This is a genomic window from Yersinia massiliensis (assembly GCF_003048255.1).
Lineage (GTDB): Bacteria > Pseudomonadota > Gammaproteobacteria > Enterobacterales > Enterobacteriaceae > Yersinia > Yersinia massiliensis_A.
This window is the reverse complement of sequence record NZ_CP028487.1, coordinates 2,709,550-2,767,220: the sequence shown is the minus strand read 5'-3', so window position 1 is coordinate 2,767,220 and position 57,671 is coordinate 2,709,550. Positions and strand designations below refer to the sequence as shown.

Sequence of the window (57,671 nt, the reverse complement as noted above, 5' to 3'; positions counted from 1 at the left end):
CAGCGCTCCGATTGATGGCGTGCTCTATCACGACGATGCTGTGATGTCTGATTTTGAAGATGCCTCACCGGATGCGATCCGTGCATACGAAAAAGCCGGTTTCCCTGGTTCGATTACCACCATACGTAACGATCCTGAAACCATGGCGCGCTGGACTCGCTATAAGAGCAAGTATCTGGTTGATTTTACTAACGAGCTAACACGCCAAGTGCGTGATATTCGTGGCCCACAAGTCAAATCAGCTCGTAATATATTCGCTATGCCGATTTTAGAACCGGAAAGTGAAGCATGGTTTGCGCAGAATCTCGATGATTTCTTGGCGAACTATGATTGGGTTGCCCCGATGGCAATGCCGTTGATGGAAAAAGTACCGTTATCTGAGTCGAACGAGTGGCTATCACAACTGGTCAACAAAGTTGCAGAACGCCCTGGAGCATTAAACAAAACTGTATTTGAACTGCAGTCGAAGGACTGGACCAAGCCTGAGGGCAGCAATGCCATTAGTGGGGCGATACTGGCAGGCTGGATGCGCCAGTTGCAGTTAAATGGCGCGCAAAATTTTGGTTACTATCCGGATAACTTTATCACTGGCGAACCACCGCTAAAAGATGTCCGCCCTGTGCTATCTTCTGCCTGGTATCCTTTATATGATCGATAGAATTATTGCGTTACTCATCCTATGCCTGGTACTGAGCATCCCTGCGGGAATGATCCTGCTCTTTACCGGTGACGTATTGCTGAATTTTGTTTTCTTCTATCCGCTGTTTATGTCCGGGATCTGGATAACAGGCGGTGTTTATTTCTGGCTACGCCGTGAAAGACATTGGCCTTGGGGGGACGATGTTCCCCCGCCAGAATTGAAAGGTAATCCGCTGGTTTCAATCCTCATCCCTTGCTTTAACGAGGGGCTAAATGCGCGGGAAACCATTCATGCGGCCTTGGCGCAAACTTATACCAACATTGAGGTCATCGCCATTAACGATGGCTCCAGTGATGATACCGCGCAAGTGCTCGACGCATTACTGGTTGAAGATCCTCGATTGAGAGTGATTCATCTGGCTCATAATCAGGGCAAAGCGATAGCCCTGCGTATGGGAGCAGCGGCCGCGCGCAGTGAATATCTGGTTTGTATCGATGGTGATGCTTTACTCGATAGAAAAGCGGTGCCGTATCTGGTGGCGCCACTGATTGCCAATCCACGTGTCGGTGCCGTGACGGGTAATCCACGGATACGCACCCGCTCAACCTTGGTCGGTCGTGTTCAGGTGGGTGAGTTTTCTTCCATTATCGGGCTGATTAAGCGAACGCAACGTGTCTATGGCCAAGTCTTCACCGTTTCAGGTGTGGTGGCTGCTTTCCGCCGTAGAGCATTAGCGGATGTGGGCTATTGGAGCCCAGATATGATCACGGAAGATATTGATATCAGTTGGAAGTTGCAGGTCAGGCACTGGTCAGTATTCTTTGAGCCGCGTGGTTTATGCTGGATTTTGATGCCAGAAACGCTACGAGGTTTATGGAAGCAACGCCTGCGTTGGGCACAAGGTGGGGCAGAAGTGTTCCTGAAGAATATGTTCAAGCTGTGGCGCTGGCGCAATCGCCGGATGTGGCTGCTATTCTTTGAGTATTCACTTTCCATCACGTGGGCGTTTACCTACCTATTCAGTATCATTTTATTCCTCTTGGGATTAGTGATTACGTTGCCGCCGGGCATACATGTGCAAACCGTGTTCCCACCAGCGTTTACTGGGATGGTATTGGCGCTGACTTGTTTGATGCAGTTTGCTATCAGTTTGGTGATTGAACGGCGCTACGAGCCCAAATTGGGGAATTCGCTATTCTGGATTATCTGGTATCCAATGGTTTACTGGATGCTAAGTTTGTTTACGACCGTGGTGGCGTTCCCCAAAGTCATGCTCAATACCAAGCGTAAACGTGCGCGTTGGGTGAGCCCAGATCGCGGAATAGGGAGGGTTAAGCCATGAGTGAACCTCTGATTCATACTGAACAGCGGGCTATTCCCCGCTGGATTGATATCATTATCACCGCTTTAGCTTGGATTGGTTTTATCTTCCTATTTGCTAAGGGTTTTTTTGACATGATTGGCAGAGCGCCAAATATGGGACCGATACCTTTTAGGCTCTATATACTCAGCGGTCTCACCACTATTGCCTTGTATTTCGCCATCGCATTGTTTAATGCTGTGATTATCATTTTATGGGCCAAATATAACCAAGTCCGTTTTCAGGTTGAACGCCGTGGGCATCGGCCAAGTTTGGATGACGATGAGTTGGCGAGCAGTATGGACCTCTCTGGGGAGATGATCGCCAAACTGAAAGCCGGTTCCTGCATGACGCTGTACAACGACGAACATGGGCAGCTACTGGAAGTGAAAGATGGGTTACAACTGCCTACAGTTGCACCGGTCGTCAATTTACGTCGAGGGTGATGGTCAAATAATCGCTAAATACCTGAAAGTTTGATTTTATGATTGCTACTTTCGGGTATTTAGCGACACCCACTGTTAATTTAGATCTGCTTTAGTGATAAATACCGCATAAAGCCGCTTTCTTTTATAATCCCCATTCATATATTGCTATGATTTAGCAGAAATTGTAGTGCGATGCGTAATTGAATGTCGCCGCAGCGGGTATTTCTCTGGCAGTTGAATTTTAAAAGGGAGCATACAGTGAAGCAAAATCATTTTGGACAAACTATCGGAGCAGAATTATCGAGCTGGCAAACCGCGCAACGGCCACAACGGGAAATTTTACCGGGCCATTTTTGCTATCTAGCCCCAGTGAATACCGATAAGCACGAGGCCTGCTTATATCAGGCGTATCACTTAGTCAAAGACGCGCATGATTGGACGTATTTCTATTGTGAGCGGCCTGAGAGTCAGGACGATTTTCATCAATATTTGCAATCGCTGATTGAGACCAACGACTCTTTCCATTTCACGGTAGTGGATGCGCAAACGGACTTGGCACTCGGTACGGTTGCGTTACAACGAATTGATGAAAAGAACGGTGTTATCGAGATTGGCTCTGTTAATTGGTCACCGCGATTAAAACGTCACTCGGCGGGGACTGAAGCAATATATTTACTGCTACATTACGTCTTTGACAAATTAGGTTATCGCCGCTGTGAGTGGAAATGTGATTCACTGAATGAGCCATCCAATTCAGCTGCATCTCGATTTGGTTTCCAGTTCGAGGGGCAATTCCGTCAGGCTATTGTCACCAAAGGGCGCAATAGAGACACCAACTGGTATTCCATTACTGACCGTGAGTGGCCATTAATTAAGCAGGCATTTAATGATTGGCTTGCGATGGATAACTTTGACAGTGAAGGTAAACAGAAAACACGATTACAAGATTTAAGAATCAGTCGATAATGATGATTAATCACACTGTGGTTAATACTATATTATTGTATTAATGGGTTATTATTTTATTTCGCCTTTACTTAAAACAGCGATAAAAAGAGTAGGGGCGAAAGAGAAGTGCGAGACTAAGGCCAGTCATAAAGCAGGGCTAAATAGTATAACGTGAAATGAATATTGATTAGAACAAAAAACAAACAAAATAAAAAAATAATATTTTTTTGCATTCTGATATCGCGAAACTTAAGAGTGTCATTATACTGTAATCATCTGGCGGTATTTTTCACACGGTGCATAGCTTAGGCTGTTGTTTATCACTGCGGGGATCGCTAATGGTAGAGTCCATGATTGGGCTGTTAAGACAAGAACAAGATTTTACTCAAGCGACTCGTTATTACGAGGGCTTCCCTTCCGACCCTCAATTTCCAGTAGTACAATCATTATCTCTCCCAAATATATTAACGCCAACGTCCGTACTCTTAGTCTTTATACCCTGTAATACCCTCCCTTGCGATACCGTGGTCACCCAAGTTATTAGGGTGCTGAAGTGTTCACGTTATTCGCATTTTTCATTGGCTAGTATTGGCTGCGAAGGAAGCCATAACCTCATCCGTATGTGAACATAATCGCGCAGGCAATTTCTGCTGCGGTAGATGAAACAAACTGTAAGGTGCCACTATGGGAAGACAGAAAGCAGTGATCAAAGCTCGTCGTGAAGCGAAACGTGTTATTAGACGTGATTCGCGTAGCCATCGTCAGCGTGAGGAAGAGAACGTGACATCGTTAGTACAAATGGGCGGTGTCGAATCAATCGGTATGGCACGGGATAGCCGTGATACCTCCGTTATCCAAGCACGCACGGAAGCTCAAGGTCATTACTTATCGGCCATAGACAGTAAATTGCTCATCTTCGCCACCGGCGAAGCAGGGTGTGGTAAAACCTTTATCAGTGCAGCCAAAGCGGCTGAAGCACTAATCCACAAAGAAGTTGATCGAATCATTGTAACGCGGCCAGTGCTACAGGCAGATGAAGACCTAGGCTTCTTGCCTGGCGATATCTCTGAGAAATTCGCGCCTTACTTCCGCCCGGTGTATGACATTCTGCTGCGTCGGCTCGGATCGTCCTTCATGCAATACTGCTTACGTCCTGAAATCGGGAAAGTAGAGATTGCGCCTTTCGCCTATATGCGTGGGCGTACTTTTGAAAATGCGGTGGTGATCCTCGATGAGGCACAAAATGTCACCGCCAGCCAAATGAAGATGTTCCTGACCCGTCTCGGTGAAAATGTCACGGTAATCGTTAATGGTGATATCACCCAATGCGACCTTCCGCATGGCGTGAAATCGGGTCTTAGTGATGCGTTGGAGCGCTTTGCTGAGGATGAAATGATTGGCATTATCCGCTTTGATAAACAGGACTGTGTCCGCTCAGCGCTGTGCCAACATACCTTGAATGCCTATTCATAGTTCTGCGTTATGAATGGATGACCCCATAAAAAAGGGCAAGCGCTTAATGCGCTTGCCCTTTGCTTATCATGAAGGTACTGACTTTTCCGCAACACCTATTTACCGCAACGACCATGTTTTACCGCAACGACTTATGACAACTGATGGCGGCGGCAGCATGCTGCTACAGCATAATCGTCATCATATAAGCCGCGAACAGCGCTAGATGCGCAGTCCCATTCAGAACGTTGGTTCTGCCCGTAGAGAAAGAGATTTGCGATAGAATCAACACACTGACCATCACCACAATATGGGGCGCTTCCAGGCCAAAGTTCAATTCCTGTCCGGTCAGCACGGCGATTAAGGTCACCGCTGGTACCGTCAGTGAAATGGTCGCCAATACCGAACCGAAGAACAGATTCATGGCGCGTTGAACTTGATTCGCCAGTACCGCTTTTAATGCCCCTAAGCCTTCAGGTGAAAGGATCAGTAATGCAATCAGGAAACCGGTAAATTTGGCGGGCGCATTCAATTCAGTCAGCAAGGCTTCCAACGGGTTGGCATCAAATTTGGTTACCGCGATTACTGCAACCAGATGAACTAACAACCAACACGCATGGGACAGACTACTGTGGGAAGAGGGCTTACCATGGTGTGGATCGCTTGGGTCATCCCCTTCGTCTTCATGCTCATAAACAAACAGATTCTGATGTGTTTTGGTTTGTATCAGCAGGAAAACGCCGTACATTGCCGCTGAAATTGCGGCCACAACTAACGACTGTGCGACGCTAAAGCTACCCTCTGGCAGGGTGCTCGGTAAGACCAAGACAATGATAGCCAGCGGGAAAATCGCCATCAGGTATTGTTTGATACCGACTAAATTGACGTGCTGAGTTGCGAATTTACGGCCACCCAACAGTAACGACACGCCAACCAACCCGCCAATAACAATCATGATGATTGAATAGAGCGTATCGCGCATCAAGGCTGGGGCAGCATCGCCAGTCGCCATCATTGCCGAGATCAAGCTAACCTCAAGAACAACCACGGATAAACTGAGGATAAGTGAGCCGTAGGGTTCACCCAAACGGTGGGCTAACACGTCAGCATGGCGTACCACGCTGAAAGCACTGCTCAGGATCCCCACCAAGGCGATCAGGTTGATAACGATAACGGCAGCGAAATTGCTGGTATCACCCCATAAATTTAGAATAACCAGCGCAATGATAGGCAGGATAAGGGAGTATTCGTGGTGGCGTGATTTAGATCGGCCAGGATCATTTTGCGACTTCATTTTGAGAACGCTCCTAAAAACTTTACTGCATTAAACGGGCCTTACAGCCATTTAACGATAATTAAGCGCCATATTGCAGGCTAAGTAGCCTTAAGACTAACAAATAACAGGGAATTGTCGCAGAAAATTTACAAGGTTTTAACTGGACTAGCCATAAAAAAGGCCATAAAAATGGACATACGAGATGATGTCCATTGATTTAACAGAAATTAATTAATACTAGTCGTCAATATTATCCATAACTTCATGGCGCTTATGATGATAGTCTTCTTCATTCAACCCTTCACGCCAGTAAGGGATCGCATAAAGCTGCTGGCGCTCACACCCTTTCTCACGGCGCAGATAACGGCGCAACTGCACAACCAGACTGTCTTCACCGGCTATCCAAAATGTGGCTTCTTCCATCGGCAAATTCAGGGCGCAGAACTGGTTGATAACGTCTTTCGTTTTCTCTGTACCGCCAATCACCCAACTCAGCTCAACACCGGCCGGTTTAATGAGATCCAATACATCCTGTGGGGTATCGACGCGAATGATGGCATGGCCTTCTGCATCAGCGGGTAGTGTTTCCAATAGTGCGGCAATGGCTGGGAGCGAGGAAGGGTCACCCACCAGATAGCTGTAAGCTGACGGTGGCAGCAGTGTTTCAGGCCCACCCGGATTAGTTATCCCCAACCAATCACCCGGTTTCGCATTGCGGGCAAAATTCACCGCCGGACCACTGTGGTCATGAAGTGCGAATTCGATATCAATCTCACCCAATTCTGGGCGGATAGCCCGAACGGAATAGGTTCGCACAATAGGACGCACTTCTGCTGCTGGCCACACTGGGCCTTTCTCACCCAGTACCGGCAACTCCGGCTGTGTTTGCCCCGCCAAAGGCAAGAATACCTTCAAATGAGCACCGCCACATTCAGGGGGATAATTTTGTAACGTCGGGCTTTCAAAAGTAATTCGGCGCAGATGAGGGGAGAGATCTACCGTTCTTTTGACCTGAACCAAACGTGGTGGAGTGGGACGATAGCGCGGTTTTGTTGCGGTAGCTGCTGTGGTCACAGTTTATCCTTTTTAATGTTGTGGCGTTTTGACTTGAACATCAGCCAGCGGAAGCTATGGCTTATTGCGGCGCAAATTATAACATCAACCAATGTTAATGATAATTATTTGCATAAAAAATATGTCAGGAATATGAAAAGAGCGAGGGCAACACTCAATAGCAGAGCCATTAAATCTATCGTCGCGTGACTATATTAAAAAGTTATTAATTATAGCGAGCGGTGTTATTTCTCACCGGACGTTATTAAATTAAAGAAAAAAATAAATATATATGTAATTGATAATAAATGAAATTATATATATTAGGGCTGAAGCGACTTGGTATCTATCGGTCATTATCTTTGCTTAGTACAAAAAAACATAAGCCACGGTTTTTTTGTATTTGGTTGTCGTGATTTTCTGCCGTATTGCTTTGAGTAGGCAAATTAAACGAATTAAGTCGAGATGAAAGAGGCTATGCATGAATTTCCAACAACTTAAAATTATTCGGGAATCAGCCCGCTGCAATTACAACCTGACGGAGGTCGCGAATACATTATTTACCTCCCAGTCTGGTGTCAGTCGGCATATTCGCGAACTGGAAGAAGAGTTGGGTATTGAGATCTTTATCCGCCGTGGCAAGCGTTTATTAGGGATGACAGAGCCGGGAAAAGAGTTGCTGACTGTCGCAGAGCGTATGTTGAATGATGCTAACCAGATTCGCCGCTTGGCAGACGTATTCAGTAATAATGATAGTGGTCAGCTCCATATTGCCACGACCCATACTCAGGCGCGCTACAGTTTACCGAGAGTCATCAAAGAGTTTCGTCTGCTGTACCCAGAGGTAAAGTTGGTGATCAGTCAGGGAAACCCGCAAGAAATTGCTGCGATGTTGCACGCGGGTGAGGCAGATATCGGTATTGCCAGCGAATTACTCATGAGCGATGAAACCATCGCTGCATTTCCTTATTATCGCTGGCATCACGCCATTGTTGTGCCAGAAAACCACCCGCTGACACAAGAACCGAATATCACCTTGGAAACCCTCAGTACGTTACCCTTAATTACTTATCGGCAAGGGATAACTGGGCGGTCACGGTTGGATAATGCCTTCAAAAATGCGGGGTTAACGCCCGATATTGCGCTCAGCGCCCAAGATTCTGATGTGATTAAAACTTATGTTGAGCTGGGTATGGGCGTTGGGATTTTGGCGGATATGTCCTACGAGGCCCATCGCGATAACGGATTGGTACGATTAAATGCAGAGCACTTATTTGATGCGAATACCGTTTGGTTGGGGCTAAAACGCGGACAGTTACAACGTAACTTTATCTGGTTCTTTATCCAGCTCTGTAATCCAACACTTTCCCTGAATGATATCAAAGAGAAAGTGCTGGCAGAGACGACGGATGAAGTGGTGATCGACTACCAGATTTAAGCGTTAAATAGCGGACTGGCGCGTTGAACAGATAACCGTCAGTCGAGATCATCATTATCGGGGCTAAACCGCACGCGTACTTCTGTCCCACCTTCTTCACGCTGGCGAATATCACACTGCCCATTCAGGCTGGTGGCTCTATCTTGCATAATCATCAGGCCGTAATGGTTAGGTCGTTCACTGGCTTGACCTATCCCGCAGCCATTATCGATGATGGACATCAACACATCACCGTCCTGCGCGACGACGTTAATCTCCGCTCGGCTGGCATGGGCGTGTTTGTAGATATTGTTGAGCGCTTCACGGGCAATATTCACCATATGGATAGCCTGATGGTCGGGCACAAAGTCGGAGGCTAAGTCAAAACTGAGCGTAATGGGTAAATTTGCACGTTCGCTGAATTCGTTGACCAATGTCTGAAGTGCAGCGTGTAAAGTTGCCGCGTTGAGTTTCAGGCGGAATGTGGTGAGCAGCTCACGTAACTGGCGATAGGCGATATTCAATTCATCACGCATTTGCTGCACTAAAAGTTTACTCGGTTCTGGCATGTCTGGCGTCTGCATCTGCAAACAGCTCACCTGTATTTTTAAGCAGGAGAGAGATTGCGCGATGGAGTCATGCAGCTCGCGTGCAATGGAGGAACGCTCCTCCATTAACAGTAATTGCTGCTGGTGTCTTGCTTGGCTCTCCAGCGCTAAAGTGCTGGTCAGTTGCTCGACCAGTGTATTGACTAACTGTTGCTGATCAGCGTTAAGCGGGTTATCCGCAGGTAGCTTCGCCAACAACAAGCCATATTGACCAAGCTTATCGCTCAAGCTCCAACTGAGCGACTCCCGTGATGTTGCTGGGCTTGTCTCATAGGATGCACTGCTGATAGTTAACGGTGCCGGGCGATTTTGTGGGGGTAAGTATTCTCCATCCATCATGTCCGTGAGGTGGGAGCGATACAGGTGATTTTCGTACAAGCAAATTTGCACATTTTCGAGTGGTGTCAGTGCTTGCAGTTGATCAATAACTGGCACTAATCGTTCGCTCAACGGTTGATTGGTGTGCAACTGGCGACTGCTGTGATAGAGGAACGCCAAGACCTGATTTTTCTGTTGTAGATCTGTGGTTTTTTGTTCGACTCGCTTTTCTAAATCACTGTAGATCAAGGATAATTCTTGTGACATACGGTTTAGGGCCGTGCCTAGCATGCCCATTTCGTCGCGTTGATTAGATAAGGTGTAGCGCTTACTAAAATCACCACGACCAATCGCATTCGCCATCGAAATAAGTTGCAACCATGGGCGTAATAAGCGGCGACGCAAATAGTAGATAGTCGCTAACAGTAGGCCCAGTGTCAGGATAATAAAGACCAACTGGATCAGGGTGACTAACAATAAGCGTTGTTCAGTTTTGTGATCAATCGCTAATACCAACGCATCTAACTGGTGAACGAAATCAGCCACACTTGCCGCCACTTCGTCAGGGTGCTTGGCTTGCGTGAGTTGTGGTTTTAGCGTGTCCTGCCAATAGCGCTCTATTTGTTGGTACTGGCTGGTCAAGCCTTCCCGTGTGAGGGCTTGTTGTAAATCACGGCTGGTTTTGTCTTGCTCCAATGCCACCAGATAGGGTAAGTCACGGTCATCCAATGGCACCATTGAAAGCAGCCGGTAACTTTGCATACGCAATGAGCCCGCTTTATTGATTGCATGAGCATTACCCTGAATGCTTTGTGCCATCCATGACGAGATCGTCATGCCAGCTAATCCTAGCACCCCCAGTAGCATCATCAGTAAAGAGATCTGATTGACCAGGGGGATCAGGTAACGTTTCATAAAGTGGGCTTCCTAGGCTAATAACCCTGCAACATTACCGGTTTTATGGGGTAAATGTTAGCCCTAATGAGACTTCATCCCCGCCGCGGTCATCATCATGCGAAACAACATAGAGACCGCCAATAGGGCCAGAACACTGCCGCACCAGATAATCAGCATCCAACCGAGTCGCTTCCACCAAGGCGACTTTATCGGTTCTGCAGTTGGCGAAGGTGATTGCGATTTCATCATTTAGTGATAGCCCTGTTCGTGATTGATTTTCCCGCGGAAGACGTAGTAGCTCCAGAAGGTATAAACCAGAATGATTGGAATGATAAAAAGTGCCCCCACCAGCATAAATCCTAAGCTCTGTGGCGGTGCGGCGGCTTGCCATAAGGTAATAGACGGCGGGATAAGGTAAGGCCAGATACTGATCCCCAAACCGCTATAGCCAAGAAACATGAGTAAGAGTGTGAGTAAGAAGGGGGCATAATGACCGCCGCGTTTAACGGCGCGCAGCAAGGCCCAACTGGCCAACAACACCAACAATGGTACGGGTAGGAACCAGAATAGATTGGGCAATGTGAACCAGCGCGCTGCAATTTGTGGGTGTGCAAGCGGGGTCCAGAGGCTAATAACAGCAATAATTACTAGCATCATTACTGTCAGTGGTGTTGCCAGTTTATGCATCACTTGCTGCACATGACCGTCGGTTTTCATAATCAACCAAGTACACCCGAGCAATGCATAAGCGATCACCAAACCGACACCGCAAAACAAGGAAAAAGGTGCTAACCAATCGAACGGTCCGCCGCTGTAACTGCGACCGGTGACGCGGAAACCATGAATAAAAGCACCGACCACCATACCTTGCGTGAAAGTGGCAACCAATGACCCGCCAATAAAGGCCTTATCCCAGATGTGCTGCTTTTCCTGACTGGCTTTAAAGCGGAATTCGAAGGCGACACCGCGAAAGATCAACCCTAATAGCATGAGAGTCAGCGGGATCGCCAGTGCATCCAAAATGACGGCATAAGCTAATGGGAAAGCGCCGAGTAGCGCCGCCCCTCCGAGCACCAACCAAGTTTCGTTACCGTCCCAAACCGGTGCCACACTATTCATCATCAAATCTCGGTCGCGGCTGTTTTTGACCAGCGGAAACAAGATGCCGATACCTAAGTCGAAACCATCCATTACCACATACATCATGGTGCTAAAGACGATGATGACAAACCAAATCAATGGAAGATCAATACCCATAATTAGTGCCTGTTTTGGTTAGAGTGAGTCGGGTCAGTATCAAATGGCTCACTGACGGCAGAAAGAGGGCGAGCAGGGGTATTATGTTGACCTGGGCCACCGTTATCTTGCTGGTGGCTTTCATGCGCTTTTGGCCCTTTACGAATCAGGCGCATCATATAGGCGTAGCCCACGCCAAATACTGAACCATAGACCACAATGAAGACTAATAAACTGATGCTCATGTGTATCTCGCCATGAGATGACACCGCATCGCGGGTGCGCTGCAAGCCATAAACAATCCACGGTTGGCGGCCCACTTCAGTGGTAAACCAACCGGCCAGAATCGCAATTAACCCTGATGGCCCCATCCACAATACGAAATAGAGGAAGGGGCGAGACTGATACAGACCGCCACGCCAGCGGAGCCATAAACTCCACACACCGGCGAGAATCATTAACATGCCTAGCCCGACCATGATGCGGAAAGACCAGAAAACAATGGTGGAGTTAGGTCGATCCTCGGGTGGGAAAGATTTCAATGCGGGGATCTGTTTTTCCAAGCTGTGCGTCAGAATCAGGCTGCCTAGATAGGGAATTTCCAGCGCGAAACGGGTTCTCTCTTGTTTCATATCCGGCCAGCCAAACAAAATCAGCGGTGTGGCTTCGCCAGGTTTATTTTCCCAGTGGCCTTCTATGGCCGCAATTTTAGCGGGCTGATGTTCCAAGGTATTCAAGCCATGGGCATCGCCAATCACCGCTTGAAGGGGGGCGACAATCAAGGCCATCCACATCGCCATCGAGAGCATTTTCCGCATGGCAGGGGTATCCCGCTTGCGTAGTAAATGCCATGCGGCAGAAGCACCGACGAAGAAGGCCGACGCCAAGAAAGCGGCCGTTGACATGTGCAACAATCGGTAAGGGAACGAGGGATTAAAGATCACTTTTAGCCAATCAACCGGCACGACTTGGCCGTTGATAACTTCAAAACCTTGGGGCGTTTGCATCCAACTATTAGAAGCCAGTATCCAGAACGTTGACATCAACGTGCCGAGCGCGACCATGCAAGTGGCGAAGAAATGCAAACCAGGGCCAACACGATTCCAGCCAAACAGCATCACCCCGAGGAAACCTGCTTCAAGGAAGAACGCGGTCAGAACTTCATAGGTCAGTAGGGGGCCGGTAATACTGCCGGCAAACTCGGAGAAAAAGCTCCAGTTAGTGCCGAATTGGTAGGCCATGACGAGGCCAGAAACCACCCCCATGCCAAAGTTGACGGCAAATATTTTTGACCAAAAATGGTACAGATCACGATAATCCTCATTTTTAGTTTTTAACCATAACCCTTCCAATACCGCTAAAAAGCTGGCCAGCCCGATAGTGATGGCGGGGAAAATGATATGGAATGAAATGGTAAAAGCGAATTGAATTCTGGCCAATTCGAGGGCAGTTAAACCGAACATTCGGACCTCATAACAAACAAGATACGGCATCAAGACTTGGCAGTGAGTTAACCATAAGTTAAAGTAACTATAATAGTGACAATTAAAGCTATCTTACCTATAACAGTTGACCTATGACACGATATGAACAGTTGGCGCAGCAAATTCGGGCGCAAATACAGTCCAAAGTATGGCAGGCTGGCGACAAACTGCCTTCTCTACGAGAAAGTTGTAAGCAATCCGGCTTAAGCTTAATGACCGTTGTACAGTCCTATCAGCTACTGGAGAGTCAGGGATGGATCGTGGCTCGCCCACAATCGGGCTACTATGTTGCCTCGCGGCCGACTCAATTGCCGCAACTGCAGCGTGGTAAAAAGCTGCATCTTGATGAGCAAGTTGACATCAATACCTTTATTTTTGATGTTTTGCAGGCGGGGAAAGACCCGGCAATTATGCCGTTTGGATCTGCTTTCCCTGATCCTAGCCTCCTGTTACAGCCTCGTTTGTCTCGTGCTCTGGCCAGCGTTGCCCGCAAAATATCACCGCAAAGTTCGGTGGCAAACTTGCCACCGGGCAATGAAAGTCTCCGGCGCAATATTGCACAACGGTATGCGGCCAGTGGTATGAACGTTTCACCCGAGGAAATAGTCATTACCGCTGGCGCGATGGAGTCACTGAGCCTGAGTTTACAGGCGGTGACGCAGCCAGGTGACTGGGTGGTACTCGAGTCGCCGGCCTTTTATGGCGCATTACAAGCGATTGAGCGCTTACGATTAAAAGCCATTTTTATCCCTACACACCCGCAGCAAGGTATGGATCTCGATGCCCTTGAGCAGGTCATCAACCAATATCCCATTAAAGCCTGCTGGTTGATGACTCACTTCCAGAATCCATTGGGATGCACCATGTCTTGGCCGCAGAAAAAAAGGCTGGTGGCACTATTACAACAGAACGCGATTTCGCTGATTGAAGATGACGTTTATGGTGAGTTGTACTTTGGTGCAGAACGTCCGTTGCCTGCGAAAGCACTTGATCAACATCGGCAGATTTTGCATTGCTCATCGTTTTCAAAATGTCTGGCACCGGGTTTCCGTGTGGGCTGGGTGGCGGCGGGGGAACATGCGCAACGAATTCAACATCTACAGCTGATGAGTACGGTATCAGCCAGTGTCCCTACGCAATTGGCGATTGCAGATTATCTCTCTCAAGGGGGGTACGATACCCATCTGCGCCGTTTACGTCGCTTAATGGAACAACGATTAAATGCATTGCGGCAAGCGGCTGTCGATCACTTCCCTAAAAGTGTGAAAATAAGTCATCCTGCTGGAGGGTATTTCTTGTGGCTAGAACTGGAACCGCCGTTTAATACCAGCGAGTTGTATCGGCTCGCACTGGAGCAAGGCGTCAGTATTGCCCCTGGCAGAATGTTCACAACAGGCAATCGGTTTGATCACTGTTTCCGACTGAATGCATCATTTGCATGGTCAGAGCAAAGCCACAAAGCCATCCAGATTTTGGCGCAATTGATCAACCAATTGACTCGCCACAGTGGCAAATAGTCCGACAGGCCACGTGATTCAAACTTTTGTCACCGATGTATTTGAAGCCTATCGTTGCGTGAATCTACTCAATGAAGAAATAAGATAGGCCGTTATCAACAGTGGCGGTGACTAAAGTGAGGGTCATTACCCTGTTCATGGCGTGACCATGAACAGGGCTGTTAGGGCTGTTAGAGGCTGAGAACCTTTTGATAAGCAAAGTTTATCTCAGCATATAACTTGCAGCAGATCCATCAGGGGAGGGTGCTGTCGAGAATACCGGCCCCTGCTTGGCTCGTGACGATTGCTTTGACATCGCTAACGTCATTAACGTGTAACCGCAGTGTCGGCACCCAACCGACGTTATCCGTCAGTTGATCGGCAGCCGAAACCGAAGCATTGTAAACGGCCAATAGGTCGGTTGGCGTACCATTAACAAGGTTGTCTTTGGTGAGAATATGATGGCCTAAATAGCGTTTAATGATTTTGCTGGCCGGGATGTTATCTGCCAAGTCAATGGCATTTTTTTCCGCATAGATGGCCGATTCAAACCCTACCCCCCACAAGCTGGTAAAGTCTTGTGCAGCCAGAACTTCAGCATAATTATTGTAGACATCCACTTGCCCAAAGCGGACGCGTGGTGCGCGTTGGCCTGGGTTTCGCCAGTGGTTGTGATGCATTGTGACTTTGAGTTTATCTCTATCTTCTAGGCGAGAGTCGGAGGAACCTATCAGGTTCACTTTATCGTGATCGTCAAAGATATTGTAAGATGCGGTCACATAGTTACTGCTATGGGTGACATCCATCAACCCGTCATGTACCTGAAATACCCTGCCAAAGACCTTCGGCAATGATTGGCGCGGATGCTCACCATCATCCAGCGTGACGTGATCAACCCAAATGTGTTGAGTCGTCCATATCGACAAATTATCGTACAGACTATTCCAGTTACCCGCACTGCCATCGGTGGGGTCCCATTCAGGGAAACAGTCGTAAGCATCAGAGATCCGTAGGTTACGAATAATGATATTCGAGACATCTCTTGCTAGCAGGTGAGCACCAATAATATGCGCATCCTTACCTACGCCGATCAGAGTGACATTAGAGCCAAAGCGTTGTCGTATCTGCTGAGTTTGCGATTCGGCCGCTTCAATACGCGCCACTTCAAGTGGACCGGAAGGGGTCACCATGCCCCACGCCCCTTCAGGGTTAAAATGTGCGATAAAATCGGCCATGCTGAACACTTTGCCGGTGTCGGGTACAACAATCTTATTAGCGATGTCATCACAGGTCAGCACCGTGCCATCTTTATCCATCGCATTAATCGTGCCTTTAACATAGATGATACGTGGGGTGCTTTGATTATGAGCACTCGTTCCGCCGAGCGCATCGCGGAACTCTTGCCAAGTACTGACCACAAAGATATGGCTCTGATCGGCTGCACTTCCGCCTGATACGCCTGGGCCAAATGACCCCCATCCATCGCCATTCGCTAATATATTCCTACCTAAGTCACGTGCTGCCACGCCGGAGGAATAGATGAAACTGGCGGAAATAATCATGGCCAGTGCGCTAGAAATGACTGTTCGCCGCAGAGTAAAGGATTGATGCATGATGACTCCTGTCATAATAAATTTAATTTTATTCAACAAGATACCTATTTTAACAACTCGGTGATAACACTGATTCCTATCGAAATGCGCTCAGTGTACTAGGCATGATGCTAAATATAAGTCTCATCATAAGGGACAGCGAGTTACACCTATAGATAAGGAATTCTTACAATAGAACGTTATTCCACAATATGGAAACGATGTTTCACTAACATCTTATAACTGAGAGGTTTCTGTAGTGGGGGAAGGGTGAGCCGTTTCGTGATTGCACTTAAACAATGTTGGCTTATCTGATTGTCGGTCATAACGTTCCAACAAAATTGGGTGAATAACCTCATAAAAATGGTTATAGCAGCATTATCCGCTAGTCATGCGAGGGCTATTTCGCCCCATTCACACTGCATAAATCGATTTGTTCACACGCCGATGCGCCGCATTTTTGCAGTTTAGATGCACCTTAATGACGCACTGGATGCTCATTTATAGGGCAAGGAAAGCCCTTTTTGTTACCTTTGTGTTGCCGAAATGTGATCTTGCAGAGCAAAAATCAAATTTGGTCGAGAATGCATATATTTGCTCGGTAAATCGATGAAAATAGCCAATTCAGTCAGTAAATTACAGTATGAATGCGGCTAATTTGCATAATTATGCATTTTAAATTATTGTTTTAATGGAATTTATACATTTTATTCACATGTGGGGTGGTGTGGCACGAAAGCTGCTGTACACTTTATATCAGGTGAATATATTTCATTCTTAATTGTTACCAGAATAAGAGAGTTTTGTTGGATGACTTCACCCTGCCTAACAAGGCGTCTCTCAACCCAATATTTACGCTGATTAAAGAGGCCACTATGGAACAGCCAATCCCGGTTACCCGACAGTCTTTTGATGAATGGATAGTCCCAACTTATGCGCCAGCGGATTTTATTATCGTGCGGGGTGAAGGGGCGACGCTGTGGGATCAACAGGGCAAATCTTATATCGACTTTGCGGGTGGTATTGCCGTTAACGCCTTGGGGCATGGGCATCCAGCGGTCAAGGCTGCATTGATTGAACAAGCGGATAAAGTGTGGCATCTGGGCAACGGTTATACCAACGAGCCCGTGTTGCGCTTGGCGAAGCAACTGATTGATGCCACGTTTGCGGAAAAAGTTTTCTTCTGTAACTCCGGCGCCGAAGCTAATGAGGCAGCACTGAAACTAGCACGTAAATATGCGCTGGATAATTTTGCCAATAAGCCAGGGCAGCAGGGCGAAAAAAACCAGATTGTGGCGTTCAGAAATGCATTTCACGGCCGTACGCTGTTTACCGTTTCGGCGGGTGGGCAGCCGAAATACTCGCAGGATTTTGCGCCGCTACCCGGTGGGATCAGCCACGGTATCTTCAACGATTTGGCATCCGCAGAGTCACTGATTAATGACCAAACCTGCGCCGTGATCGTCGAACCGATTCAAGGTGAAGGTGGTGTCCTGCCTGCGGACAGAGAATTTCTGCACGGTTTACGCGCGCTCTGTGATCGCCATAACGCATTACTGATTTTCGATGAAGTGCAGACGGGTGTGGGTCGTACCGGTGAGCTCTATGCCTATATGCACTACGGCGTCACGCCAGATGTTTTGACCAGTGCCAAAGCGTTGGGCGGCGGTTTCCCCATTGCGGCAATGTTAACCACCACAAAATATGCTAGCGCACTGAACGTGGGGAGCCATGGGACAACTTACGGCGGTAATCCTCTGGCTTGCGCTGTTGCGGGGACGGTTTTATCGCTGATCAATACCCCTGAAGTGCTCGCTGGTGTGAAAGAAAGGCATCAGTGGTTCCTGAATGGGTTGGCTGAAATCAATGCTCGCCACAAAGTCTTCGCGGAAATACGCGGACGCGGCCTGCTGATTGGTTGTGTCCTCAATAGTGATTATGCCGGTAAATCCAAAGACATTATTCAGGCGGCTGCTCAACATGGATTGATTGCGCTTATCGCAGGGCCAGACGTGGTGCGTTTTGCGCCGTCATTGATTATCTCTCAGCAGGATATTAATGCAGGTCTAGCCCGACTCGCTTTAGGCATTGAACAGGTTTGTCGAAAGGCTAAATCGTAACATTTACGCAGTACACAAAGGACCTTGAATATGATGATCATTCGCCCGGTAGAACGCCGTGATCTCGCTGATATCTATGAATTAGCTGGAAAGACCGGTGTTGGCATGACTTCACTGCCGCAAAATGAGCCACACCTCGCCGCGCGGATTGAGCGTGCGATAAATACTTGGCAAGGTTCTTTGACGGCAGGTGATCAGGGTTATTTGTTCGTTCTGGAGGACAGCGAGCGGGAAAAAGTCGTTGGTGTGAGTGCCATCGAGGTCGCGGTTGGGATGAATGATCCTTGGTACAACTTCCGTGTGGGGACGTTGGTACACGCCTCCAAAACACTCAATGTCTACAAATCTGTCCCAACGCTGTTTTTAAGTAATGACCACACGGGTTATAGCGAACTATGCACACTGTTCCTCGATCCTGATTACCGCATCAACAAAAACGGTCCTTTCTTATCAAAAGTGCGCTTCCTGTTTATTGCTGCTTTTCGCCAGTATTTTTCGCGAAAAGTCATTGCTGAAATGCGGGGCTACACGGATGAACAAGGGCGTTCACCATTTTGGGAGAATGTGGGCCGCCATTTCTTCTCAATTGAGTTCGCTAAAGCGGATTATCTCAGTGGCACCGGCCAAAAAGCATTCATTGCAGAGTTGATGCCTAAACACCCGCTGTATGTGGATTTTTTGGCGGAAGAAGCGCGAGCGGTCATCGGGCAAGTACATCCGCATACGGCACCTGCAAGGGCCGTACTAGAGACCGAAGGGCTACAATATCAAGGTTACGTTGATATCTTTGATGGCGGCCCGACGCTCGAAGCGAACATTGATGAAATCCGCGCGATACGCGACAGTAGCCTACGCAAAGTGGTGATTGATGACATTGATATCGATCCAAATGGCACGGCTTATTTGGTGGCAAATGAAAACTATCATCATTTTCGCTCAATTTTGATTCACACCCATTTATCAGATGAATCACTGCATTTAAGTACTCAGAATGCGTCTGCATTGGGTGTGACTAACGGCGATTCGGTTCGGATAATCAGCCTCTTTGCTCCGGAGACAAAAAAATGACCCATCCCGCACTGTTTATTCAGGGTGAATGGCGCACCGGTAAAGGCGCTCATTTCGACAAACATGATCCCATGGATCAGCAATTATTGTGGCAGGCACGATCTGCCGACGCTCAAGATGTAGCCGCCGCCTGCCATGCTGCACGTGAAGCTTTCCCTGATTGGGCGCGTACGCCGCTGGAACAACGAGTTTCATTCGTGCAACGTTTCGCCGCTTTATTGGAACAGCATAAGCAACAACTGGCGCGCACAATTAGCTTGGAAACCAGTAAACCACACTGGGAAACACTGACAGAAGTGCAGGCCATGATAGGTAAAGTCGCGATTTCGCTGCAAGCATATCAAACACGTACCGGCAGCAGCCAAACCCCGATGGCGGATGGCATATCAGTGCTACGCCATCGCCCGCATGGCGTTTTGGCGGTCTTTGGCCCGTACAATTTCCCTGGGCATTTACCCAATGGGCATATTGTTCCCGCATTACTGGCCGGCAACACCGTGGTATTTAAGCCCAGTGAATTAACCCCAGTCACCGCCGAAGAGACAGTCAAGTTATGGCAGTTGGCTGGTCTACCTGACGGCGTGCTTAATTTAGTGCAGGGCGGGCGGGAAACGGGTGAGGCGCTGGCAGCACAACCTGATATTGATGGCTTATTGTTCACCGGCAGTGCAAATACCGGCTACCATTTACACCGGCAGTTAGCCGGGCAACCTGAAAAGATATTGGCGTTGGAAATGGGCGGTAACAACGCCTTGATCGTCGAACAATTCAAGGACTGCGATGCGGCCGTCAATCTTGCGATCCAGTCTGCCTTTATTTCTGCGGGCCAGCGTTGTACCTGTTCACGTCGCGTGTTAGTTAAATCCGGTGCAGCAGGCGACGCCTTCTTACAACGCTTTGTTGCCGTGGCTAAAGCATTACGCATTGGCCGCTGGGATATGCAACCGGCACCCTTTATGGGCGCAGTGATTTCCGCTCAGGCAGCCGAAAAAATGTTGGCAGCGCAACAGCACTTGCTTGCGCTAGGCGGCAAGCCTTTATTGACGATGACGCGGCCAGATAGCCAAAGCGCTGTTTTAACGCCTGGAATCATTGATATTACAGGTGTCAGTGCGGTGCCTGATGAAGAGTATTTTGGCCCACTGGTCAGTGTGATTCGCTATGACGACTTTGCGCAGGCGCTGAAAATTGCCAATCAGACTCGGTTCGGCTTAGCAATCGGTTTGGTGTCTGACGATCGCCAACAGTTTGAGCAATTGCTGTTGGAAGCTCGCGCGGGAATTGTTAACTGGAACAAACCCCTAACGGGTGCCTCCAGTGCTGCCCCATTCGGTGGAGTTGGCGCATCTGGCAACCACCGCCCAAGTGCATTTTATGCTGCTGATTATTGTGCTTGGCCAATGGCGTCACTCGAAAGTGATAGCTTGACACTGCCTGCCACACTGTCACCGGGTATCTCTTTTGATTTACCTGCGATTGAATGACAGACACGCACCTATCCATAAAGGAAGAAGATGATGGCAGGATATGAAGTTAATTTTGATGGATTGGTTGGGTTGACACACCACTATGCGGGCTTGTCATTTGGCAATGAGGCATCGACGACCCATCAAAACAGTATTTCTAACCCCCGTTTAGCAGCAAAGCAGGGGTTACTAAAGATGAAGGCGCTGGCCGATTTAGGCTACAAACAAGGTATTTTGCCACCGCAAGAGCGTCCCTCAATCGGCGCGCTACGCCAACTAGGTTTTAGTGGTTCAGATGAACAAGTGTTGAGTGAGGTGGCACGTCAATCTCCGCGCTTGTTGTCTGCGGTTAGCTCGGCTTCCTCGATGTGGACCGCAAACGCCGCGACGGTTTCGCCTTCCGCTGATAGTCAAGACAGCCGGGTTCATTTTACCGTCGCTAATTTGAATAATAAGTTTCATCGCGCGATTGAGGCGGATACTACATCTGCCTTATTAAAGGCGGTTTTTAATAATCATCGTCACTTCGTTCATCATGAGGCTTTACCTTCTGTCGAGCTGTTTGGCGATGAAGGGGCAGCAAACCACAATCGATTGGGCGGTGATTATGACAGCCCAGCGGTTCAGGTGTTTGTGTATGGCCGCAAAGGGCTAGAAAATGGCGTCAGCCCAAGTCGTTATCCTGCTCGTCAAACACTCGAAGCCAGTCAATCCGTCGCTCGCCTACATCAATTGGCCCCTGAACGAACGGTTTTTGTGCAGCAAAATCCTGCGGTTATCGACCAAGGGGTCTTTCACAATGACGTCATCGCGGTCAGTAATCAGAATGTGCTGTTCCATCACCAGCATGCGTTTATACCCGATATTCGAGTGATGGATGAGATACGTCGAAAAATGGACGGCATTGAACAGCAACTCCTCACGATTGAAGTGCCTGCTTCTGCGGTATCCGTCGCTGATGCAGTATCAACCTACTTATTTAACAGCCAGTTACTCAGTAAACCCAACGGTAAAATGCGACTGGTTATCCCGCAGGAGTCGCAAGACAACCCAACAGTATGGCGTTATTTATCTGAGTTAATCAGTAGTGGTGGCCCGGTTGATGAGATAAAGGTATTTGATTTGCGTGAAAGTATGCGCAATGGCGGCGGCCCTGCCTGTTTACGGTTACGTGTAGCTTTAAATGATACTGAGCTACAGGCTGTTAATAGCCGTGTGATGATGACGCCCGCCTTGTTTGTGGCACTGAATAATTGGGTTGATCAGCATTACCGTGACCATTTGCAATTTAAAGATTTAGCCGACCCGCAGTTACTGCGTGAGGGGCGGCAAGCGCTGGATGAACTGACACGAATACTCAATCTTGGGTCGGTATACCCGTTCCAGCGAGCTTAAGTGCAAAGAAAAACATAGCAAAGCAAAGGGAAGGCTGATAATGCTCAATTTTTTATCGATCACACTCTCTGGCGACATACCGCAAACGACCCAAGGCGAAACCAGCAACCTTAAATGGCAATGGCTCGGCGAAGGGGTCTTGATGTTGACGCCTCATGGTGTGTACACGCAATCGGTAGTGATATCTGCCGGTATCCACGGGAATGAAACCGCGCCGATCGAGATCGTTAACCAGTTAGTCATTGATTTATTCGCAGGGAAATTGCCGCTGGCGGTGCGCCTGCTCGTGATACTTGGTAATCCGCCTGCAATCAGAGCGGGGGAGCGCTATCTCACTGCGGATATCAACCGTATGTTTGGCGGGCGTCATCAACAGTATTTATCAGGCGATGAACCCGAAAGAGCAGCCTATCTCGAACAGGTCGTCGTGAATTTTTTTGATGCTGATAGCGATTCGACACGGCAACACTTTGATTTACACACCGCGATTCGAGGTTCGCATCATACTCGTTTTGGCTTGTTACCTTACCAAATAGCCCCCTATTGCGCGGATATGTTCCGCTGGCTGCAAGATATCGAGCTGGATGCGTTAGTCATGCATACTTCAGCGGGAGGAACTTTTGCTCACTTCAGTAGTGAGTTCTGTTCGGCCGCCAGTTGCACGCTGGAGCTGGGTAAGGCACGGCCATTTGGTGAAAATCAACTGGCCCAATTTAAGGGGATTATTGCGGGATTAGAAGCGTTGGTGAGTCGTAGGCAACTGCTTGCGCGGGCCACAGGAAAGATAGTCCTGTATCGGGTCGTGAAATCGCTGCTTAAACAGCACTCAGACTTTAAACTTTTGGTGGCAGATGACACGCTGAACTTTACGCCTTTCAAGCGAGGAACATTGTTAAGTGAGCAACCAAACGACAGTTATCATGTTCAACATGAAATGGAATGGATCTTATTTCCCAATCCACGAGTCGCGATGGGGCTACGTGCAGGGATCATGTTGGTGCAGATGGATGAAGCTGAGTTACCAATAGCATAGGTCAGAGGAATGATGGCCTTTAAAATGGATAATGACGCAGGGTAATATCACCACCGGAAGTATTCCTTAAGTTAAATTTAAAGCAATATATCTTCTTATTTTTTTAAAAAATGAGCTAAAAAAGATAATGGCTCATTTTTTGTTCTTTAAATTTAAAAAATTATCTAACGGCATTTTATCCTCCTCGCCTATCAGTAATGTATTAACTCCTCATTTAATAATTCATCATACTAATCTTTTAGTTAATCTGGTTATTTCACTCAAGCTTTCTGCACCAATAATGACAATTAAAAACCTATTTCCTGTATCTTAAATAGCCATTAAATTGAATTGAATATATAAAAAAGTGCATTGGAAGTGTGATATTCGCTCCATTTTACAAAACTTATTGTGAATTAGAACAAAAAAGAAACAAATAGAAATGACTTTGCACCCAAATGGTGCTAATGCACTATTTTGGTTATATCTAATTACTTAAAATCACTGTTAATCAATGGGTTATGAATAGTTCCGAAAAACACATTTAGTTACAATTGATTACCTGTCTATACGTATATATCTTCAAATTTACCATTTTAACTTTTCGTGCTTAGTGATAATGTCTATTCGCTTTACAAGACAGGTCACTATAAAAAATTAAAAATTAACTTTTATGAGGCTAAACCCAATTTAGCCCAGCGGGTTAATATTATTAAAATTTAAAGGAAAAGATAATGATGAAGCGCAGTGTGCTGGCCTTAGCGGTCACTTTGAGTATGGTTCCTACTCTGTCAAACGCAGCAGAGATTTATAATAAAGATGGCAATAAATTGGACCTTTATGGTCGTGTAGCCGCTAAATACCTTTTCTCAAATCATGATAATCACGACGATACTTATGTTCGTTTTGGTTTTAAAGGCGAAACACAGATTAATAGCCAATTGACCGGTTTTGGTCAGTGGGAATATAACGTCGCCGCAAAAAATGCAGAGTCTCAAGGTGATAAAGGGAATAAAACCCGTCTCGGTTTTGCAGGTTTGAAATTTGCTGAATTCGGTTCTTTCGATTACGGCCGTAACTATGGTGTCGTTTATGATGCACTGGCTTACACCGACATGCTGCCAGAGTTCGGCGGTGATTCAATTGCATACACCGATAACTACATGACAGGCCGTTCAACCGGTCTGGCGACTTACCGTAACTCAGATTTCTTCGGTCTGGTCAAAGGTCTGAACATTGCAGCACAGTACCAAGGCCGCAATGATGATGGCGATACCACCAAGAACGAACGCGCTATCCAGAAAGCGAACGGTGACGGTTTTGGTTTGTCTGTTGATTACCAAGACATCGAAGGCAGTGGTGTTGGTTTTGCAGCCGCATTCTCATCTTCAAACCGTACTCTGGGCCAGAAAAACCTAGCAAACAGCGCTACTGGTGACAAAGCTCAGGCTTGGGCGACCGCGCTGAAATATGATGCGAACCAAGTTTATATCGCAGCAATGTACGGCGAAACGCTGAACATGACGCCATATAAAGATCTGATTGCAAATAAAACTCAGAACGTAGAATTAGTTGCTCAGTATCAGTTCGAAAATGGTATTCGCCCATCAATCGCTTATGTTCAGTCTAAAGGGAAAGACCTTTCTGCTGTAGGCGATGCTGATTTGCTGAAATATGCTGAAATTGGTGTGACTTACTACATCAACAAAAACATGTTCACCTATGTTGATTACCAGATTAACTTGCTGGATGAAGACAACCCGCTGGGTCTGGGGACTGATGACATTGTTGCGGTTAACTTGACTTACCGTTTCTAAGTTAATTAAAGCAGTGATTATTACCCTTTTCTGTGTCGGAAATTGGTGAATAAAAAAGGCGGGAATAATCCCGCCTTTTTGTTTTTAATCTCCCCAGATGTGTAGGCAGATTATTGATGAGCTCTCAGTGCTGCAAGCGTTTATGGTGCTGTGCTATGGGCGTTTATGATGCTGCTAATGTTTTAATGCCGATAGTGCTGTTCGCCCCATATCAGCATGGTCTTAATCAACTGTTTTAAGAGTTGCTGCAAATGTGCTGCATGCTCGGGTAGATAGGGATAAGGCTCAGTTTCAGACATATAGTTGAGCTGCGCTAACTCTAGCTGTACTGCGTGTTGATTATTCTCAGGTGAGCCATACGCACGAGTGATATGTCCTCCCTTAAAACGGCCATTCAGTACATGGCTGAATAAGGACTGATGCTCGCAGCATTCGATCAGTTCTTGACTCAATAATGGCGCGCAACTGGCTCCGCTGTTGGTGCCAAAGTTTAAATCAGGCAACTGGCCTTCAAACAATCTGGGAATGACCGATGCAATTGAGTGGGCATCTAACAACAATACATAACCAAACTGCTTTTTAAGACGATCTAACTCTGTTTGTAGTTGATGATGATATGGACGCCAAATGTGTTGCAAATAGGATTGACGTTCCTGCGACGAGGGCGTTTTACCTGCCATAAAGCAAGGGCGGCCATCGAACAGTGTGTCAGGGAATAAACCGGTCGTTGCCGTCGTATACAGTGGCTGATCATCTTCCGGTCGATTCAAATCAACCACCAAGCGAGAGTAGTTGCCGATCACTATGCTGGCACCCATGTCTTGGGCAAAATCATAAAGCCGAGGAATGTGCCAATCAGTATCTGAAAGAGGGCGGGCAGCATCGGATAGACCTGTTTCAACGGCAGGTGTTAGTCGCGTACCAGCGTGAGGAATGCTAATTAATAATGGCAATTCACCTGCATGGAAACTCAATGGGTCTGTGATGTTCATGGTCGGGTTTCTCCTTGGAAAACGACGCTCGCAGGTAACTGCCCTCCTAGCCAGTAAGCCAATTCAGCAGGACGAGATAACGGCCAGTGAACCCAGTTTGCTAATTTACCGGTTTCCAACGTGCCTTGAGTTTCATGTAAACCAAGTGCTCGAGCGGCATGACAAGTCACGCCCGCCAATGCTTCTTCTGGTGTCATGCGGAATAATGTGCAAGCCATGTTTAGCATTAAGCGTAAAGAAAGTGCTGGAGATGTTCCAGGGTTTGCATCGCTGGCTAAGGCCATGGGAACCTTGTACTGGCGGAATAATTCGATGGGGGGACATTGTGTTTCACGTAGTAGGTAATAGGCACCGGGTAGCATGACGGCAACGGTACCGGCTTCCCCCATCGCCTCAACATCTGCTTCTGTTGCATATTCGAGATGGTCGGCAGACAGCGCATGATAGTGGGCTGCGAGAGTGCTGCCATGCAGTGATGACAGTTGTTCAGCATGAAGTTTGACCGGCAAACCGACTTGCTGCGCGGCTAAAAATACACGTTCAACTTGCGCGGGGGAAAATGCCAAATGCTCGCAAAAAGCGTCAATTGCATCAGCAAGCCCTTCCGCGGCGACTTGTGGAATGATGGTATGACAAACAAAATCTATATAGTCATCGGGGCGGCCGGCAAACTCTGGCGGCAAAGCATGGGCAGCCAGACAGGTTGTTTTCACCGTCACAGGCAGTAATTCCCCTAATTTACGTGCAACCCGCAGCATTTTCATTTCACTTTCGAGATCAAGGCCGTAACCGGACTTAATCTCAATACACGTCACCCCTTCGGCAAGCAAGGGCTTTAGGCGAAATAACGCTTGTTCTAATAGAAGCTGTTCACTGGTGCTCCGTGTGGCATTAACCGTTGAGACGATACCGCCACCCTTAGCAGCGATTTCGGCATAGCTAACACCGTTAAGGCGCTGTTCAAATTCAGCACTACGATCGCCGCCAAACACCAAATGAGTATGGCAATCAATGAATCCGGGAGTGATCAAGCCGCCTTGATAGACAACCTCGCGAGTGGCATTGATAGCAGGCAATTCGCGATAAGGCCCAATCCAAACGATTTTGCCCTCCGTCACTGCCATCGCACCTTGCTGAATCAGATGATATTTCCCATCACGCATGGTCACGATGTCGGCACCGTACCACAGGCTATCACAGTGAATTTCTGACACGATCTCACTCCCCAAAACGTCTACGAATTTAAGTTGTATATACAATCATGGACAACCTAGCGTATAAATTCACTATCAGCAAGATAGGGAATTCAACAATTGCGTAACACTTCGCAGTTCTCGCAGAGAAAAAAAATTGATCAGGACGTCACCGTGCCTTGTGGGGTAAAACGACCATAGAGTTGATAGCGAGAACCTGGATAGAGTAATTGGGCGGAAGTCACGATGGCTTTCCCATACCAAGTTCGGCGTCGAATCAACAGGCAGGGTTCATGTTCGTCCAGTTGCAAGAGTTGTCGTTCGATTGAGCTGGGGATCACCGCTTCAACAATATGTTCACCTTCGGTGAGTGGGGCCACTTGGGTGAGGTAGCTGTAAGGCGTGATCACATTGAAATCCTGCTTCATATAGTCAGGCGCAGTGTTGGGATTAACACAACGGTTTTCAACCTGAATAGGGATGTCATTCTCATAATGAACAATTTGCGAGTAGAACAGTTGCTGATTAGGCTGCATACCTAAACTCGTGGCTTCTTCAGGGGTGGCTGGGCGAGTTTCGAGTTGCAATATTTTACTGCTGTGGCGGTGGCCACGAGCCGTAATTTCATCGGCAATATTATGGACGGCGAGCAAGGCACTGTGTGCCTTTGCTTCAGCGACAAAGGTGCCTACACCTTGCATGCGGATGAGAAAGCCCTCGCTGGTGAGTTCACGAAGCGCGCGGTTGATGGTCATGCGACTTACGCCTAACTCATTAACAAGTTCGCTTTCTGAGGGAATACGCTGGTGGGGTTGCCAGACACCGGTTCTGATTTGATGAATGATCGCCAATTTCACCCGTTGATAAATTGGCGCAGGCGTATCGTCCATTGCGGCACTGAGTTGTAAGACTGTTTGTTGTTCCGCCACGGCACTGACCTCGTTGAATATAAAAGTTGTATGCTAAGTCTAAGGTTGAATTTAGCGTATGTATATGTATAGACAAGTAGATGTTTTAATTAATTGACGTCGCTGTTGCTAGCGCGTTTGACTCTGAACAAAATATTGGGATATCGCTATGCCAGTTTATTTTACCAAACGTGCTTTTTTATCCGATGGATGGGCAACAGATGTGCAGATTACTGTCGATGAACAGGGCATTATTCAGCGCATTATTACCGGCAGTAGTGGCAATGAAAGCAGTCAGAATGATAGCTGTGAGGCCGGTTGCCACATTTTATCAGGGCCAATCGTGCCAGGCATGCCAAACCTTCACTCACATGCATTTCAGCGCATGATGTCCGGGCTGGCTGAGGTTGCCGGTGATCCGCAAGACAGTTTCTGGACTTGGCGGGATCTAATGTACCGTTTGGTGCAGCAATTAACCCCAGAGCATATTGGTGTGATCGCACGTCAGTTATATATCGAAATGCTAAAAGGCGGCTATACCCAAGTCGCGGAATTCCATTATTTACATCATGGTACCGACGGTAAACCGTACAGTGATCGAGGAGAAATGACTGCGCAGTTAAGCCAAGCCGCACAAGATGCGGGAATCGGAATGACGCTGTTACCAGTTTTGTACAGCTATGCCGGTTTTGGATCCCAACCCGCTCAACCAGGTCAGCGCCGGTTTATTCAAGATACCGAGAGCTACCTAAAACAGCAGCAGGTCATCAGCAAACAACTGGCTAACCAGCCCCTACAAAATCATGGCTTGTGCTTCCATTCGCTGCGTGCAGTGGAGTTAAGTCAAATGCAGGTGGTGCTCGATGCTTCTGATAAGCAGCTGCCGGTGCATATTCATATCGCAGAGCAGCAAAAAGAAGTGAATGATTGTTTAGCTTGGAGTGGGCAACGGCCGGTGGCATGGCTGTATGATCATGTGCCGGTTGATAGCCGTTGGTGCTTAGTTCATGCCACACATCTCGATGAATCTGAACTGGTGCGCTTGGCAAGTAGTCGAGCAGTGGCAGGGTTGTGCCCCACCACGGAAGCGAATCTGGGCGATGGGATATTCCCCGGCGTAGATTATTTACAGCACAAAGGGCACTGGGGCATCGGCTCCGACAGCCACGTATCATTGGATGTGGTAGAGGAACTACGTTGGTTGGAGTATGGTCAGCGCTTGCGTGATCAACGGCGTAATCGCCTAACAAATGAACAATATCCCGCAGTGGCTGATTTGCTTTATAGCCAAGCGCTTGCGGGGGGACGGCAGGCTTGCGCCAGCAAAATTAGTCAGTTAGCTGAAGGTTATCGTGCTGATTGGTTAGTTTTGGATGGCGATGATCCCTATATTGCGGGTACAGAATCTGCTTCATTGTTGAATCGGTGGTTATTTGCGGGGGGCAAATCGCAAATTCGAGATGTTTATGTGGCAGGTAAAGCGGTAATCGTGGATAGATATCATCCATTACAACAGCAAACTGCACAGGCTTTTCTGGCTGTATTGAAAACCTGTCAACAGGAGGTCTGATGAGCTTTACCGTTTTTGACTTTGCCAGTTTACCGGTTAGCCGTTGGCGAAATGGGGGAGGTGAAACCCGAGAGATCGCATGCTGGCCAGTAGGGGGGGATGATTTTGCTTGGCGTGCGAGTATTGCGACAATAGAGCAAGATGGCCCATTCTCAGTTTTTGCCAATATTGACCGTTCGATTACGCTACTCTCTGGGGATGGCGTCATACTCTCCAGCCCTGATTGGGAAGACCATACCCTTTCCCAGCCACTGCAACCTTTCGCTTTTCCTGGTGATATCCCTATTCATGCGCAGCTACTGGGCGGGTCTAGCCAAGATTTTAATATCATGACTCGGCGGGGTTGCTGGCAATCCTCTGTCACGGTGATAAATTCTGCAAGAGAGCTACCCTCATCACATGCAGGGCTGGCCTATGTTGTAAAAGGAAAATGGCTAATCAACCACACGGAATCACATCAGCTTACTGCATCGCAGGGCTGCTGGTGGTTACCGACAATCAAAAGCGGCCAATTGCAGCCACTCGCTGAAGGCAGTTGCTTACTATGGGTTGATTTATTTCCTGAGCGATAAGTGATTCATGGCATTGGTTCATTATCGTCACTCAGTCATTAACATATTGATTTATAATATATATACAAACTCTATCCGTTTCGAACAATGCCCGCAGATTCCTGTGGGCTTCACGCATTAACACTTCTAGATCACTGACTTGCCAACTCATAATGGGTTTGAGTCACTTTGTTGTCGTAGAACGTCCCATTAAACCACTCGAGCATGCTCAAAATACCCGCATTTGTTAGATCCCTGTCATAGTTTTGTTATTTGCTCAATACAAAATGCATATTTCGGTTGTTTGGTGTTAAAAATTTCAATAATCTTAATTTTGAAATAAACATTTAATAAAGAGTGAAGGAGATAGCTGATAAAAAAGAAGTTCCTACCAATTTATTGTTTTTAATTAAGATATTTATAATTTAGAGACCGGGGATGGGGCGGTTGCATTCACGGAAAGCGCATTGAAATGCCGAAGACTGAGGAAATAGTCACAGATTAAGTTATGTGATTGTAAAAAATTATTTTCAATCAGCAGGTATAAAAATGTTAATGCATTCCACTATTGAAGGGTATAACTCATGAAGCTGAAAAAGATCATCATTGCCTCACTTGCTGTCTGCCTGCTGCCGTTGGTGACTAACGCTAAAGACCTAAAAGTCGGCGTGTCCATGGCTTACTTCGATGATAACTTCCTGACAATACTGCGTCAGTCAATGCAAAATAAAATGAAGGAAGAGGGGAATGTTTCTGGGCAATTTGAAGATGCTAAAGGTGATATTGCGCAACAAATTCAACAGGTAGAAAACTTTGTCAGCCAAGGTGTGGACGCGATCATTCTTAACCCAGTTGATACTCAAGGCGTAAAGCCGATGATCAAATTAGCTGAGCAAGCCAAAATCCCACTGGTTTTTGTCAATCGTCGTCCGGAAATCACTCTGCCTGCGGGTATGGCCTATGTCGGTTCTGATTCAGAACTGGCAGGGCGTTTACAGATGGAGGAGATTGCCAAATTGATGGGAGGCAAGGGGAACGTGATGATCTTGATGGGGGAACTATCAAGTGAAGCGACCCGCGATAGAACCCGTGGCGTTGAGAAAGTTGCTGCCCAGTATCCCGATATCCATATTATTGATAAACAAACAGCAAAATTCTTCCGTAAAGAAGCCGTTGATGTCACTACCGATTGGATTCTTTCTGGCCAACAAATTGATGCCATTGCGTCGAATAATGATGAAATGGCGATTGGTGCGATCCTTGCCTTAAAACAAGCGAAGAAAAAAGGTGTCGTCATTGGTGGTATTGATGGCACTCCAGACGCTCTAGAATTTATTAAAAAAGGTGACTTGAGTATCAGCATTTTCCAAGATGCTAAAGGCCAAGGAGAAGGGGCTGTTGATACTGCCATTAAATTAGCGTCTGGGCAGAAAGTGGAAAGTAGTGTGATGATCCCCTATCAGTTAATTACCAAAGAAAACTATCAAGATTTCGCCAATAAAAATCAAAAGTAAAAATGAAGTCTGTTATTGGAATTTTAACCATTAATAATTACAAGAGATAGGCTAGTTATTATTTAATTTTTATCACTGTCCATAAAAACCTCATCAAGCCTATTTGAGTCAGAAAAATATGCCGTACTTATTATTTTTAAAATATAAATGAGTACGGCATGATGAAACTAAGGCATCGTGATGATTCCGGAGATGATGATATGTACCCTTACATTCTCGAAGCTGAAGGTATCAGTAAGCAATTCCCTGGTGTCAAAGCATTGAATAGAGTGGGCATTAAAATAAGATCAGGAAGTGTTCACGCACTAATGGGCGAGAATGGTGCGGGAAAATCTACGCTGATGAAGTGTTTGATTGGAATATATCAGCCTGATGAAGGTTCAATAAAAATAAGAGGTGAACAGGTTACTTTTAATGACACGCTTGATGCACTTCATGCCGGAATTGCTATGATTCATCAAGAGCTCAATTTAGTGCCACATATGACGGTGGCGGAAAATATTTGGTTAGGGCGTGAACCTGTTCATTTTGGTTTGGTTAACCATGATGTACTGAATAGCAAAACAAAGAGTTTATTGCAGCATCTTAATATAAAATTGAAACCCGATATACTCGTAGGGGAATTGAATATCGCTAGTCAACAAATGGTCGAGATAGCGAAAGCAGTATCCTATGATGCAGATGTACTAATAATGGATGAACCTACCTCAGCATTGACAGAAGGGGAAGTTTTTCACCTTTTTACGATTATTAATGAATTAAAAGAACAGGGTAAAGGGATTATCTATATTAGCCACAAAATGGATGAGATTTTTGAAATTACGGATGAAGTCAGTATTTTTCGCGATGGTATGTTTGTCGCCACCGATAAAACAAAAAACCTCACTAAACAATCGCTTATCACGATGATGGTAGGCCGTGAGCTGACTCATATGTTCCCGAAATTTAACAATAATATTGGGGAGGAAGTGCTTAGAGTTACTGGATTACATCGCGAAGGATTATTCCGTGATATTTCATTCGCCGTTAAGCGGGGTGAGATACTCGGTGTTGCAGGCTTAGTGGGGGCTGGGCGTAGTGAAGTCATGGAAAGCTTATTTGGTATGCATCCCGCTGACGGTGGTGAGATTCTCATTGAGGGCTTACCAGTCGACATCCATTCGCCATCAAAAGCGATTGAACAGGGATTAGCATTTCTTACCGAAGATCGCAAAAAGTCAGGTTTATTCTTAGTGCTATCCGTCGTTGAGAATATGAGTATTGTGAATCTTTCAGAGTATATCAATAAAAAAGGATTCGTCAGTCATGGACAAATGGCTCAAGACTGTCTAGAGCAGATTAAAAGATTAAATATTAAAACACCAACAATGGATCAAATCATTAATAACTTGAGTGGCGGAAATCAACAAAAGGTACTGATCGCTCGCTGGTTATTGGCTCAGCCTAAAATACTGATTCTTGATGAACCCACAAGGGGAATTGATGTCGGTGCAAAGGCGGAAATTTACCGTTTAATTAGTGAATTGGCGAACCGTGGTGTTGCCATTATTTTGGTTTCATCTGAATTACCAGAGATCCTCGGTATGAGCGATCGAGTCATGGTAATGCACGGCGGTCATATTACTGGAATACTGGATAAACAAGATGCCAGCCAAGAGAAAATAATGGCATTGGCCTCTGAATAATTGCAGAAAGGTAACGATAATGAGTAATGCTAAAATTGATAAATCATCTACGATTAACTCAACAACAGCACAACCCTTTATGTCAGGGCTAAAAGGTAAATTACCAAAAGACACCGGCATTTTTATTGTTATGATAGGTATTGCTTTAATATTTGAATTTATGGGTTGGTTTATTCGCGATCAATCATTTTTATTAAATCCTAACCGGTTACTACTGATTATTCTGCAAGTCTCGATTATCGGTATTATTGCGGTTGGGGTAACGCAAGTGATTATTACCACGGGTATTGATCTTTCTTCCGGTTCTTTAATTGCCCTAACTGCCGTCGTTGCTGCGAGTTTAGCGCAGACCTCTGACAGTATTTCCCCGATGTATCCCCACTTGTTAGATTTACCCGCTGCTATCCCCATTACCGCCGGAATAGGGGTTGGGATAATATGTGGCTTTATTAATGGCTTCTTGATTACCCGCACGGGCATTCCCCCCTTTATTGCAACATTGGGTATGATGGTTTCGGCCAGAGGGCTTGCTCAATATTACACAAAAGGAAACCCAGTCAGTTTTCTATCCGATAATTTTACTGCAATAGGCCAAGGCGCGATGCCGGTGATTATTTTCTTGGTTATTGCTGTGATTTTCCATATTGCTCTTAGACATACCCGTTATGGCAAATATGTTTATGCCATCGGTGGAAATATGATCTCTGCAAAAGTCTCTGGAATTAACGTTAATCGGTATTTGGTGACCGTTTATACCATTGCGGGAGGACTGGCGGGGTTAGCCGGTGTGGTTCTAGCTGCGCGGGTGAGTAGCGGACAATCCAGCATGGGGCAATCCTATGAATTGGATGCGATTGCTGCCGCAGTGATCGGTGGTAGCAGCTTGATGGGTGGCGTCGGCAGAATAACAGGAACGGTTATTGGTGCGGTGATTTTGGGATTGATCAAAAGTGGTTTCACTTTTATCGGGGTGGACTCCTACATCCAAGACATTATTAAAGGGATCATTATCGTCAGTGCCGTTGCCATTGATATGCATCGTAATCGCAAAAAACGTTAGTTTTTGACGTGCTGCGATTCTTTAGCCTTAGCAAACATGCCTATTGATTGCTGGTTATGTAATAGTATAACATTACATTTCAAGCATTCAATGAGGAGTTGTCATGCCACAAAAATTTGCCCGCCGATCACTTATCGCGCTTAGTGTCTGTACCTCACTAATGAGTTTTAACTTATTAGCTCACGGTAATCATGGCCATGCCCATGAGCATCAACAAACTGAAGCGGAGCGCAAAGCAAGTGAAGGTATATTTGAAGATAAAGACGTGACAGATAGAACACTCAGTGATTGGGATGGAGTCTGGCAATCCATTAATCCCTATTTATTGAAAGGTGACTTGGACGCGGTATTGGTGAGCAAGGCGAATAAAAATAAAGATAAAAGCGTTGAGGAATACCGAGAGTATTACAAGAAAGGCTACGCGACTGATGTCAATATGATTGGCATCGAAGATGGTACGATCGATTTTCACACTGCGAAAGCAGTCAATTCCTGCAAATATACCTATTCCGGCTTTAAAATCATGCACTATGCGTCAGGGAAGAAGGGCGTACGTTATTTGTTTGAATGCAAAGATAGTGATTCAAAAGCCCCTAAGTATGTTCAATTTAGCGACCATATCATTAAGGCACAAAAATCCCATCATTTTCATATCTATACCGGCAACGAATCGCAAGAAAAATTGCTTCAAGAAATGGATAACTGGCCTACTTTCTATCCGATAACCTTGAATAAGGATGACATCGTCCATGAGATGTTACATCACTAACATCGATATGCCTTGGTTTTAGATGTCCCCCAAGCCGTGTACCGACACGGCTTGCCTTCGTTTATAAGGGCAACTCTGCTGTGGTCATTCTGCCTGCTAATCCGATAAACTCGCTATATCCTTTCTTATCAGCGTCGCCGCATAACGGTGCATAAACAGAAAATTCAAGGGTGAAGAGTGCTTCCTAGCCAGATCAATTCCGATGTGTGATTTGCGTAGAACTTATTTTCATTAAAATTGAAATGTTGTTTTAGTGGTGCTATCTTCGATACAATTAAATTCAACATGACACCTTCAATGGACCACATGCCATTGACCAATCGGAGATGAAATAATGAAAATTGCACTGATGATGGAAAACAGTCAGGCAACGAAAAACGCGATAATTCTGAAAGAGCTGAATGCTGTAGCCTCAGAAAAAGCGTACCCAGTCTATAACGTTGGTATGAGTGATGAGAACGATCACCATCTGACTTATATCCATTTGGGGATCATGGCCAGCATCTTGCTGAACTCTAAAGCAGTTGATTTTGTGGTCACCGGTTGTGGTACAGGTCAAGGCGCAATGATGTCTTTAAACATTCACCCAGGTGTGGTGTGTGGTTACTGCATCGATCCAGCGGATGCTTTCCTGTTTGCTCAAATCAATAACGGTAATGCATTATCACTGCCATACGCCAAAGGTTTTGGCTGGGGTGCTGAGCTGAATGTGCGTTATATCTTTGAAAAAGCATTTACCGGCGTGAAAGGTGAAGGCTACCCACTGGATCGTAAAGAGCCACAAGTGCGTAATGCCGGTATCTTGAATCAAGTGAAAGCGGCAGTGGTGAAAGATAACTATCTGGATACCCTGCGTGCTATCGATCCAGAACTGGTGAAAACTGCCGTGAGCGGTGAGCGTTTCCAGCAGTGCTTCTTCGATAACTGTCAGGTTGAAGAAATCAAAACTTTCGTGAAACAAATTCTGGCGTAATGAATCAAATGTTGCGCTGAGTAGTAACAGACGCAAAGTAGATTAAGTACCCAAAATAAAAAGGCTCCCACTGGGGGCCTTTTGACTTCTGAAAAACACCAATGACTTGATCAGGAATAGTGAGGACAGGCAGAAGAGTAAAGCGTCCGCGCCAAGGATAGCGCGGCTCGAGCCCTCAGGGATGATTTTACGGCGTCTTTACGATCTGCTTGTCTTCTGTGCAATCGGCACTTTGTCAGCTGTCTCAAGGCTCCCTTTCAGGAGCCTTTTGACTTATGGCAACAGCAATAAGCGGGGAAATGAGCTGTGATGATGTGAGCCGTTAATGCATTCTTGGTAGACTAGCATTTCGGCGATGTCCCTTGTGCGGGTAAATAGCGTAGGGGATCAAGGGCGGTGGCCCGATAACGAATTTGGAAGTGCAACATCAGTTTATCGGTCCCCGTGCTCCCCATGGTGCTGATTTTTTGCCCAGCACTGACATCCTGTCCATTCTTCACCAGCATCGTGTCGTTATGGGCATAAGCCGTAATGAAGTCATTGCCATGCTTAATCATAATTAAGTTCCCATAACCCCGTAGCTGATTACCGACATAAACAACCCGTCCCTTCGCTGATGCATAGATGGGCTGACCGCGTTTACCCGCGATATCAATGCCTTTGTTCCCTCCATCGGCGGTGGAGTACTTCGAGATTATCTGACCACTTGTCGGCCAGCGCCAACAGCGATTGGCTCCCGGCGGTGGTGTCGACTTAACTATCGCCGTACTGGACGATTTACGTTTGCTGGCGGTTTGACGCGTTGCGGCAGAGGAACTGCTGAGATGAAGTTTCTGTCCTACTTCGAGTTGATAAGGAGGACGAATTTTGTTGATACGCGCAAGTTCACTGACTTCTGAATCACTGATCCAAGCAATAAAATACAGCGTATCCCCCCGCTGAACAGTATAGGTTTTGTCGTTATAGCTGCCTTTAGGCAGGGTCGAGTAGTCGCGATTTGTTTTGCTTGAGCATCCCGCCAATAGGAAGATCACTAGTGCATATAACGCGAACCTTGGCCACAAACGTATTTTGCCTTCAGTGTTCAAAACATGTCCTTTCTCATCGTATTTTTGGGTTCCTTTTGCGCGCTATATTAACATTTGAGCGGTAAGCGTCAAAATCTACGCCAAAAAGTTGAGACTTAATAATGGCGTTGTTGGCGATACAATCGCGAATACCCAAACAGTGTTCTGTCGTTGTCCATAATGGCGACGAGATATAAGCCGGAAACCGATGATAACCGCACTTGCTCCGCAGGCAGGGGAATAACCGGTTTAACTTATTGTGATAATGATCATTTCGTCCCAAGGCTAATTAGTGTTATCTAATCATCTGTTCTGATCACTCTAGGAGTTATCGTATTATGAACTATTTAGAATTACAGGCGTTACGTCAGCTTTTTTTTATGAGTATCGAAGAATCAGCGCAGTTTATTTTAGGTGATAATATCGAAGAAATTAAAAAAGTGCAGATGTGGCAACAGTGGGAGAATGGAGAACAAGTGATCCCCGTTGCGGTGATAGAAACACTGACATTGATGAACGAAAAGAGAAGAAAAAGGATTAATGCCATTATCGACAAGATAAACAATCGTATTGGGAATAATACGATGCGTTTTTTCCCTGATTATGAGGCATTCCGTTCAATCTATCCTGAAGGGGATTTTTTAGAATGGAAGATATATCAGTCAGTCGCAGCCGAGCTCTATTCTCATGATCTGGAAAGATTATGCTAAAGCAGAGCTTGGCCCACAAAAATAACAATTAGCATTTGTTAAGTACCCAACATGGATGTTGCGATTATGTAGTTAATAATAAGCTATTAGCATTGAAATCAACCCAGCGATAAGGCGAGAGAAAACGAAAGGCATGAGTACTCTTTGGCAATAGAAATAATCTATGGATTGCTTTAAAAAAATGAATTATTTATTGCTGGATAGGATTGCTAGTATGGAAATAAGGTGAGATTTCGCCTGCCGTATTAAATTTAATGATGAGAGTTTTCTATCTTTTACGACCGAAATCACCAGTGGCCATTATGCCCATCGGCATCATTTTTAAAATCCATAAAAAGTTTTCTATCAAAGCACGTAAAGCATCCCTAGACCAAATAAAAAAATTTCTTTGCTGAAAAAGGCTTATATGAAACAAAATTACATACCCACGTCTATCGGCCTGTATATCAATTATCTGGTCCATGGCATGGGGGTCATATTGATCAGTTTGAATATGCCTCATCTACAGCAACAGTGGCAAACAGATGCAGCAGGTGTCTCGGTTGTGATTTCTTCATTGGGCATTGGGCGACTCAGCATTCTGCTGATTGCGGGGATGCTCTCCGATCGTTTTGGTCGAAAACCTTTTATCTTTTTGGGAATGGCTTGCTACATCGGTTTTTTCCTCGGTGTCCTCAGCACCCAAAGTATCGTCGTCGCCTACTGTTTCGGTTTCTTGGCAGGGATGGCAAACAGTTTCCTCGATTCGGGAACCTACCCCTCGTTGATGGAGGCTTTCCCCAAGACACCGAGCACAGCCAATATCCTCATCAAAGCGTTTGTTTCCGGCGGCCAGTTTATTTTGCCGTTTATGATAAGCCTTCTTGTGTGGTTTGATCTTTGGTTCGGTTGGTCATTTTTGGTGGCGGCCAGCATCATGTTCATGAATGCACTATTTTTGTTCAAATGCCCATTCCCCTCGCATAATGTACTACCCAGTACTGAGGTCGAGCCTCCTGTTGCTAAGGTGACTGCGTCTCAAAGTCATACCTGCTCAATGGTAGATCTCGCTAGCTTTACGTTATATGGCTACATCGCTATGGCGACGTTTTATCTCATCAGCCAGTGGTTGGCGCAGTATGGGCAATTTGTAGCAGGGATGTCTTATACGCTGTCGATTAAATTATTAAGTGTCTACACCTTAGGCTCGCTGCTGTGTGTTTTTATCACCGCAGGGTTGGTGAAGAAAACGGTAAGTTCAACCACACTACTCATGCTTTACACCTTTATCTCATTTATTGCGTTGCTAGCAGTTTGTTTGCATACCACGGTGATGACGGTCTTTATTTTTTCATTTGTCATTGGCTTCTCGGCCGCAGGTGGCGTCATGCAACTAGGGTTAACACTGATGGCTATGCGTTTCCCTCAAGGCAAAGGCAAGGCCACGGCTATTTTTTATAGCGCGGGGAGTTTAGCCACATTCACCATCCCATTAATTACCGCCAAACTTTCGCAAACCAGTATCGCCAGCATTATGTGGTTTGATGTTGGCCTCGCGGCAGCAGGCTTTTTAACGGCGTTATTCATTGGTTATCGCAGCAGAAAAGAGCGTGGCTATCGGCTTAAGATGAATCAAGTTGAGGCATGAAGCACTGAGGTATGGCAGCGAATGATCAGAAGTAGGCAGGGAGGATATTTAGGATGTTATCCTCTCTGTCTGCAAGGCAGTTGTCTACACGCCAGTTGTCTACACGATAGGTAATTAACGCTGATAACCCGGCTATGTGAAGGTCATTCGTTGGCATGCACTAAAGACAAACTTCTTAAATGCATAGGCTGCGGGTGATAGCGCCTGATCTTTACGGGTCGCCAGATAGATATAGCGTGTTGGGCCGGGATCTTTTATATGCATAACATGGACGTTGGAATGCGAAAGTGTGCTGATACGCGGCATAATCGCAATACCGTAATTGATACCCACAAGCCCAACCATTGCCGTATCTTCCTCGACATAACAGGTAATTTCTGGGATCAGTTGTTTCTGCATAAACATTTTGTCAATAAACTGACGTAGCCCGCTTTTTTGTGAAAAAAAGATATACGGATAGGGGATGGTATCCTCTAAAGCGATTTCACTTTCATTACGTTGCGCCAAGGGATGGTCACGGGAAGTGACCAATACCAGTTCTTGGCTAATTAGCGGAATAAACTCTATTTCAGGCTCCTCTGGCATAAGAGAACAAAAAGCCAAATCGAATTTATCGGCTTTGAGATCTTCAACAATGGAAGAAGAGGTGCCTTGATAAAAGCAAAAGCGCTTATTTTTATTGTCGGGAATTTGTATAAATTGGTCGATTAACTGAGGGACAACTCTTTCTCCCATGGTGTAAATAAATGCCAGCCTGATGGTGTTATTTTGGTTACCGTTCATTTGCCGTAATGCAAGACGCCCGTTTTCCAATTCAAGCAATGCATTCTCAACATAGGGTAAAAATATTTTTCCACACTGCGTTATCCTCACATTTCTGCCCGTTTTTTCAAATAAGGTCACGCCTAACTCTTTTTCAAGTTCCGATATGGCATGGCTTAATGACGGTTGAGCAATGAACAAGCTGGTGGCGGCTTCCGTATAATGCTGCTTTTCTGCCAAACGCTTAAAGTAATGTAATTGTTTTAAATTCATTTTGTTTCTCGTGACATTAACGTCAGCAGAAGGGCGATAACGGCTACTTGCCCTGTTAATATTGTGCGCTCTTGGAATTGCTGTTCGATGAGCACCCTGATCGTTTGAGTGAATGGTTGAACATACGATAAACCCACAGTTTGTACTAGGGTATTGGTCACATAACGTCGTGGTTCGTTGCTAGTTGAACTGGATTTATTGAATAAAATCGGCGAGTTACCTTATTTCATCGGTGAATAATTATGCCGTACTTTAAGAGGCGAACGGGAAAGGATCAAAGGGACATGTATGGCGTATGCAAAATTATTATGGTGCAGTGCAATAAAGCATGTATTTATTCTGGTGGATAAGAACAGCGTGAGTGAACGGATTGTTAAATGTTTCTCGTCATAATGCGAGGAAACAATACTCATTGCTTATTCGTGTGACTGACTTCACGTGAACTTATTTTGTGATAATGCCTGAAAGTTCACCATTATCGTGAGGTCATCATCAATTAGGCATTTTTTTTAAAATCTCTCGCGTCATAGTTTCATTTTAAAGAGTAGAAATATTAACTGCCTCACAAAAAATGGAAAAATGAGAATGCTGGTCAAGGTGTTTTTTTGCCAACGACACTGAAGTATTCAGCTTGTAAAATAAAAAACAAATTATCAACAATCGGCGTTTGACGTGTTTACCCTGCACTGCAATAAAGTTGAAAATGAAAACGTTATATTACGTATTAATCATTGGTGCCGTTATATACATTAATGATAGCGGATGGTTTATTGGAAATGCAGTAAATGATTTGATTCCACTGGTTTTAAAACAAGTAAAATGATTGAAAATAAAAAAATCAACAATAAACGGAGAGAAGCATGAGCCAGAGTAAGGCCTTTAATTCGCCATTCTTATTAGCTGCGTTGAGTATATACCTGAGCTATTTTCTTCATGGCATCAGTGTCATTACATTGGCGCAGAATATGACTCACTTAGCAGAAAAATTTAATACTGATAGTGCCGGAATAGCTTATGTGATCTCGGGTATAGGCTTAGGACGATTGGTCTGTATCCTATTTTTCGGCGTCATTTCTGACAAGTTCGGTCGACGCTCAGTTATTTTGATGGGTATCGCATTATATATCGTGTTCTTCTTTGGTATTCTCGCCAGCCCTAATCTGATTGTTGCTTTTATACTGGCGTTTTGTGTCGGTGCTGCGAATGCGGCATTGGATACCGGTGGCTATCCTGCATTGATGGAGTGCTACCCCAAAACGTCAGGTTCGGCTGTCATCCTGCTTAAGGCGACAATTTCATTTGGGCAAATGTTCTATCCGATGTTAGTCAGCTATTTGTTGGTCAGCCAACTCTGGTTTGGCTATGCCATGGTCATTCCCGGTCTACTGTTTATTTTGGTTACCGTATTGGTCATGAGAAGTCAATTCCCCAGTCAGATTGTTGATGCTGCCATCGCCAAGGACTTACCTCAGATGAGTAGTAAACCACTGGCTTGGCTGGAAGGTGTGGCCTCGGTCATCTTTGGCGTTGCTGCGTTTTCAACATTCTACGTCATTGTGGTTTGGATGCCGAAATACGCCATGGCTTTTGCCGGAATGGCTGAAGCTGAAGCGCTAAAAACCATCTCTTACTACAGTCTGGGTTCACTAGTGTGCGTGTTCCTCTTCGCATTTCTGCTCAAAAGTATGGTACGCCCAGTCTGGGCTAATGTATTTAATACGGGATTGGCGGTTATTGCGGCCACGGTGATCTATCTGTATCCCTCCCCGCTGGTTTGTAATGTCGGTGCATTTGTTATTGGCTTCTCTGCTGCCGGTGGGATATTACAATTGGGTGTCTCTGTTATGTCAGAGTTTTTCCCAAAGAGCAAAGCCAAAGTCACCAGTGTTTATATGATGATGGGAGGACTAGCCAACTTTATTATTCCCCTCATAACCGGCTATTTATCCACTATTGGTCTGCAATATATCATATTGCTGGATATTGTATTCGCGGTAGTCGCCTTAATTACCGCACTGGTTGTGTTCGTTCGCTACTATAAAGTCTTCAAGATCCCTAAAACTGATTTTCGTTTTGGTGAGCGGTTCTTCCAATAATTAGCGATGCGGCAGTCATGAATGAGACTGAGCACGGTATTACAATTAAATAAAAGTGCCCATTATTTTATACGGCGGAATTGTCTATTTATCGAATAGCGCATCTACCACAGAATATTAATGGGCATCTATCAGGCATAATAATAGAGTGAGGAGTTGCAAATGGATGTTACCGCAAAATATGAATTGATCGGCTTAATGGCTTATCCGATCAGACACAGTTTATCGCCTGAAATGCAGAATAAAGCGCTGGAAGAGGTGGGCTTACCTTATACCTACATGGCTTTTGAAGTTGATAATTCGACTTTCGGTAAAGCGATTGAAGGTCTGAAAGCATTAAAAATGCGCGGCACCGGTGTCTCTATGCCTAACAAGCAATTGGCCTGCCAATATGTTGATGAATTAACGCCAGCGGCAAAATTGGTTGGGGCCATTAATACTATCGTTAACGACAACGGTTTTCTGCGGGGATACAACACGGATGGGACGGGTCATATTCGGGCCATCAAAGAAACGGGCTTTGATATCAAAGGCAAAAAAATGGTGCTAGTGGGTGCTGGTGGGGCATCGACAGCCATTGGTGCTCAGGCTGCCATTGAAGGCATCAAAGAAATCATGCTATTTAACCGGCGGGATGAGTTTTACGAAGAAGCACTCGCCTTTGCTAAACGCGTCAATGACAATACAGACTGCACCGTGACCGTTAACGATTTAGCGAATCAGAAAGCCTTTGCCCATGCGATTGCCGGTGCAGATATTCTGACCAATGGAACAAAAGTGGGAATGAAACCACTGGAAAATGAAAGTATTGTCAGTGATATTGCTATGCTACGCCCAGAGTTGCTGGTTTCTGAGTGTGTCTACAATCCGCACATCACCAAGTTATTACAAATGGCCATGGATGCTGGATGTAAAACGGTTGATGGATATGGAATGTTGTTATGGCAGGGGGCTGAGCAGTTTAAACTGTGGACCGGTAAAGAATTCCCGCTGGAGCATGTTAAAAAGGTGATGGGGTTCAACGCGTAATTATCCTCAGCGAGGGTCAGACGGACTGTCTCCCGTTATCAGGTATGAATGGAAGGGAAAGAATGAAAACCGTAACAGTGAAAGGTCTGGAAATAGGTGAAGGCGCACCCAAAATCATCGTGTCATTGATGGGTAAAGAGGTGTCCTCCATCCATTCTGAAGCGCAATATTACCAAGCGTTCGACTTTGATATTTTAGAATGGCGTATCGACCATTTTGATGATGTAAACAATATGGCGGCTATTCTTGATGCAGCCCATCAACTGAGAAGTATTATTCACGATAAGCCGATCCTTTTTACCTTCCGCACCGCGAAAGAAGGGGGCGAAAAAGAGATATCTACTGAAGATTATCTTACGTTGAATAAAACGCTTATCGATAGCGGCCAAGTGGACATGATTGACTTAGAGCTGTTTACTGGCGACCAAGCCGTGAGCGGCATGATAGCGCATGCTCATCGCAAAGGTGTCAAAGTGATCATGTCTAATCACGATTTCCATAAAACGCCGCCGAAAGACGAGATTGTTAAGCGCTTGCGTAAAATGCAAGAACTCGGCGCGGATATTCCCAAAATAGCGTTAATGCCGCAAAACAAAAGTGATGTGCTAACACTGTTAGCCGCCACGTTGGAAATGCATGAGAAATATGCTGACCGACCGATTATTACGATGTCAATGTCTAAGCTGGGTATTATTTCTCGTTTATCGGGCGAAGTCTTTGGTTCAGCGGCCACTTTTGGTGCGTTGAAAAAAGCTTCTGCACCTGGGCAGATAGATATTAAAGATTTAAGATCTGCTTTAACAATAATACATCAATCATAATCTGATATTAATTAAGCCCTGGCTCAGGAATTAAATTAACTTCTGAGCCAATATACCGAGTTGTTATTTTTCATTCCTTAATGGCTATTAAGGCCTTTTATCTATTGAATAAAAATAAGTTCAGTCATAATTAGGAGTACCTATGAAACTGGAAAGACCGAAACGTATTAATGGTCGAGTTCCCGTTTTATCCGCTGAGGATGCAGTAAAATATATCCCGGATGAAGCGACGCTGTGTGTATTAGGTGCAGGCGGTGGGATTCTTGAAGCGACGACCTTAATTACTGCATTAGCTGAGCAATATAAAAATATCCACTCTCCGAAAAATTTATCACTCATTAGTCCAACAGGATTGGGTGATAGAGCGGATAGAGGGATTAGCCCATTGGCGCAAGAAGGTTTAATTAAATGGGCACTTTGCGGGCATTGGGGACAATCTCCGCGTATTTCAGAGCTGGCTGAACAAAATAAAATAAGTGCCTATAACTATCCGCAAGGTGTGTTGACACAAGTCATACGAGCATCAGCCGCACATCAGCCTGGCATCTTGAGTCACATTGGTATCGGCACCTTTGTTGACCCGCGCCAACAAGGTGGAAAGCTCAATGAAGTGACCAAAGAAGAGCTGATTAAATTAATCGAGATTGATAATCAGGAATATCTCTTCTACAAAGCCATTGCCCCGACCGTGGCGTTTATTCGTGCCACAACCTGCGATAGCGAAGGTTATGCCTCTTTCGAAGATGAAGTGATGTATCTCGATGCTTTAGTGATCGCCCAAGCTGTGCATAACAATGGTGGCATTGTGATGATGCAGGTGCAGAAGATGGTCAAGAAAGCGACCCTTCATCCCAAAGCAGTCAGGATCCCCGGTTATCTTGTCGATATTGTGGTGGTGGATCCCGCGCAAACCCAGCTTTATGGCGGCGCACCGGTCAATCGATTTATATCCGGTGATTTTGTGCTGGATGACAGCACCAAAATGGACATTCCGCTGAACCAACGCAAACTCGTTGCCCGCCGCGCACTGTTTGAAATGCGCAAAGGCGCTGTCGGGAATGTAGGTGTGGGGATCGCCGATGGAATTGGCTTGGTCGCTAGGGAAGAAGGCTGTGCTGATGAGTTTGTCCTCACCGTGGAAACGGGTCCGATTGGCGGGATTACAACACAGGGCGTTGCATTCGGGGCTAACGTGAATACCCGAGCCATTCTTGATATGACCTCGCAGTTTGATTTTTACCATGGCGGCGGTTTGGATGTCTGCTATTTAAGTTTTGCTGAAATAGACCAGCAAGGCAATGTGGGTGTTCATAAGTTTAATGGCAAAATTATGGGGACAGGGGGCTTTATTGATATCAGTGCCACCTCGAAGAAAATTATATTTTGCGGAACATTAACAGCAGCAGGTTTAAAAACCACAGTTGGCGATGGCTCGTTGAAAATTATTCAAGAAGGTAAAGTTAAAAAATTCATTAAGGAAATTCCAGAGATAACATTCAGTGGAAAAATAGCATTAGAGCGAGGTTTAGATGTTCGTTATATCACTGAACGTGCTGTGTTTACCTTAAAAGAAGATGGATTGCATCTGGTGGAAATTGCCCCTGGCGTAGATCTGGAAAGAGACATTCTCTCTCAAATGGACTTTACACCCATTATCTCGAGTGATCTGAAATTGATGGATGAAAGAATGTTTTACGATGATGTCATGGGATTTATTTTGCCGGAAGGAAAATAATTAAGGGGAGTAAAGAATATGGACTTTAGCTTAACCGAAGAACAAGAGTTATTGCTGGCGAGTATTCGGGAACTGATTACCAGTGATTTCCCGGAAGAGTATTTTAGGACATGCGACCAAACCGGAACTTATCCCAAAGAATTTATGAGGGCGTTATCGGACAGTGGTATTTCCTTACTGGGTGTTCCTGAAGAATATAATGGCATTCCAGCAGATTACGTGACGCAAATGTTGGCGTTAATGGAAGTTTCAAAATGCGGGGCACCGGCATTTTTGATAACGAATGGGCAGTGTATTCACAGTATGCTGCGATTCGGTTCGCCAGAACAATTAAAGAAAACGGCAGAAAGTACACTTGCCACAGGTGACCCTGCTTATGCACTAGCCTTGACCGAACCTGGCGCAGGCTCAGACAATAATAGTGCGACCACCAGTTACACGCGCAAGAACGGCAAAGTGTACCTCAATGGCCAGAAGACCTTCATCACGGGCGCCAAAGAATATCCGTATATGTTGGTACTGGCTCGGGATCCTGAACCGAAGGATCCGAAAAAGGCGTTTACGCTTTGGTGGGTTGAATCTAATAGTCCCGGTATCAAAATTAACCCATTGCGTAAAATCGGTTGGCACATGCTGAGCACTTGCGAAGTCTACCTCGATAATGTCGAAGTGGATGAAAGCGACATGGTCGGAGAGGAAGGTATGGGCTTCCTCAATGTCATGTATAACTTTGAAATGGAACGGTTAATTAACGCTGCTCGTAGTACTGGTTTTGCTGAGTGCGCTTTTGAGGATGCGGCGAAATATGCCAATCAGCGGATTCAGTTTGGTAAGCCCATTGGGTATAACCAAATGATCCAAGAAAAGCTGGCACTAATGGCCATCAAAATTGAAAACATGCGCAATATGGTGTTAAAAGTGGCTTGGCAAGCTGATATGCATGAATCACTCAGAACCAGTGCTGCATTGTGCAAGTTATATTGTGCTCGTACTGCGTTGGAAGTGATTGATGACGCCATACAGATTATGGGTGGATTGGGTTATACCGATGATGCGCGCGTTTCTCGATTCTGGCGTGATGTGCGCTGCGAGCGTATTGGCGGTGGTACTGACGAGATTATGATTTATATTGCGGGGCGTCAGATCTTGAAAGATTACCAGAATAAATAGCGTCATGACTCATCCGTTCACAGGCTTGAATGTGAACGGATGGATTTTATCCGTTGCGTGATTTATTCGTGGAAGTTGGTTTACCCGTTATCTTAAGTCAACACCTCAGCGTTTGCGCTCAATTCAGGTTGAGACTCCACTCGATTAAGATCACTCTTAAACTGTTTACGGTATTCCGATGGGGAACAGCCGACGTGCCGAATAAATAATTTCGTGAAGTGATCGACATTTTCATAACCCACGAGGAATGAGATTTCATTTAGACAGCGTTCAGTATTGGTCAACGCAAATTTTGCTTCTGTTATCCGCCGCTTAATCACATAGTTGATCGGTGAGATTCGATATTCTTTCGTAAACTCATGGCAGATATAACTGACGCTGGCGCGGAATTTTTTTGCTAATTGGCTTAACGTGATTTTATCACGGTAATTATTATTTAAATAAATCAGAATATCTTTTACCAAAACGTCTTTAATGATATGCCCTGCATTGGTTCGATAGGCATTCTTGAAATTTTCATAAAATATCACTGTCAAAAGATAACCAAAGGCATCATAGACGGAAGATGAAAAGTTCTCTTTTTTATGGGGCAATAATAGGCTGATTTCATGAATTTCTTTTTTATTTTTAACTGCTGAGACGATAGGGTATGAGTTAGGCTGCATGATCCGGTTTTCTTCCAACCCATTTATTTTGAAACCATATACAGCACAAGCATAGGTTGTCGCGGGAGAAGTGATATCGGAAGCCAAAGCGTGCAGACAACCACGTTCAATAACAATAATATCGCCAGCCTGAGCAACATAATTTGATGAGTCGATGGTCAGTTTGACGACGCCTTGTTTCACGTAGATCAGCTCAGTTTCGGCCTCATGTATATGATGGCCAGATTCCCAGTTGGGGTCATCGCTAATGACGTATCTGGCGAGCTTAGGTGTTAGCCCATTTTCAAAAATGGTATCGGTATTATTATCCAAACAACGCTGATACATGGTGACCTCCGCTTTAGTCCTAAGATGCCCCGCAGTCATTAATGTATACCATGAATTTAGCCGGCCAAAACAAGATTGTTTGCCTCCAGTGCAAGATAATATGTGGGTAGAAAAGAGGTCTAAACGCCACCCTCACTATCCAATTGGCACTTCTATATGTGTTATTTCCTCATTTTATTTGACTGATAATATACAAAATGAAAACAGGGTTTTTACATCGCAAAATCAATTTTATTTGCATCATGTTTCTTGAAGACTACTTTTAAAAAATCACACCTTATAATGATGATGGATGTCACATAATATTGCTGTTATGAGATTTTTTACCTGAGCGCCATTTTTACTTTATTTTTTCTTCATTATCTATCCATGCGGTTAACGGGAAAGTTATCGATGTGCGCAGTGATAAGCAGAACATGTTTTTTTTGCAAGATAGTTGGTAACTAAAACATATTATCATGTCGTTTTTTTACCCCTGAAATATCAATATATCTCCATCAGCCTTGTATATCTGTTATTGCCGATAGGAGATTTCATGAAAATTATCACCTGCTTCAAGCTCGTGCCAGAAGAACAAGATATTGCCGTCACTGCCGAACAGACACTCAATTTTGAACGTGCCGATGCCAAAATAAGTCAATTCGATCTCAATGGGATAGAGGCGGCGGTGCAATTATCGGGTGACGATGGTCACGTCGTGGCACTCAGTGTGGGGGGGAAATTCTTAGATAATACGAAAGTACGGAAAGATGTCTTATCACGTGGCCCCCATGAACTCTATTTAGTTCAAGATGCTGCTTTAGAACGCGCGCTGCCCAATGATACTGCTCAGGTTATTGCCGCTGCGGCGAATAAAATAGGCTTTGATCTGATGTTGTTTGGCGAAGGCTCTGGCGACTTATATGCACAGCAGGTTGGCCTATTAGTGGGCGAGATGCTGCAAGTTCCTGCGCTTAATGCCGTCAGTAGCATCCAAGTTGTCGAAGGTGGCGTATTGATTGAACGCACCTTGGAAGACGAAGTTGAAGTGTTGGTATTACCGCTTCCGGCGGTGCTGTGCGTTACTTCAGATATTAATGTTCCAAAAGTACCTTCAATGAAAGCCATTCTTGGCGCAGGTAAAAAACCGGTCACGCAATGGACGGCCAGCGATATTGGTTGGTCATTGGCGCAACCTTATACCGAGCTCAGTCAAATTCGTGTACCGCCACAAGCTGAGCGTAAGCACATCATTTTTGAAAATGACTCGCCAGAAACCATTGCAGAATTGGCCGAACACTTGAAAAAAGCGCTGAACTAACCCTTTACGGAGAAAAATGACAATGAGCAAATTAACGAATGTCTGGGTGTTCAGCGACAATCTTGATCGCTACGCCGAATTGCTAGCGGGTGCGCGCCAGTGGGGAGCGCAGGTTAACGCCGTGGTACAGAGTGATGACGCGATCACTACCGTGAAGCCACTGGGTGCTGATGCACTCTATGTTCTGGCCGAGAAATCTGCGCTACAGCGTATTGAAAATTATGCTGAAACACTGGTTTCTTTGATAGAAAAACCCGCGGTGGCGTCCTCGCCAACGACCTTGATTTTGCTGCCGGCCACCAAACGTGCGAAAGCCTTAGCCGCCAGATTGGGCGTGTTGCTAGGGGCATCGATTGTGAATGATGTCACGTCTCTATCCGTCAGTGATGAAGGCACCTTTGCCGAGCATCGGATGTACGGGGGGCTAGCGTTTGGTCGGGAGAAAATGCTGACACCTATCGCCATTGTGACCTTGGCACCAGGTGCGGTTGAGCCGATCGCGGCTAATCCTGCGCACGATTGCCCCGTCTATCAGGCCAGCTATGTGACGCCACGTCAGGAAATTTTGTGTCAGGAACGCCGTGCGAAATCGCTGAGCAGCGTTGACCTGAGTAAAGCGAAACGTGTGGTTGGTGTCGGGCGTGGTTTGGTCTCTCAATCTGATCTGGATATGGTGCAAGAGCTGGCGACACTGCTGGGCGCGGAAGTGGGATGTTCACGACCGATTGCCGAAGGGGAGCATTGGATGGAGCGTGAGCGCTATATCGGGGTGTCCGGCGTACTGTTGAAGTCCGATCTCTATTTGACGTTGGGTATTTCGGGGCAGATTCAGCACATGGTGGGCGGTAATGGTGCAAAAACGATAGTTGCCATCAATAAAGACAAAAATGCGCCTATTTTCAAGTATGCCGATTACGGCTTAGTGGGAGACATCTACAAAGTGGTTCCTGCCTTGATTGAACAATTGAATCGTTAACCGCCAGAGCACCTCGCCGCAGACAATCATGGGTGCTGCGGCGGGTAAGGAGCCAAAACAATGTCAGATGAAAAGTTTGATGCCATCGTCGTCGGGGCGGGTGTAGCGGGATGCATTGCTGGCTATGTCATGGCGAAAGCGGGGCTAGATGTGCTGGTGATTGAACGTGGTAATACCGCGGGCAGTAAGAATATGACGGGCGGCCGCCTTTACGCGCACAGTCTGGAGAAGATCATGCCCGGTTTTGCGCAACAGGCTCCGGTCGAGCGCAAAGTCACCAAGGAAAAAATTTCGTTTCTCACGGATGAAAGTGCCGTCACCTTAGATTTCCATAGCGAACAGCCCGACATTGCACACAAAGCCTCTTACACCGTCCTGCGTAATCGATTCGATCCTTGGCTGATGGAGAAGGCAGAAGAAGCTGGGGTGCAATTTATCTCTGGCGTTCGGGTCGATGCATTGCTCAGGGAGGGCACTCGCGTCACAGGGGTACAAGCCGGTGAAGACTCGTTGGAAGCCAACATTGTTATTCTGGCCGATGGCGTTAACTCGTTGCTCGGGCGTTCCATTGGCATGGTGCCGCCGCCATCACCTCATCACTATGCTGTCGGGGTCAAGGAGCTTATTGCACTGTCGCCCACACAAATAGAAGACCGTTTTAATCTCTCGGCGGGTGAAGGCGCGGCATGGTTGTTTGCGGGCTCACCCTCCAACGGTTTGATGGGGGGCGGGTTCCTTTATACCAATCAGGATTCCGTTTCTTTGGGATTGGTGTGTGGGTTGGCAGATATCGAACATGCGACGAAAAGCGTTCCACAGATGTTGGAGGATTTCAAACAACACCCTGCGATCCGGCCGCTGATTCAAGGCGGAATCCTGTTGGAATACTCAGCACATGTTGTGCCAGAAGGGGGGCTGGAGATGGTGCCGCCATTGGTGAACGACGGTGTGATGATTGTTGGCGATGCCGCAGGGTTGTGCCTGAATCTCGGTTATACCGTGCGCGGTATGGATATGGCGATTGCCTCCGCAGAAGCGGCTGCATTAACCGCCATTGAGGCTAAACAGCAGCAGGACTTTTCTGCTAGTGGGCTAATGAGCTACAAGAAAAAACTGGAGCAAAGTTTCGTGCTACAGGAGATGCATCATTTCCGTAAGATGCCTGCAATGATGGAAAACCCACGGATGTTTACGCAGTACCCCCGCATGATCGCTGACATCATGGCGGATATGTTCATTATCGATGGTAGCCCGAGCAAACCGATACGTAAGAAGATACTTAATCATGCGAAGAAGGTGGGGATCATCAATTTGCTGAAGGACGGGATTAAGGGGGCAACCGCGCTATGAACAGTCCAAATAAGGTCAATGTTGATGTCAAATTAGGCATCAATAAATTCCATGTGGATGAGGGTCATCCGCACATTGTCTTGGTTGAAAACCCTGACCGTGAGCAGTTTCGTAAGCTGATAAACGCATGTCCTGCGGGTCTTTACAAGCAAGACGACGCTGGAAATATTCATTTTGACTATGCCGGATGTCTGGAATGCGGCACGTGTCGAGTGCTGTGTGGCAATACGATCCTTGAAAAGTGGGAATACCCTCAGGGTACGTTTGGTGTTGAGTTCCGTTTTGGTTAATCAGCCAGTTGCGGTTAATCAGTGAGATAACACGAATGACGATAACGATTAATATTAACGAGGCACGCAGGCATGCGTATCGGCAACAGGGCTATTGGGGAGATGCCTCACTGGCTGACTATTGGCATCATTCAGTCCAAGTGGCACCGGATAAAATAGCGGTGCTCGATAATCAAGGCACTTCCTACACCTATGCTGCGATGGACCATGCTGCGGGATGTCTTGCTGCTTATCTCGTGGACTGTGGTATTCAACCCGGTGATAGAGTGGCCTTCCAACTGCCCGGTTGGTGCGAATTTACACTGATTTATCTGGCCTGTTTGAAAACGGGGGCCGTGTCGGTGCCGCTGCTTCCTGCTTATCGTGAAACCGAACTTATTTGGACTCTCAATAAGAGTCAGGCGCGGATTTTATTTGTTCCGACCCTGTTTAAAAATACGTCGCCGGAAGTGATGGTGGCACCGTTGCGCGCTCAACTTCCGCATCTACAACAGGTGGTGGCGGTCGATAAATTAGCCCCCGCGGCGTTATCACCATCACTGAGCCAACTGTTGCGTGACTATTCCCCGCTGGAAAATTGCGTCAAGGTGCAGGGTGATGAACTGGCGGTTGTGCTGTTTACATCGGGTACGGAGGGGGTGCCGAAAGGGGTCATGTTGACCCATAACAATGTGTTGGCGAGTGAACGTGCCTATTGTGCAACGCTGAATCTGAATTGGATGGATACCATTTTGATGCCCGCACCATTAGGGCATGCGACCGGTTTTCTGCATGGCGTGACGGCTCCGTTTATCATCGGCGCACGCAGTGTGCTGTTAGATGTTTTTAATCCGCTAGATTGCCTGACCTTGTTAGAACGAGAAAAATGCACCTGTGTGATGGGGGCAACACCGTTCGTTTATGACCTATTGTGTACCGTGCAACAGCAACCTTTTGACCTCTCTTCATTACGATTCTTTTTATGTGGCGGCACCACCATTCCTAAACAAATTACTCGCGATTGCTTACAGGTCGGCATCAAATTGATGAGCGTTTATGGGGCGACAGAGAGTTCGCCACACGCGGTGGTGAAGCTCGATGATCCCTTGTCTCGAGTGGTTAATACGGATGGCACCGCGGTCACTGGCGTAGAAATTAAAGTCGTCGATAAAGACCGCCAAACAGTGCCTTATGGTGAAGAAGGAGAAGAAGCATCCCGAGGCCCTAATGTGTTTGTCGGGTATTTGGGTGAACCGGAATTAACCGCCCGCGCACTGGACGAAGAGGGCTGGTATTACAGCGGCGATCTCTGCCGGATGGATGAGGAGGGATACATCAAAATAACGGGCCGGAAGAAAGACATTATTGTGCGTGGCGGTGAGAACATCAGTAGCCGAGAATTGGAGGAGATCTTGCTTTCACATCCTTTAGTGCGGGATGTCGGCGTCGTGGCCATGCCAGATGACAGACTGGGGGAAAGGGCTTGCGCGTATGTGGTGCTGGCTGACCAGCAGCAGCCTTTGACGTTTGCTGCGATGCTCGATTTTTTCCGCAGTAAACGGGTCGCTAAATATAAATACCCTGAGCGGTTAGAGCTGGTGGATGGCTTACCGCGTACTGCATCGGGTAAAATTAAAAAGTTCCAGTTACGTGAGCTGTTGTTGCTAAAATTGCAGCAAGAAGAACAGCTTACTGATGCCATGCACTAAATGATAACGCTCACCGCGTCAAAATATTATCCCAACGTTGAGTTGGGATAATGATAATTAACGTCGAGCTCTCGCCACTTAACGACCCACTCGCGCCTGCAATGCAGCCGGATAACGTTCCCCTTGAATACGAACGGTTTCCAACGTAGCGGCAATACTTTGCAAGTCGTTTTCACTTAATACTATCTGAGTTGCATGGAGGTTTTCCTCCAGTCGCGAGAGTTTGGTTGTCCCTGGGATGGGCACTATCCAGGGTTTCTGAGCCAATAACCAAGCAAGCGCAATCTGCGCCGGAGTAGCACCTTTTTCACTGGCAATGCCATTGAGTAGCATCACCAACTGTTGGTTTGCATCCAGCGCTTCAGGTGAAAAACGGGGTACTTTGCTTCTGAAATCATCATGACCAAACGTGGTATCTGCTTTGATTGTTCCGGTGAGGAACCCTTTACCCAATGGACTAAAAGGCACAAAACCGATACCCAATTCCTCAAGTGTTGGCAGGATTTCTTGTTCCGGCTCACGCCACCACAGTGAATATTCACTTTGTAATGCCGTCACCGGTTGAATAGCATGAGCGCGGCGGATGGTCTGCGCGCCCGCCTCTGAAAGGCCAAAATGCTTCACTTTCCCTTCCGCGATGAGGTCTTTTACCGTGCCTGCAACATCTTCGATGGGGACATCCGGATCGACACGGTGTTGATACAGCAGGTCGATAACATCCGTTTTCAGCCGTCGTAGAGAACCTTCAACGGCGAGCCGAATATGTGCCGGATGACTGTTTAGAATCTGTTGTTTGTTGTCATCGCCAAAGGTAAAGCCAAATTTAGTGGCGATAACCACCTTATCTCGCATGGGTTGCAGTGCTTCACCGACAACCTCTTCGTTGAGGTAGGGGCCGTACACTTCTGCCGTATCAAAAAAGGTGACACCACGGTCTACAGCAGCCCGAATTAATTCTATCGCTTGCTTGGTATCAGTCGCAGGACCATAACCAAAACTCAGCCCCATACAGCCTAATCCTAATGCTGAGACTTCAAGCCCCGAATGGCCAAGAATACGTTTTTGCATGTGATGCTCTCTGATTTAAGATTTAGCGTGATTAACGATTTACCTTGATTAGCAGGAAAAGAGTAGCGCACACAGACTCATATGATTAGGCACAATAATCGGCATGACTTTATTAGTTGAACTCATGAATGGCGTAAAAGTGACGCCATTCATAAGGGATTACTGAAGATTTTTCTCTTTTAGGAATTTTGATACCTGATCAGCAATTTCAACGTTATTCAAATCAGAGAACGGGAAGTGAGTATTTCCCTTGATTCCAATTTCCGGCAAATGAACAACCGTAACATCGCCGCCATGCTTATTCACGACATCCCGCCATTGGCGGGCAACAGCCAGTCTGGCGCGCCAGCTATCTTGTGCCGGCATGGCGGTAGGCTTATCTGGGATGTTGTCACCGTAAATAATCAGAATGGGAATTTTAGTGAGCGCTTTGAATTGATCTAAAGGGACTGATTCCCCTGTGACAGTGTCGAACGCATTTTTCATCGGTGGCGGAACTTCACCTTCGGGGAAGACAAAACTGCTACCGGGTTCAAACGCGACAATCCCTTTTACATTGGCGTTTTTTATCGCCGTGAACCAACCCGGGCCTCCACCTTGAGAATGGGTAAATAGGATAGCTGGGCCGCTTTTATCTACGACGGCAGAGAGAGCATCCGAAATGACACCAATATCATAGGGGCCAGTATTGGGTGTCATTTGGCGATAATACTGATCTAATGCTTCCTTGTTGTGTGAGAATTGCACGCCATCGAAGAAGTCAGGCCAAACCCCCAGACGGAACTGGTTAAACCATAATTGTTCATCTGGCGTCGGTTTGACTGTGCCCTCTACCATACTGCGACCCGCTTGACCGCGACGGGGTTGATCGACCAGATAAGTCGAGAAGCCGCGGCGCAGGAAAATATTCTGAAATCCCTCCCTGCCATCGGGGGTGCTTTCCCATGTACGGGATGATTGTCCAGCACCATGGAGCATCACAATGGGATACTGATGCGGGTTTTCAGGTATTTGATAAAACACGGCGGCGTGATCGCCGTGATAAGTCTGACCAGCAGGGTCTAGAGGTTTCTTCGGATCGAATTGCCCTGGTGCTGTCGTCATCGTTCCACCTGCGGCAAAACTTCCTTGCGATTGGATGACTAAGGGTTCTGTTGAGGCAGCAACAGCAGATTGAATGAACAATCCACCTGCTAATAATCCTCCAGTTAACATACAGGTGGTAAATGTTTTAAGTGAATTTTTCAATGGTTACTCCTGATATCAATACGGGGCAGTTATGCAAAATAAATGAGTCATTCGTGGCGATATCGACAAAAGAGAGGTGTTGGCCATGGTACTCATTTTAATCAATCGCCCTGTTTTTGCTCAATCTGGGTACTGTTCTTGGGTGACGTGTTCCAACCATGTCACCGTGTTGCCTTCTAACGATTCTGATACGGCAATGTGGGTCATGGGTTCATTCGCGGATGCGCCGTGCCAGTGTTTTACCTGAGGCGGGATCCATACGACGTCACCTGTTTTGATTTGTTGGGCCACACCATCCCATTTTTGTACCCATCCTGTACCCGATGTCACGATGAGTGTCTGGCCAAGAGGATGGGTATGCCATGCTGTCCGAGCGCCCGCATCAAATGAAACAATACCGCCGCCAACACGTGCCGGTGTACTGCGTTGAAACCGCGAGTCAACTTTTGCTGTACCGGTAAAGTTTTCGAGTGCGCCGATGGTCGTGGGTGGTGAGCCTGACGGTGTGACGGTGATGTCATCCTGAGTCGCAGCAGCGACTTGTGTTGTTGGCAATAACAGGGTCGCCAGCGCGATAAGCAACGTTTTCATATTCAATCAATCCGTTAATGTGAGTACGCTCAATCAATGAGATGAAGTTAAGATCGCATTAAGTTTACGTGATGATTGATGTCACTATGCTGACTGCTCACTGACATGCCTGTCAGAATGCGGGTTAAATTTAGGTTCATGACTGGGCGCGTTATCGGTGGGCTTGCCAAGAGCAAGGGTAAAACCAAAGGTATTAATCCCGTTATTGCTGCTGGCAAAGACATCACCTCGATGCATTATTGCCACAGCCCTGACGATAGAAAGCCCTAATCCATGGTGGGTGGTACTGTGCGCACGGGCGGTATCCGCGCGATAAAAACGCTCAAATAAACGTGTGAGATGCTCTGCGGCAATAGGTTCGCCGACGTTAGTCACGGCAATGGACGCGAAATTATTTTCGCGGGCGAGCGTCACGGTGACGGTACTGCCATCGATCGCATGACGGGCACTGTTCTCCAGTAGATTTGCCAGTGAACGGTGGAACAACCGGCGATCAATTTGAGCAGAAAGGTCCCCATTCACCTGAATGACGAGGTTTTTCTCGGCAAATGAGGGTTCGACATATTCAGTAGTCTTATAG

50 protein-coding genes (2 of these 50 only partly in view) are annotated in these 57,671 nt (G+C 46.3%); 33 read left to right on the top strand and 17 right to left on the bottom strand.

The features are described 5' to 3' along the window. The 6 genes from pgaB to phoH all read left to right on the top strand — a co-directional run. A protein-coding gene (gene pgaB, locus DA391_RS12860; protein WP_050081535.1) for a poly-beta-1,6-N-acetyl-D-glucosamine N-deacetylase PgaB crosses the window boundary here: on the top strand, positions 1-658 show its 3' portion. The gene continues 1,367 nt to the left of window position 1, outside the view; 658 of the gene's 2,025 nt are visible here — the last part of the coding sequence; its start codon lies off the left edge, out of view; the stop codon is at positions 656-658. Beyond that, complete coding sequence (gene pgaC, locus DA391_RS12855; protein WP_050081534.1) at positions 648-1,982, top strand: poly-beta-1,6-N-acetyl-D-glucosamine synthase; 1,335 nt, start codon at positions 648-650, stop codon at positions 1,980-1,982. The genes pgaB and pgaC overlap by 11 nt, the downstream gene beginning before the upstream one ends. Continuing rightward, a complete protein-coding gene (gene pgaD / locus DA391_RS12850; protein ID WP_050081533.1) occupies positions 1,979-2,446 on the top strand; it encodes a poly-beta-1,6-N-acetyl-D-glucosamine biosynthesis protein PgaD in 468 nt (155 codons plus the stop codon). The genes pgaC and pgaD overlap by 4 nt, the downstream gene beginning before the upstream one ends. Positions 2,447-2,686: 240 nt before the next feature. Further along, positions 2,687-3,394 (top strand): GNAT family N-acetyltransferase, encoded by a 708-nt coding sequence (locus DA391_RS12845; RefSeq protein WP_050081532.1) that lies wholly within the window; start codon positions 2,687-2,689, stop codon positions 3,392-3,394. A gap of 320 nt (positions 3,395-3,714) precedes the next feature. Next, positions 3,715-4,002 carry a hypothetical protein gene (locus tag DA391_RS24735; RefSeq protein ID WP_108087783.1) on the top strand — a complete coding sequence of 96 codons (288 nt, stop codon included), beginning with the start codon at positions 3,715-3,717 and terminating at the stop codon, positions 4,000-4,002. 58 nt (positions 4,003-4,060) lie between these two features. Continuing rightward, positions 4,061-4,849 (top strand): phosphate starvation-inducible protein PhoH, encoded by a 789-nt coding sequence (gene phoH, locus DA391_RS12835; RefSeq protein ID WP_019209731.1) that lies wholly within the window; start codon positions 4,061-4,063, stop codon positions 4,847-4,849. Between the two features lie 163 nt (positions 4,850-5,012). On the opposite strand, the gene chaA is transcribed toward phoH, so the two are convergent. Continuing rightward, a complete protein-coding gene (gene chaA / locus DA391_RS12830; protein ID WP_049605206.1) occupies positions 5,013-6,122 on the bottom strand; it encodes a sodium-potassium/proton antiporter ChaA in 1,110 nt (369 codons plus the stop codon). Between the two features lie 219 nt (positions 6,123-6,341). Continuing rightward, on the bottom strand, positions 6,342-7,178 hold the full coding sequence (locus tag DA391_RS12825; RefSeq protein ID WP_108087782.1) for a siderophore-interacting protein: 837 nt from the start codon (positions 7,176-7,178) through the stop codon (positions 6,342-6,344). Between the two features lie 460 nt (positions 7,179-7,638). On the opposite strand from DA391_RS12825, the gene cbl reads away from it, so the two are divergent. After that, positions 7,639-8,595, top strand: a complete 957-nt coding sequence (gene cbl / locus DA391_RS12820; RefSeq protein ID WP_050081529.1) for an HTH-type transcriptional regulator Cbl — start codon at positions 7,639-7,641, stop codon at positions 8,593-8,595. Positions 8,596-8,633: 38 nt separating this feature from the next. Here cbl and narX read toward each other — a convergent pair whose 3' ends face one another. The 4 genes from narX to DA391_RS12800 form a co-directional block, all read right to left on the bottom strand. Then, positions 8,634-10,415: a nitrate/nitrite two-component system sensor histidine kinase NarX gene (narX, locus tag DA391_RS12815; protein ID WP_050081528.1), complete on the bottom strand. Its 1,782-nt coding sequence runs from the start codon at positions 10,413-10,415 to the stop codon at positions 8,634-8,636. Between the two features lie 63 nt (positions 10,416-10,478). After that, complete coding sequence (locus DA391_RS12810; protein WP_072084724.1) at positions 10,479-10,646, bottom strand: DUF2474 domain-containing protein; 168 nt, start codon at positions 10,644-10,646, stop codon at positions 10,479-10,481. Beyond that, a complete protein-coding gene (gene cydB, locus DA391_RS12805; RefSeq protein ID WP_050285970.1) occupies positions 10,647-11,654 on the bottom strand; it encodes a cytochrome d ubiquinol oxidase subunit II in 1,008 nt (335 codons plus the stop codon). 2 nt (positions 11,655-11,656) lie between these two features. Then, positions 11,657-13,096, bottom strand: coding sequence for a cytochrome ubiquinol oxidase subunit I (locus tag DA391_RS12800; protein WP_050081526.1), 1,440 nt, complete (start codon positions 13,094-13,096; stop codon positions 11,657-11,659). A gap of 113 nt (positions 13,097-13,209) precedes the next feature. Here DA391_RS12800 and DA391_RS12795 point away from each other — a divergent pair, with 113 nt between their 5' ends. Further along, complete coding sequence (locus DA391_RS12795; protein ID WP_108087781.1) at positions 13,210-14,634, top strand: PLP-dependent aminotransferase family protein; 1,425 nt, start codon at positions 13,210-13,212, stop codon at positions 14,632-14,634. Positions 14,635-14,867: 233 nt separating this feature from the next. On the opposite strand, the gene DA391_RS12790 is transcribed toward DA391_RS12795, so the two are convergent. Further along, complete coding sequence (locus tag DA391_RS12790; protein ID WP_050081524.1) at positions 14,868-16,226, bottom strand: pectate lyase family protein; 1,359 nt, start codon at positions 16,224-16,226, stop codon at positions 14,868-14,870. 854 nt (positions 16,227-17,080) lie between these two features. On the opposite strand from DA391_RS12790, the gene DA391_RS12785 reads away from it, so the two are divergent. From DA391_RS12785 to DA391_RS12760, 6 genes are all read left to right on the top strand, one after another. Then, the gene (locus DA391_RS12785; protein ID WP_050081523.1) at positions 17,081-18,325 is read left to right on the top strand and encodes an aspartate aminotransferase family protein; all 1,245 of its coding nucleotides are present in this window, start codon (positions 17,081-17,083) and stop codon (positions 18,323-18,325) included. 30 nt (positions 18,326-18,355) lie between these two features. Further along, on the top strand, positions 18,356-19,393 hold the full coding sequence (gene astA, locus DA391_RS12780; protein WP_050081522.1) for an arginine N-succinyltransferase: 1,038 nt from the start codon (positions 18,356-18,358) through the stop codon (positions 19,391-19,393). After that, positions 19,390-20,877 carry a succinylglutamate-semialdehyde dehydrogenase gene (gene astD / locus DA391_RS12775; RefSeq protein ID WP_050081521.1) on the top strand — a complete coding sequence of 496 codons (1,488 nt, stop codon included), beginning with the start codon at positions 19,390-19,392 and terminating at the stop codon, positions 20,875-20,877. Before astA ends, astD begins: the two co-directional genes overlap by 4 nt. Before the next feature lie 33 nt (positions 20,878-20,910). Then, the gene (astB, locus tag DA391_RS12770) at positions 20,911-22,254 is read left to right on the top strand and encodes an N-succinylarginine dihydrolase (RefSeq protein ID WP_050873420.1); all 1,344 of its coding nucleotides are present in this window, start codon (positions 20,911-20,913) and stop codon (positions 22,252-22,254) included. A 40-nt stretch (positions 22,255-22,294) separates the two neighbouring features. Beyond that, a complete protein-coding gene (gene astE / locus DA391_RS12765; RefSeq protein WP_050873421.1) occupies positions 22,295-23,287 on the top strand; it encodes a succinylglutamate desuccinylase in 993 nt (330 codons plus the stop codon). Positions 23,288-24,000: 713 nt separating this feature from the next. After that, entirely contained in the window at positions 24,001-25,083 is a 1,083-nt protein-coding gene (locus DA391_RS12760; protein ID WP_050081518.1) for a porin, read from the top strand. Positions 25,084-25,265: 182 nt separating this feature from the next. Here DA391_RS12760 and hutG read toward each other — a convergent pair whose 3' ends face one another. The 3 genes from hutG to hutC form a co-directional block, all read right to left on the bottom strand. After that, positions 25,266-26,075, bottom strand: coding sequence for an N-formylglutamate deformylase (gene hutG, locus DA391_RS12755; protein WP_108087780.1), 810 nt, complete (start codon positions 26,073-26,075; stop codon positions 25,266-25,268). Beyond that, entirely contained in the window at positions 26,072-27,292 is a 1,221-nt protein-coding gene (gene hutI / locus DA391_RS12750; protein ID WP_108088277.1) for an imidazolonepropionase, read from the bottom strand. Before hutI ends, hutG begins: the two co-directional genes overlap by 4 nt. Positions 27,293-27,429: 137 nt before the next feature. Next, a complete protein-coding gene (gene hutC / locus DA391_RS12745; protein WP_019209750.1) occupies positions 27,430-28,197 on the bottom strand; it encodes a histidine utilization repressor in 768 nt (255 codons plus the stop codon). Between the two features lie 148 nt (positions 28,198-28,345). On the opposite strand from hutC, the gene DA391_RS12740 reads away from it, so the two are divergent. From DA391_RS12740 to DA391_RS12710, 7 genes are all read left to right on the top strand, one after another. Beyond that, positions 28,346-29,746: a formimidoylglutamate deiminase gene (locus tag DA391_RS12740; RefSeq protein ID WP_050873427.1), complete on the top strand. Its 1,401-nt coding sequence runs from the start codon at positions 28,346-28,348 to the stop codon at positions 29,744-29,746. Beyond that, a complete protein-coding gene (locus tag DA391_RS12735; protein WP_050081514.1) occupies positions 29,746-30,318 on the top strand; it encodes a HutD/Ves family protein in 573 nt (190 codons plus the stop codon). The genes DA391_RS12740 and DA391_RS12735 overlap by 1 nt, the downstream gene beginning before the upstream one ends. Positions 30,319-30,881: 563 nt before the next feature. Beyond that, on the top strand, positions 30,882-31,811 hold the full coding sequence (locus DA391_RS12730) for a sugar ABC transporter substrate-binding protein (protein WP_057643943.1): 930 nt from the start codon (positions 30,882-30,884) through the stop codon (positions 31,809-31,811). 200 nt (positions 31,812-32,011) lie between these two features. After that, positions 32,012-33,496: a sugar ABC transporter ATP-binding protein gene (locus DA391_RS12725; RefSeq protein WP_050081842.1), complete on the top strand. Its 1,485-nt coding sequence runs from the start codon at positions 32,012-32,014 to the stop codon at positions 33,494-33,496. A gap of 19 nt (positions 33,497-33,515) precedes the next feature. Continuing rightward, positions 33,516-34,556, top strand: coding sequence for an ABC transporter permease (locus DA391_RS12720; RefSeq protein ID WP_050081512.1), 1,041 nt, complete (start codon positions 33,516-33,518; stop codon positions 34,554-34,556). A 160-nt stretch (positions 34,557-34,716) separates the two neighbouring features. Then, entirely contained in the window at positions 34,717-35,325 is a 609-nt protein-coding gene (gene zinT, locus DA391_RS12715) for a metal-binding protein ZinT (RefSeq protein ID WP_230820118.1), read from the top strand. A gap of 334 nt (positions 35,326-35,659) precedes the next feature. After that, positions 35,660-36,298: an RpiB/LacA/LacB family sugar-phosphate isomerase gene (locus DA391_RS12710; protein ID WP_019209757.1), complete on the top strand. Its 639-nt coding sequence runs from the start codon at positions 35,660-35,662 to the stop codon at positions 36,296-36,298. A gap of 341 nt (positions 36,299-36,639) precedes the next feature. On the opposite strand, the gene actS is transcribed toward DA391_RS12710, so the two are convergent. Beyond that, positions 36,640-37,368 carry an amidase activator ActS gene (gene actS, locus DA391_RS12705; RefSeq protein WP_050081841.1) on the bottom strand — a complete coding sequence of 243 codons (729 nt, stop codon included), beginning with the start codon at positions 37,366-37,368 and terminating at the stop codon, positions 36,640-36,642. Between the two features lie 335 nt (positions 37,369-37,703). Here actS and DA391_RS12700 point away from each other — a divergent pair, with 335 nt between their 5' ends. Next, a complete protein-coding gene (locus DA391_RS12700) occupies positions 37,704-38,075 on the top strand; it encodes a YdiL family protein (RefSeq protein ID WP_050081510.1) in 372 nt (123 codons plus the stop codon). A 406-nt stretch (positions 38,076-38,481) separates the two neighbouring features. Further along, entirely contained in the window at positions 38,482-39,702 is a 1,221-nt protein-coding gene (locus DA391_RS12695) for an MFS transporter (RefSeq protein ID WP_050081509.1), read from the top strand. Between the two features lie 132 nt (positions 39,703-39,834). Here the strand turns inward: DA391_RS12695 and DA391_RS12690 are convergent, their stop codons facing one another. After that, positions 39,835-40,737 carry a LysR family transcriptional regulator gene (locus DA391_RS12690; RefSeq protein ID WP_050081508.1) on the bottom strand — a complete coding sequence of 301 codons (903 nt, stop codon included), beginning with the start codon at positions 40,735-40,737 and terminating at the stop codon, positions 39,835-39,837. A gap of 860 nt (positions 40,738-41,597) precedes the next feature. On the opposite strand from DA391_RS12690, the gene DA391_RS12685 reads away from it, so the two are divergent. The 5 genes from DA391_RS12685 to DA391_RS12665 all read left to right on the top strand — a co-directional run bounded on the left by DA391_RS12685 (position 41,598) and on the right by DA391_RS12665 (position 47,588). Next, positions 41,598-42,833, top strand: coding sequence for an MFS transporter (locus DA391_RS12685; RefSeq protein ID WP_108087779.1), 1,236 nt, complete (start codon positions 41,598-41,600; stop codon positions 42,831-42,833). Positions 42,834-42,995: 162 nt separating this feature from the next. Continuing rightward, positions 42,996-43,862 (top strand): quinate/shikimate dehydrogenase, encoded by an 867-nt coding sequence (ydiB, locus tag DA391_RS12680; RefSeq protein ID WP_050081507.1) that lies wholly within the window; start codon positions 42,996-42,998, stop codon positions 43,860-43,862. A gap of 62 nt (positions 43,863-43,924) precedes the next feature. Continuing rightward, entirely contained in the window at positions 43,925-44,683 is a 759-nt protein-coding gene (gene aroD, locus DA391_RS12675) for a type I 3-dehydroquinate dehydratase (RefSeq protein ID WP_050081506.1), read from the top strand. A 142-nt stretch (positions 44,684-44,825) separates the two neighbouring features. Continuing rightward, positions 44,826-46,418, top strand: coding sequence for an acyl CoA:acetate/3-ketoacid CoA transferase (locus DA391_RS12670; protein ID WP_049605184.1), 1,593 nt, complete (start codon positions 44,826-44,828; stop codon positions 46,416-46,418). Between the two features lie 18 nt (positions 46,419-46,436). Then, positions 46,437-47,588: an acyl-CoA dehydrogenase gene (locus DA391_RS12665; RefSeq protein WP_108087778.1), complete on the top strand. Its 1,152-nt coding sequence runs from the start codon at positions 46,437-46,439 to the stop codon at positions 47,586-47,588. 92 nt (positions 47,589-47,680) lie between these two features. Here the strand turns inward: DA391_RS12665 and DA391_RS12660 are convergent, their stop codons facing one another. Then, entirely contained in the window at positions 47,681-48,580 is a 900-nt protein-coding gene (locus tag DA391_RS12660; protein WP_050285962.1) for an AraC family transcriptional regulator, read from the bottom strand. Between the two features lie 535 nt (positions 48,581-49,115). Between DA391_RS12660 and DA391_RS12655 the strand changes: the two genes are divergently transcribed. Genes DA391_RS12655 through fadK form a run of 5 tightly spaced genes read left to right on the top strand, consistent with a single transcriptional unit; the run spans position 49,116 to position 54,184 of the window. Continuing rightward, positions 49,116-49,880: an electron transfer flavoprotein gene (locus DA391_RS12655; RefSeq protein ID WP_050285960.1), complete on the top strand. Its 765-nt coding sequence runs from the start codon at positions 49,116-49,118 to the stop codon at positions 49,878-49,880. Between the two features lie 22 nt (positions 49,881-49,902). Beyond that, positions 49,903-50,856 (top strand): electron transfer flavoprotein subunit alpha, encoded by a 954-nt coding sequence (locus tag DA391_RS12650; RefSeq protein WP_050081502.1) that lies wholly within the window; start codon positions 49,903-49,905, stop codon positions 50,854-50,856. A 60-nt stretch (positions 50,857-50,916) separates the two neighbouring features. Further along, entirely contained in the window at positions 50,917-52,206 is a 1,290-nt protein-coding gene (locus DA391_RS12645; RefSeq protein ID WP_108087777.1) for an FAD-dependent oxidoreductase, read from the top strand. After that, positions 52,203-52,496 (top strand): ferredoxin, encoded by a 294-nt coding sequence (locus DA391_RS12640; RefSeq protein ID WP_057650706.1) that lies wholly within the window; start codon positions 52,203-52,205, stop codon positions 52,494-52,496. Before DA391_RS12645 ends, DA391_RS12640 begins: the two co-directional genes overlap by 4 nt. 35 nt (positions 52,497-52,531) lie before the next feature. Further along, positions 52,532-54,184, top strand: coding sequence for a medium-chain fatty-acid--CoA ligase (fadK, locus tag DA391_RS12635; RefSeq protein ID WP_108087776.1), 1,653 nt, complete (start codon positions 52,532-52,534; stop codon positions 54,182-54,184). 78 nt (positions 54,185-54,262) lie between these two features. Here the strand turns inward: fadK and DA391_RS12630 are convergent, their stop codons facing one another. The 4 genes from DA391_RS12630 to DA391_RS12615 all read right to left on the bottom strand — a co-directional run. Next, complete coding sequence (locus DA391_RS12630) at positions 54,263-55,252, bottom strand: aldo/keto reductase (RefSeq protein ID WP_050285952.1); 990 nt, start codon at positions 55,250-55,252, stop codon at positions 54,263-54,265. A gap of 159 nt (positions 55,253-55,411) precedes the next feature. Next, on the bottom strand, positions 55,412-56,500 hold the full coding sequence (locus tag DA391_RS12625) for an alpha/beta hydrolase (protein WP_108087775.1): 1,089 nt from the start codon (positions 56,498-56,500) through the stop codon (positions 55,412-55,414). A gap of 120 nt (positions 56,501-56,620) precedes the next feature. Then, positions 56,621-57,091 (bottom strand): (R)-mandelonitrile lyase, encoded by a 471-nt coding sequence (locus DA391_RS12620; RefSeq protein ID WP_108087774.1) that lies wholly within the window; start codon positions 57,089-57,091, stop codon positions 56,621-56,623. A gap of 84 nt (positions 57,092-57,175) precedes the next feature. After that, positions 57,176-57,671, bottom strand: partial view of a heavy metal sensor histidine kinase gene (locus DA391_RS12615; RefSeq protein ID WP_108087773.1) — the final stretch only. It continues 956 nt past the right edge of the window; only the last 496 of its 1,452 coding nucleotides appear in the window; its start codon lies beyond the right edge, outside the window; the stop codon is at positions 57,176-57,178.

What these genes read in the sequence shown, in the direction of transcription:
- astA (WP_050081522.1), top strand. Translation starts at nt 18,356, where the DNA reads ATGATGATCATTCGCCCGGTAGAACGCCGTGATCTCGCTGATATCTAT.
- DA391_RS12655 (WP_050285960.1), top strand. Translation starts at nt 49,116, where the DNA reads ATGAAAATTATCACCTGCTTCAAGCTCGTGCCAGAAGAACAAGATATT.
- DA391_RS24735 (WP_108087783.1), top strand. Translation starts at nt 3,715, where the DNA reads ATGGTAGAGTCCATGATTGGGCTGTTAAGACAAGAACAAGATTTTACT.
- hutG (WP_108087780.1), bottom strand. Translation starts at nt 26,075, where the DNA reads ATGAACATCACAGACCCATTGAGTTTCCATGCAGGTGAATTGCCATTA.
- DA391_RS12730 (WP_057643943.1), top strand. Translation starts at nt 30,882, where the DNA reads ATGAAGCTGAAAAAGATCATCATTGCCTCACTTGCTGTCTGCCTGCTG.
- narX (WP_050081528.1), bottom strand. Translation starts at nt 10,415, where the DNA reads ATGAAACGTTACCTGATCCCCCTGGTCAATCAGATCTCTTTACTGATG.
- aroD (WP_050081506.1), top strand. Translation starts at nt 43,925, where the DNA reads ATGAAAACCGTAACAGTGAAAGGTCTGGAAATAGGTGAAGGCGCACCC.
- DA391_RS12665 (WP_108087778.1), top strand. Translation starts at nt 46,437, where the DNA reads ATGGACTTTAGCTTAACCGAAGAACAAGAGTTATTGCTGGCGAGTATT.
- DA391_RS12735 (WP_050081514.1), top strand. Translation starts at nt 29,746, where the DNA reads ATGAGCTTTACCGTTTTTGACTTTGCCAGTTTACCGGTTAGCCGTTGG.
- DA391_RS12710 (WP_019209757.1), top strand. Translation starts at nt 35,660, where the DNA reads ATGAAAATTGCACTGATGATGGAAAACAGTCAGGCAACGAAAAACGCG.
- DA391_RS12760 (WP_050081518.1), top strand. Translation starts at nt 24,001, where the DNA reads ATGATGAAGCGCAGTGTGCTGGCCTTAGCGGTCACTTTGAGTATGGTT.
- phoH (WP_019209731.1), top strand. Translation starts at nt 4,061, where the DNA reads ATGGGAAGACAGAAAGCAGTGATCAAAGCTCGTCGTGAAGCGAAACGT.
- cydB (WP_050285970.1), bottom strand. Translation starts at nt 11,654, where the DNA reads ATGGGTATTGATCTTCCATTGATTTGGTTTGTCATCATCGTCTTTAGC.
- DA391_RS12620 (WP_108087774.1), bottom strand. Translation starts at nt 57,091, where the DNA reads ATGAAAACGTTGCTTATCGCGCTGGCGACCCTGTTATTGCCAACAACA.
- DA391_RS12800 (WP_050081526.1), bottom strand. Translation starts at nt 13,096, where the DNA reads ATGTTCGGTTTAACTGCCCTCGAATTGGCCAGAATTCAATTCGCTTTT.
- DA391_RS12670 (WP_049605184.1), top strand. Translation starts at nt 44,826, where the DNA reads ATGAAACTGGAAAGACCGAAACGTATTAATGGTCGAGTTCCCGTTTTA.
- astE (WP_050873421.1), top strand. Translation starts at nt 22,295, where the DNA reads ATGCTCAATTTTTTATCGATCACACTCTCTGGCGACATACCGCAAACG.
- DA391_RS12740 (WP_050873427.1), top strand. Translation starts at nt 28,346, where the DNA reads ATGCCAGTTTATTTTACCAAACGTGCTTTTTTATCCGATGGATGGGCA.
- DA391_RS12650 (WP_050081502.1), top strand. Translation starts at nt 49,903, where the DNA reads ATGAGCAAATTAACGAATGTCTGGGTGTTCAGCGACAATCTTGATCGC.
- pgaD (WP_050081533.1), top strand. Translation starts at nt 1,979, where the DNA reads ATGAGTGAACCTCTGATTCATACTGAACAGCGGGCTATTCCCCGCTGG.
- DA391_RS12725 (WP_050081842.1), top strand. Translation starts at nt 32,012, where the DNA reads ATGTACCCTTACATTCTCGAAGCTGAAGGTATCAGTAAGCAATTCCCT.
- chaA (WP_049605206.1), bottom strand. Translation starts at nt 6,122, where the DNA reads ATGAAGTCGCAAAATGATCCTGGCCGATCTAAATCACGCCACCACGAA.
- DA391_RS12810 (WP_072084724.1), bottom strand. Translation starts at nt 10,646, where the DNA reads ATGATGAAATCGCAATCACCTTCGCCAACTGCAGAACCGATAAAGTCG.
- ydiB (WP_050081507.1), top strand. Translation starts at nt 42,996, where the DNA reads ATGGATGTTACCGCAAAATATGAATTGATCGGCTTAATGGCTTATCCG.
- astB (WP_050873420.1), top strand. Translation starts at nt 20,911, where the DNA reads ATGGCAGGATATGAAGTTAATTTTGATGGATTGGTTGGGTTGACACAC.
- DA391_RS12645 (WP_108087777.1), top strand. Translation starts at nt 50,917, where the DNA reads ATGTCAGATGAAAAGTTTGATGCCATCGTCGTCGGGGCGGGTGTAGCG.
- DA391_RS12690 (WP_050081508.1), bottom strand. Translation starts at nt 40,737, where the DNA reads ATGAATTTAAAACAATTACATTACTTTAAGCGTTTGGCAGAAAAGCAG.
- pgaC (WP_050081534.1), top strand. Translation starts at nt 648, where the DNA reads ATGATCGATAGAATTATTGCGTTACTCATCCTATGCCTGGTACTGAGC.
- DA391_RS12795 (WP_108087781.1), top strand. Translation starts at nt 13,210, where the DNA reads ATGACACGATATGAACAGTTGGCGCAGCAAATTCGGGCGCAAATACAG.
- DA391_RS12660 (WP_050285962.1), bottom strand. Translation starts at nt 48,580, where the DNA reads ATGTATCAGCGTTGTTTGGATAATAATACCGATACCATTTTTGAAAAT.
- DA391_RS12700 (WP_050081510.1), top strand. Translation starts at nt 37,704, where the DNA reads ATGAACTATTTAGAATTACAGGCGTTACGTCAGCTTTTTTTTATGAGT.
- DA391_RS12630 (WP_050285952.1), bottom strand. Translation starts at nt 55,252, where the DNA reads ATGCAAAAACGTATTCTTGGCCATTCGGGGCTTGAAGTCTCAGCATTA.
- DA391_RS12640 (WP_057650706.1), top strand. Translation starts at nt 52,203, where the DNA reads ATGAACAGTCCAAATAAGGTCAATGTTGATGTCAAATTAGGCATCAAT.
- cbl (WP_050081529.1), top strand. Translation starts at nt 7,639, where the DNA reads ATGAATTTCCAACAACTTAAAATTATTCGGGAATCAGCCCGCTGCAAT.
- fadK (WP_108087776.1), top strand. Translation starts at nt 52,532, where the DNA reads ATGACGATAACGATTAATATTAACGAGGCACGCAGGCATGCGTATCGG.
- zinT (WP_230820118.1), top strand. Translation starts at nt 34,717, where the DNA reads ATGAGTTTTAACTTATTAGCTCACGGTAATCATGGCCATGCCCATGAG.
- DA391_RS12790 (WP_050081524.1), bottom strand. Translation starts at nt 16,226, where the DNA reads ATGCATCAATCCTTTACTCTGCGGCGAACAGTCATTTCTAGCGCACTG.
- DA391_RS12685 (WP_108087779.1), top strand. Translation starts at nt 41,598, where the DNA reads ATGAGCCAGAGTAAGGCCTTTAATTCGCCATTCTTATTAGCTGCGTTG.
- astD (WP_050081521.1), top strand. Translation starts at nt 19,390, where the DNA reads ATGACCCATCCCGCACTGTTTATTCAGGGTGAATGGCGCACCGGTAAA.
- DA391_RS12720 (WP_050081512.1), top strand. Translation starts at nt 33,516, where the DNA reads ATGAGTAATGCTAAAATTGATAAATCATCTACGATTAACTCAACAACA.
- DA391_RS12695 (WP_050081509.1), top strand. Translation starts at nt 38,482, where the DNA reads ATGAAACAAAATTACATACCCACGTCTATCGGCCTGTATATCAATTAT.
- DA391_RS12785 (WP_050081523.1), top strand. Translation starts at nt 17,081, where the DNA reads ATGGAACAGCCAATCCCGGTTACCCGACAGTCTTTTGATGAATGGATA.